This is a genomic window from Pseudomonas libanensis, from assembly GCF_001439685.1.
GTDB lineage: Bacteria > Pseudomonadota > Gammaproteobacteria > Pseudomonadales > Pseudomonadaceae > Aquipseudomonas > Aquipseudomonas libanensis.
Map to the genome: position 1 here is coordinate 402,758 of NZ_JYLH01000001.1, position 57,671 is coordinate 460,428.

General features: G+C 61.4%; 45 protein-coding genes and 1 riboswitch (2 of these 46 running past the window's edge). Of the genes, 30 read left to right on the forward strand and 15 right to left on the reverse strand.

Annotated elements, in window-relative coordinates:
• A protein-coding gene (gene aceF / locus TU73_RS01735) for a dihydrolipoyllysine-residue acetyltransferase (protein ID WP_057010692.1) crosses the window boundary here: on the reverse strand, positions 1 to 1,437 show its 5' portion. The gene continues 234 nt to the left of window position 1, outside the view; 1,437 of the gene's 1,671 nt are visible here — the first part of the coding sequence; its start codon is at positions 1,435 to 1,437; its stop codon lies beyond the left edge, outside the window.
• A gap of 11 nt (positions 1,438 to 1,448) precedes the next feature.
• Entirely contained in the window at positions 1,449 to 4,094 is a 2,646-nt protein-coding gene (gene aceE, locus TU73_RS01740; RefSeq protein ID WP_057010693.1) for a pyruvate dehydrogenase (acetyl-transferring), homodimeric type, read from the reverse strand.
• Between the two features lie 384 nt (positions 4,095 to 4,478).
• Here aceE and glnE point away from each other — a divergent pair, with 384 nt between their 5' ends.
• The 8 genes from glnE to TU73_RS01780 all read left to right on the forward strand — a co-directional run bounded on the left by glnE (position 4,479) and on the right by TU73_RS01780 (position 14,599).
• Entirely contained in the window at positions 4,479 to 7,418 is a 2,940-nt protein-coding gene (gene glnE, locus TU73_RS01745) for a bifunctional [glutamate--ammonia ligase]-adenylyl-L-tyrosine phosphorylase/[glutamate--ammonia-ligase] adenylyltransferase (RefSeq protein ID WP_057010694.1), read from the forward strand.
• A 222-nt stretch (positions 7,419 to 7,640) separates the two neighbouring features.
• A complete protein-coding gene (gene waaF, locus TU73_RS01750; protein WP_057010695.1) occupies positions 7,641 to 8,675 on the forward strand; it encodes a lipopolysaccharide heptosyltransferase II in 1,035 nt (344 codons plus the stop codon).
• 1 nt (position 8,676) lies between these two features.
• The gene (gene waaC, locus TU73_RS01755; protein WP_057010696.1) at positions 8,677 to 9,738 is read left to right on the forward strand and encodes a lipopolysaccharide heptosyltransferase I; all 1,062 of its coding nucleotides are present in this window, start codon (positions 8,677 to 8,679) and stop codon (positions 9,736 to 9,738) included.
• Entirely contained in the window at positions 9,738 to 10,862 is a 1,125-nt protein-coding gene (locus TU73_RS01760) for a glycosyltransferase family 4 protein (RefSeq protein WP_057010697.1), read from the forward strand. Before waaC ends, TU73_RS01760 begins: the two co-directional genes overlap by 1 nt.
• Complete coding sequence (rfaP, locus tag TU73_RS01765; RefSeq protein ID WP_057010698.1) at positions 10,859 to 11,665, forward strand: lipopolysaccharide core heptose(I) kinase RfaP; 807 nt, start codon at positions 10,859 to 10,861, stop codon at positions 11,663 to 11,665. The genes TU73_RS01760 and rfaP overlap by 4 nt, the downstream gene beginning before the upstream one ends.
• Positions 11,665 to 12,399 (forward strand): lipopolysaccharide kinase InaA family protein, encoded by a 735-nt coding sequence (locus TU73_RS01770; RefSeq protein ID WP_057010699.1) that lies wholly within the window; start codon positions 11,665 to 11,667, stop codon positions 12,397 to 12,399. Before rfaP ends, TU73_RS01770 begins: the two co-directional genes overlap by 1 nt.
• Positions 12,396 to 13,148: a lipopolysaccharide kinase InaA family protein gene (locus TU73_RS01775; RefSeq protein ID WP_057010700.1), complete on the forward strand. Its 753-nt coding sequence runs from the start codon at positions 12,396 to 12,398 to the stop codon at positions 13,146 to 13,148. Before TU73_RS01770 ends, TU73_RS01775 begins: the two co-directional genes overlap by 4 nt.
• Positions 13,148 to 14,599, forward strand: coding sequence for a lipopolysaccharide kinase InaA family protein (locus TU73_RS01780; RefSeq protein WP_057010701.1), 1,452 nt, complete (start codon positions 13,148 to 13,150; stop codon positions 14,597 to 14,599). The genes TU73_RS01775 and TU73_RS01780 overlap by 1 nt, the downstream gene beginning before the upstream one ends.
• Positions 14,600 to 14,697: 98 nt before the next feature.
• Here TU73_RS01780 and TU73_RS01785 read toward each other — a convergent pair whose 3' ends face one another.
• On the reverse strand, positions 14,698 to 16,776 hold the full coding sequence (locus TU73_RS01785; protein WP_057010702.1) for a TonB-dependent receptor family protein: 2,079 nt from the start codon (positions 16,774 to 16,776) through the stop codon (positions 14,698 to 14,700).
• 202 nt (positions 16,777 to 16,978) lie between these two features.
• Here TU73_RS01785 and TU73_RS01790 point away from each other — a divergent pair, with 202 nt between their 5' ends.
• From TU73_RS01790 to TU73_RS01815, 6 genes are all read left to right on the forward strand, one after another.
• Positions 16,979 to 17,314, forward strand: coding sequence for a YceK/YidQ family lipoprotein (locus TU73_RS01790; RefSeq protein WP_057010703.1), 336 nt, complete (start codon positions 16,979 to 16,981; stop codon positions 17,312 to 17,314).
• Between the two features lie 119 nt (positions 17,315 to 17,433).
• Entirely contained in the window at positions 17,434 to 19,191 is a 1,758-nt protein-coding gene (locus TU73_RS01795) for a carbamoyltransferase family protein (RefSeq protein WP_057010704.1), read from the forward strand.
• Positions 19,192 to 20,088, forward strand: a complete 897-nt coding sequence (locus TU73_RS01800) for a GNAT family N-acetyltransferase (RefSeq protein ID WP_057010705.1) — start codon at positions 19,192 to 19,194, stop codon at positions 20,086 to 20,088. It begins immediately after the preceding gene.
• On the forward strand, positions 20,085 to 21,491 hold the full coding sequence (locus TU73_RS01805; RefSeq protein WP_057010706.1) for a PIG-L deacetylase family protein: 1,407 nt from the start codon (positions 20,085 to 20,087) through the stop codon (positions 21,489 to 21,491). Before TU73_RS01800 ends, TU73_RS01805 begins: the two co-directional genes overlap by 4 nt.
• A gap of 86 nt (positions 21,492 to 21,577) precedes the next feature.
• On the forward strand, positions 21,578 to 22,726 hold the full coding sequence (locus TU73_RS01810) for a glycosyltransferase family 4 protein (protein WP_057010707.1): 1,149 nt from the start codon (positions 21,578 to 21,580) through the stop codon (positions 22,724 to 22,726).
• The gene (locus TU73_RS01815; RefSeq protein ID WP_057010708.1) at positions 22,723 to 23,604 is read left to right on the forward strand and encodes a glycosyltransferase; all 882 of its coding nucleotides are present in this window, start codon (positions 22,723 to 22,725) and stop codon (positions 23,602 to 23,604) included. Before TU73_RS01810 ends, TU73_RS01815 begins: the two co-directional genes overlap by 4 nt.
• A gap of 56 nt (positions 23,605 to 23,660) precedes the next feature.
• Here TU73_RS01815 and TU73_RS01820 read toward each other — a convergent pair whose 3' ends face one another.
• Positions 23,661 to 25,517: an O-antigen ligase family protein gene (locus TU73_RS01820; protein WP_057010709.1), complete on the reverse strand. Its 1,857-nt coding sequence runs from the start codon at positions 25,515 to 25,517 to the stop codon at positions 23,661 to 23,663.
• Positions 25,518 to 25,675: 158 nt separating this feature from the next.
• On the opposite strand from TU73_RS01820, the gene msbA reads away from it, so the two are divergent.
• Together msbA and hldE are read left to right on the forward strand one after the other, a co-directional pair.
• Positions 25,676 to 27,481 carry a lipid A export permease/ATP-binding protein MsbA gene (msbA, locus tag TU73_RS01825; protein ID WP_057010865.1) on the forward strand — a complete coding sequence of 602 codons (1,806 nt, stop codon included), beginning with the start codon at positions 25,676 to 25,678 and terminating at the stop codon, positions 27,479 to 27,481.
• A 192-nt stretch (positions 27,482 to 27,673) separates the two neighbouring features.
• Positions 27,674 to 29,098 carry a bifunctional D-glycero-beta-D-manno-heptose-7-phosphate kinase/D-glycero-beta-D-manno-heptose 1-phosphate adenylyltransferase HldE gene (gene hldE, locus TU73_RS01830; protein WP_046070617.1) on the forward strand — a complete coding sequence of 475 codons (1,425 nt, stop codon included), beginning with the start codon at positions 27,674 to 27,676 and terminating at the stop codon, positions 29,096 to 29,098.
• 33 nt (positions 29,099 to 29,131) lie between these two features.
• Here hldE and TU73_RS01835 read toward each other — a convergent pair whose 3' ends face one another.
• Genes TU73_RS01835 through TU73_RS01850 form a run of 4 tightly spaced genes read right to left on the reverse strand, consistent with a single transcriptional unit; the run spans position 29,132 to position 32,508 of the window.
• A complete protein-coding gene (locus TU73_RS01835) occupies positions 29,132 to 30,091 on the reverse strand; it encodes a hypothetical protein (RefSeq protein ID WP_043047922.1) in 960 nt (319 codons plus the stop codon).
• 41 nt (positions 30,092 to 30,132) lie between these two features.
• Positions 30,133 to 30,945 (reverse strand): aldo/keto reductase, encoded by an 813-nt coding sequence (locus TU73_RS01840; RefSeq protein ID WP_057010710.1) that lies wholly within the window; start codon positions 30,943 to 30,945, stop codon positions 30,133 to 30,135.
• On the reverse strand, positions 30,942 to 32,117 hold the full coding sequence (locus TU73_RS01845; protein ID WP_057010711.1) for an NAD(P)/FAD-dependent oxidoreductase: 1,176 nt from the start codon (positions 32,115 to 32,117) through the stop codon (positions 30,942 to 30,944). Before TU73_RS01845 ends, TU73_RS01840 begins: the two co-directional genes overlap by 4 nt.
• 55 nt (positions 32,118 to 32,172) lie before the next feature.
• Positions 32,173 to 32,508, reverse strand: a complete 336-nt coding sequence (locus TU73_RS01850; RefSeq protein WP_057010712.1) for a DMT family transporter — start codon at positions 32,506 to 32,508, stop codon at positions 32,173 to 32,175.
• A 103-nt stretch (positions 32,509 to 32,611) separates the two neighbouring features.
• Here TU73_RS01850 and TU73_RS01855 point away from each other — a divergent pair, with 103 nt between their 5' ends.
• Positions 32,612 to 33,502 (forward strand): LysR family transcriptional regulator, encoded by an 891-nt coding sequence (locus tag TU73_RS01855; protein ID WP_057010713.1) that lies wholly within the window; start codon positions 32,612 to 32,614, stop codon positions 33,500 to 33,502.
• Positions 33,503 to 33,525: 23 nt separating this feature from the next.
• Positions 33,526 to 34,803, forward strand: a complete 1,278-nt coding sequence (gene waaA, locus TU73_RS01860) for a lipid IV(A) 3-deoxy-D-manno-octulosonic acid transferase (RefSeq protein ID WP_057010714.1) — start codon at positions 33,526 to 33,528, stop codon at positions 34,801 to 34,803.
• A gap of 118 nt (positions 34,804 to 34,921) precedes the next feature.
• Here waaA and TU73_RS01865 read toward each other — a convergent pair whose 3' ends face one another.
• Positions 34,922 to 36,361 (reverse strand): TolC family outer membrane protein, encoded by a 1,440-nt coding sequence (locus TU73_RS01865; RefSeq protein ID WP_057010715.1) that lies wholly within the window; start codon positions 36,359 to 36,361, stop codon positions 34,922 to 34,924.
• A 196-nt stretch (positions 36,362 to 36,557) separates the two neighbouring features.
• Positions 36,558 to 36,663, forward strand: a riboswitch (TPP riboswitch).
• Between the two features lie 149 nt (positions 36,664 to 36,812).
• Here TU73_RS01865 and thiC point away from each other — a divergent pair.
• Positions 36,813 to 38,702 (forward strand): phosphomethylpyrimidine synthase ThiC, encoded by a 1,890-nt coding sequence (gene thiC / locus TU73_RS01870; RefSeq protein ID WP_046070624.1) that lies wholly within the window; start codon positions 36,813 to 36,815, stop codon positions 38,700 to 38,702.
• A 124-nt stretch (positions 38,703 to 38,826) separates the two neighbouring features.
• Here the strand turns inward: thiC and TU73_RS01875 are convergent, their stop codons facing one another.
• Entirely contained in the window at positions 38,827 to 39,573 is a 747-nt protein-coding gene (locus TU73_RS01875) for an RsiV family protein (protein WP_057010716.1), read from the reverse strand.
• Between the two features lie 194 nt (positions 39,574 to 39,767).
• On the opposite strand from TU73_RS01875, the gene TU73_RS01880 reads away from it, so the two are divergent.
• The 8 genes from TU73_RS01880 to TU73_RS01915 all read left to right on the forward strand — a co-directional run bounded on the left by TU73_RS01880 (position 39,768) and on the right by TU73_RS01915 (position 48,614).
• Positions 39,768 to 40,385, forward strand: a complete 618-nt coding sequence (locus TU73_RS01880) for an NUDIX domain-containing protein (protein WP_057010717.1) — start codon at positions 39,768 to 39,770, stop codon at positions 40,383 to 40,385.
• Positions 40,376 to 40,825 carry a DUF1249 domain-containing protein gene (locus TU73_RS01885; RefSeq protein ID WP_057010718.1) on the forward strand — a complete coding sequence of 150 codons (450 nt, stop codon included), beginning with the start codon at positions 40,376 to 40,378 and terminating at the stop codon, positions 40,823 to 40,825. The genes TU73_RS01880 and TU73_RS01885 overlap by 10 nt, the downstream gene beginning before the upstream one ends.
• A gap of 98 nt (positions 40,826 to 40,923) precedes the next feature.
• On the forward strand, positions 40,924 to 41,739 hold the full coding sequence (cpdA, locus tag TU73_RS01890) for a 3',5'-cyclic-AMP phosphodiesterase (protein ID WP_057010719.1): 816 nt from the start codon (positions 40,924 to 40,926) through the stop codon (positions 41,737 to 41,739).
• 100 nt (positions 41,740 to 41,839) lie between these two features.
• Positions 41,840 to 42,448, forward strand: coding sequence for a YqiA/YcfP family alpha/beta fold hydrolase (locus tag TU73_RS01895; protein ID WP_057010720.1), 609 nt, complete (start codon positions 41,840 to 41,842; stop codon positions 42,446 to 42,448).
• A gap of 45 nt (positions 42,449 to 42,493) precedes the next feature.
• Complete coding sequence (gene parE / locus TU73_RS01900) at positions 42,494 to 44,398, forward strand: DNA topoisomerase IV subunit B (protein ID WP_057010721.1); 1,905 nt, start codon at positions 42,494 to 42,496, stop codon at positions 44,396 to 44,398.
• Positions 44,398 to 45,393 (forward strand): esterase-like activity of phytase family protein, encoded by a 996-nt coding sequence (locus TU73_RS01905; RefSeq protein ID WP_057010722.1) that lies wholly within the window; start codon positions 44,398 to 44,400, stop codon positions 45,391 to 45,393. Before parE ends, TU73_RS01905 begins: the two co-directional genes overlap by 1 nt.
• Before the next feature lie 73 nt (positions 45,394 to 45,466).
• Positions 45,467 to 47,731 (forward strand): DNA topoisomerase IV subunit A, encoded by a 2,265-nt coding sequence (parC, locus tag TU73_RS01910; protein WP_057010723.1) that lies wholly within the window; start codon positions 45,467 to 45,469, stop codon positions 47,729 to 47,731.
• Positions 47,732 to 47,903: 172 nt separating this feature from the next.
• Positions 47,904 to 48,614 (forward strand): PqiC family protein, encoded by a 711-nt coding sequence (locus TU73_RS01915; protein ID WP_057010724.1) that lies wholly within the window; start codon positions 47,904 to 47,906, stop codon positions 48,612 to 48,614.
• 560 nt (positions 48,615 to 49,174) lie between these two features.
• On the opposite strand, the gene TU73_RS01920 is transcribed toward TU73_RS01915, so the two are convergent.
• A complete protein-coding gene (locus tag TU73_RS01920; protein WP_057010725.1) occupies positions 49,175 to 50,713 on the reverse strand; it encodes an AhpA/YtjB family protein in 1,539 nt (512 codons plus the stop codon).
• A gap of 133 nt (positions 50,714 to 50,846) precedes the next feature.
• On the opposite strand from TU73_RS01920, the gene serB reads away from it, so the two are divergent.
• Positions 50,847 to 52,061 carry a phosphoserine phosphatase SerB gene (serB, locus tag TU73_RS01925; RefSeq protein ID WP_057010726.1) on the forward strand — a complete coding sequence of 405 codons (1,215 nt, stop codon included), beginning with the start codon at positions 50,847 to 50,849 and terminating at the stop codon, positions 52,059 to 52,061.
• A gap of 55 nt (positions 52,062 to 52,116) precedes the next feature.
• On the opposite strand, the gene asd is transcribed toward serB, so the two are convergent.
• From asd to TU73_RS01940, 3 genes are read right to left on the reverse strand one after another with little or no spacing between them, the layout of a single operon-like run.
• Positions 52,117 to 52,977: an archaetidylserine decarboxylase gene (asd, locus tag TU73_RS01930; RefSeq protein WP_057010727.1), complete on the reverse strand. Its 861-nt coding sequence runs from the start codon at positions 52,975 to 52,977 to the stop codon at positions 52,117 to 52,119.
• Between the two features lie 15 nt (positions 52,978 to 52,992).
• Complete coding sequence (locus TU73_RS01935; protein ID WP_057010728.1) at positions 52,993 to 53,808, reverse strand: rhodanese-like domain-containing protein; 816 nt, start codon at positions 53,806 to 53,808, stop codon at positions 52,993 to 52,995.
• Between the two features lie 57 nt (positions 53,809 to 53,865).
• Positions 53,866 to 55,401 (reverse strand): HDOD domain-containing protein, encoded by a 1,536-nt coding sequence (locus TU73_RS01940; protein ID WP_057010729.1) that lies wholly within the window; start codon positions 55,399 to 55,401, stop codon positions 53,866 to 53,868.
• A gap of 166 nt (positions 55,402 to 55,567) precedes the next feature.
• On the opposite strand from TU73_RS01940, the gene motA reads away from it, so the two are divergent.
• The gene (gene motA / locus TU73_RS01945; RefSeq protein WP_005784209.1) at positions 55,568 to 56,419 is read left to right on the forward strand and encodes a flagellar motor stator protein MotA; all 852 of its coding nucleotides are present in this window, start codon (positions 55,568 to 55,570) and stop codon (positions 56,417 to 56,419) included.
• 3 nt (positions 56,420 to 56,422) lie between these two features.
• Positions 56,423 to 57,442 (forward strand): flagellar motor protein MotB, encoded by a 1,020-nt coding sequence (gene motB / locus TU73_RS01950; RefSeq protein ID WP_057010730.1) that lies wholly within the window; start codon positions 56,423 to 56,425, stop codon positions 57,440 to 57,442.
• Positions 57,443 to 57,641: 199 nt separating this feature from the next.
• Here motB and TU73_RS29265 read toward each other — a convergent pair whose 3' ends face one another.
• Positions 57,642 to 57,671, reverse strand: the end of a protein-coding gene (locus TU73_RS29265) for a type II toxin-antitoxin system PemK/MazF family toxin (protein WP_231984750.1). Its footprint extends 225 nt past the window's final position; the window shows 30 of its 255 coding nt (coding positions 226–255); its start codon lies beyond the right edge, outside the window — the gene reads right to left on this strand; the stop codon is at positions 57,642 to 57,644.

Genomic DNA, 57,671 nt, shown 5'->3' on the forward strand with positions numbered 1-57,671 from the left:
AAGGCTGGAGATGGTAAAGCATGCGCCCTGCATGTCATCCGGGGTGAGCTTCTTGTCGCGGGCCTTGGCAGCCAGTGCAGCGGCTTCGGCAGCGAGTTGCAGCAGGCTCTTCTGGTCAACGTTCTTGATGACCGGCACCAGCAGACCATCCGGGGTGTCGACCGCAAAACCGATGTGCACGTATTTCTTGCGGATGATCGCCTTGCCACTTGGCGCCAGCGAGGCGTTGAAGTCCGGCAGTTCCTTGAGCAGGTGCGCGCACGCCTTGAGCAGCAGTGGCAGCACGGTCAGTTTCACGCCAGCCTTTTCGGCCACAGCTTTCTGCGCAACGCGGAAAGCTTCCAGGTCGGTGATGTCGGCCTGGTCGAACTGGGTCACGTGCGGGATGTTCAGCCAGCTCGCGTGCAGGCCGGCCGCGCCGATTTGCATCAGGCGGGTCATCGGCACTTCTTCGATTTCGCCGAAGCGGCTGAAGTCCACGGTACGGATCGGCGGAATGCCCGAACCACCGGTAGCGCCACCGGCAGCCGGCGCTTCCTTGGCTTTTTGCATCATGGCCTTGACGTAGACCTGCACGTCTTCCTTCAGCACGCGACCGTGAGGGCCAGTGGCCGACACAGCATTGAGCTCAACGCCGAACTCACGGGCCAGTTGACGCACGGCAGGACCGGCATGCACCTTGGCACCGCTTGGCGCAGGTGCGGCAGCAGCAGGGGCGGGGGCGGCCTCGGCTTTTGCCGCAGGTGCAGGGGCGGCAGCAGCCGGAGCCGCTTCAGCCTTGGCCGCTGGTGCGGCAGCCGGTGCAGGTGCGGCGGCAGGTGCAGGTGCGGCGGCAGGTGCAGCGCCTTGTACTTTCAGCTTGAGAATGAAGTCACCGGTGCCGACTTCGTCTTCCAGCTTGACCGCGATGCTTTCCACCACGCCAGCAGCCGGCGAAGGAATTTCCATGGAGGCCTTGTCGGACTCCAGGGTGATCAGCGACTGGTCAGCTTCGACGGTGTCGCCGACCTTGACCAGCAACTCGATGATCTTGGCCTTGCCCGACGAGCCGATGTCCGGGACGTGAATGTCCTGGACGGTGGCGGCGGCAGGTTCAGCAGCCGCAGCGGCAGGCGCTTCGGCTGGCTTCTCAGCTGGCTTTTCAGCGGGTGCTGGCGCAGCAGCGGCAGCAGGGGCCGCCGCCGCAGGGGCTGCATCAGCAGCACCTTCGATTTCCAGTTCCAGCAGTTCGTCACCCTCTTTCAGGCGGTCGCCCAGCTTCACTTTCAGGCTCTTGACCACGCCGGCCTTGGGAGCAGGGATTTCCATGCTCGCCTTGTCCGATTCCAGGGTCAGGATGCTCTGGTCGGCTTCGACGGTGTCGCCGACCTTCACAAACAGCTCGATTACTTCACCTTCACCGCTGCCGATGTCAGGTACGCGAATGAGTTCGCTCACAAAAAATCTCCTCAGCAGTCCAGTGGGTTGCGTTTTTCCGGGTTGATCCCGAACTTGACGATGGCGTCAGCCACCACCTTGGGTTCGATCTCACCACGGTCAGCCAAGGCTTCCAGGGCTGCCAACACCACGAAGTGACGGTCGACTTCGAAGAAGTGACGCAGCTTCTTGCGGCTGTCACTGCGACCGAAACCGTCGGTGCCCAGGACTTTGAATTCCTTGGACGGGACCCACTGGCGAATTTGTTCAGCAAACAGTTTCATGTAGTCGGTCGAGGCGATAACCGGACCCTTGCGGCCGGCCAGGCATTCTTCGACGTAGCTCTTGGCGGGTTTCTGGCCAGGGTGCAGGCGGTTGCTGCGCTCTACGGCCAGGCCGTCGCGACGCAGTTCGTTGAAGCTGGTCACGCTCCACACATCGGCGCCGACGTTGAACTCGTCACGCAGGATCTTGGCCGCTTCACGCACTTCGCGCAGGATGGTGCCGGAGCCCATCAGCTGTACGTGGTGCGCCGCTTCCTTGGTGTCTTCTTCGAGCAGGTACATGCCCTTGATGATGCCTTCTTCCACGCCGGCCGGCATGGCAGGCTGCTGGTAGGACTCGTTCATCACGGTGATGTAGTAGAAAACGTCCTGCTGTTCTTCGGTCATCTTCTTCATGCCGTCCTGGATGATCACCGCCAGCTCATAGCCGTAGGTTGGATCAAAGGTGCGGCAGTTCGGGATGGTGGCAGCCAGGATGTGGCTGTGACCGTCTTCGTGTTGCAGGCCTTCGCCGTTCAGCGTGGTGCGGCCGGCGGTACCGCCGATCAGGAAACCACGGGTACGGCTGTCGCCTGCAGCCCAGGCCAGGTCGCCGATACGCTGGAAGCCGAACATCGAGTAGAAGATGTAGAACGGCAGCATCGGCTGGTTGTGGCTGGAGTACGAAGTACCGGCAGCGATGAAGGAGCTCATGGCGCCCGCTTCGTTGATGCCTTCTTCGAGGATCTGGCCCTTCTTGTCTTCCTTGTAGAACATCACCTGGTCTTTATCGACAGGCTCGTAGAGCTGGCCGACGGAAGAGTAGATGCCCAACTGGCGGAACATGCCTTCCATACCGAAGGTACGGGCTTCGTCCGGGATGATCGGGACGATGCGCGGGCCGATTTCCTTGTCCTTGACCAGTTGCGCAAGGATGCGCACGAAGGCCATGGTGGTGGAGATTTCACGGTCGCCCGAGCCGTCAAGGATAGCCTTGAGGGTGCTCAGGTCCGGCGTCGGTACGCTGAAACTGTTGGCGCGGCGCTGTGGCACGAAACCGCCCAATGCAGTGCGACGCTCGCTCAGGTAGCGGGCTTCGGCGCTGTTTGGCTCAGGCTTGAAGAACGGCAGGTTCTCCAGCTCTTCGTCCTTGACCGGGATGTCGAAGCGGTCGCGGAACAACTTCAGGCTGTCGACATCGACTTTCTTGGTGTTGTGCGCGGTGTTCTTCGCTTCGCCGGCACCGGTGCCATAACCCTTGATGGTCTTGGCCAGGATGACGGTGGGTTGTTCCTTGTGGTTGACCGCTTGGTGATACGCCGCGTAGACCTTGTACGGGTCGTGGCCGCCACGGTTGAGCTTCCAGATCTCGTCGTCGGACAGGTCGGCAACCATCGCCTTGAGCTCAGGCGTGTTGAAGAAGTGCTCGCGAACGAACGCGCCGTCTTTAGCCTTGTAGTTCTGGTATTCGCCGTCGATGACTTCGTCCATGCGACGTTGCAGGATGCCGTCGACGTCCTTGGCCAGCAGTGGGTCCCAGAAGCGGCCCCAGATGACCTTGGTCACGTTCCAGTGGGCGCCACGGAACACGCCTTCAAGTTCCTGGATGATCTTGCCGTTGCCGCGAACCGGGCCGTCGAGGCGCTGCAGGTTGCAGTTGATGACGAAGATCAGGTTGTCGAGCTTCTCGCGGCCGGCCAGGGAGATGGCACCCAGGGATTCCGGCTCGTCGCACTCGCCGTCGCCCAGGAAACACCAGACTTTCTGCTTGCCTTCGGGGATGAAGCCGCGGGCTTCCAGGTACTTCATGAAGCGTGCCTGGTAGATCGCCTGGATCGGGCCAAGGCCCATGGAAACGGTCGGGAACTGCCAGAAATCAGGCATCAGCCAAGGGTGCGGGTAGGACGACAGGCCCTGACCGTCGACTTCCTGGCGGAAGTTGTTCATTTGTTCTTCGCTGATGCGACCTTCCATGAACGCACGGGCGTAGACGCCTGGCGAGGTGTGGCCCTGGAAGTAGATCAGGTCACCGCCGTGTTCGTCGGTCGGGGCCTGGAAGAAGTAGTTGAAGCCGATGTCATACAGGGTTGCGCTGGAAGCGAAGCTGGAGATGTGACCGCCCAGGTCAGAATCTTTCAAGTTCGTGCGCATTACCATCGCCATGGCGTTCCAACGTACCAGCGAGCGAATGCGGCGTTCCATGAACAGGTCGCCAGGCATGCGTGCTTCGTGGGTAACGGGGATGGTGTTGCGGTATGGCGTAGTGATGGCGTAAGGCAGTTGCGAGCCGCTGCGGGTCGCGAGTTCGCCCATACGGGTCATCAGGTAGTGAGCACGGTCTTCGCCTTCTTTGTCGAGAACCGATTCCAGGGCGTCCAGCCATTCCTGGGTTTCGACGGGATCGAGGTCTTGCATGGCTTGCTCCAGGGCGGAAAGGCTACCAGAATCGGTTGCCTGAAGTTTGCGACTGGCCTTGTGGGCAGACGACATAAATTCTTGGATGGCCGAAGGTTGCTTCGGCGTCCTGTAGTTTTACTACAAATCGTCGGCCATTTCAGCCTTTCGAATGTATATACGAGTAGTAAAACTACACAAGACTGAGCGTATGGCTCGGTCTTGCTGGTGAGCATAATCGTTATTGTTGGTCTATTGCGAACAAGAAAAGGTGAAACTTTGATGTTGCCTGCCAAGATTAATTTAATTTCAGCTATTTCTAACCTTTTGTTCGACAGTCCTTCACCGAGCATGGCTCTTGCCTTCACAACTACACGCCATTTACACGCCGATCAAGGATAGACCATGAGCCTTCCAACGCTGGCCGAACTGCCGGCCATTCTGTTGCCTTATGCCAACCGGGCCGAGCAGTCATTTCGTGACGCGGTGGCCGCGCTGGATGACGATCATGGCCTTTCTGCGTGGACGCCGCAACGGTGGGCCGACTTCGCCCGCGTGTGCGCCGCCAGTGATTTTGTCATTGAACAGAGTGTTCGTGACCCCTTGATGTTGCTCGAACTGGTGGCCTGGGGCGAGCTGGACCGCGGCTTTGCGCCCGGTGAGCTGTGCAGCCAGATTGCTGGCGCAGTGCAACAAGCCGAAACAGAAGATGAACTGGGCCGTGTGCTGCGCCGCCAGCGCACGCGCCAGCAAGTGCGCATCATCTGGCGCGACCTGACGCGCCAGGCTGATCTGGTGCAAACCTGTCGCGATCTCTCTGACATGGCCGATGCCAGCATCGACCAGGCCTACCAATGGTTGTACCAGCGCCACTGCGCCCAGTTCGGCACGCCCACCGGGCGACGCAGCGGTGAAGCCCAGCACATGGTTATCCTCGGCATGGGCAAGCTCGGTGCGGTGGAATTGAACCTGTCCTCGGATATCGACCTGATCTTTGCCTACCCTGAAGGTGGCGAAACGGTGGGTGTGAAACGCTCCCTGGATAATCAGGAGTTTTTCATCCGCCTTGGTCAGAAATTGATCAAGGCCCTCGACCCGATGACCGTCGACGGCTTTGTTTTCCGTGTCGACATGCGCCTGCGTCCCTACGGCTCGTCCGGCGCCTTGGTGCTCAGCTTCAACGCGCTGGAGCAGTACTATCAGGATCAGGGCCGGGACTGGGAACGCTACGCGATGATCAAGGCGCGGGTGGTGGCCGGCGATCAGGTGGCGGGCGCGCAGTTGCTGGATATGCTGCGGCCGTTCGTCTACCGCCGCTACCTGGATTTCTCCGCCATCGAAGCGCTGCGCACCATGAAGCAGTTGATTCAGCAGGAAGTGCGGCGCAAGGGCATGGCCGACAATATCAAGCTGGGTGCAGGCGGCATCCGCGAGGTGGAATTTATCGCCCAGGCGTTCCAGTTGATCCACGGTGGTCGCGACCTCAGCCTGCAACAACGTCCGTTGCTGAACGTGCTGGGCACCCTGGAAGGCCAGGGTTACCTGCCGCCGGCGGTGGTCACCGAGTTGCGCAATGGCTACGAATTCCTGCGCTACACCGAACACGCGATCCAGGCGATCGCCGACCGCCAGACGCAAATGCTCCCCGATAGCCCCGAAGACCAGGCGCGTATCGCCTTTATGCTGGGTTTCAGCGATTGGGCCTCGTTCCACGAGCGCCTGATGTACTGGCGTGGTCGCGTGGATTGGCACTTCCGCCAAGTGATCGCCGACCCGGATGAAGAGGAAGGCGAAGAAAGCGAGCTGGTCGTCGGTGGCGAGTGGTTGCCGCTGTGGGAGGAGTCCCAGGATGAAGACGCCGCGTGCCGCCAACTGGCCGAAGGCGGTTTCACCGATGCGCCCAAGGCCCTCAAGGCCCTGGCCGGCCTGCGCGGTAGCCCGCAATTGCGTGCCATGCAGCGCTTGGGGCGTGAACGCTTGGACGCGTTTATCCCGCGCCTGCTGGCCCAGGCCGTCGAGCACGCCAACCCGGACCTGGTGCTTGAGCGTGTGTTGCCGTTGGTGGAGGCGGTCGCCCGGCGTTCGGCTTATCTGGTGCTGCTCACGGAAAACCCCGACGCCCTGCGTCGCCTGCTGACCCTGTGCGCCGCCAGCCCGTGGATCGCCGAGCAGATCACCCGTTTCCCGTTGTTGCTGGATGAGTTGCTCAACGAAGGCCGCCTGTTCAAGCCGCCGCTGGCGCCGGAACTGGCCGCCGAGTTGCGCGAGCGCCTTACGCGCATTCCCGAAGATGACCTTGAGCAGCAGATGGAAGCCCTGCGGCATTTCAAGTTGGCGCACCGCTTGCGGGTGGCCGCCTCGGAAATCGCCGGCAGCCTGCCGTTGATGAAAGTCAGCGACTACCTCACCTGGCTGGCCGAGGCGATTCTTGAACAAGTACTGGCCCTGGCCTGGCGCCAGACTGTCGCCCGCCACGGTGCGCCGCAGCGCCTGGACGGTACCCTGTGCGATCCTGGGTTCATCATTGTCGGGTATGGGAAAGTCGGCGGCATCGAACTGGGGCATGGTTCGGACCTGGACCTGGTGTTTATCCATGACGGCGACCCCCAGGCCGAGACCGACGGCGCCAAGCCGATTGACGGCGCGCAGTTCTTTACGCGCCTGGGCCAGCGGATCATTCACCTGCTGACCACCCAGACCAACTCGGGCCAGCTCTATGAAGTGGACATGCGCCTGCGTCCTTCCGGCGCATCCGGCCTGCTGGTGAGTTCCCTGGGCGCGTTCGACCGCTATCAACAAAATGAAGCCTGGACCTGGGAACATCAGGCCCTGATCCGCGCGCGGGTGCTGGTCGGCAGCCAGGATGTGGGCCAGGCATTCGAGCAGGTACGCGCTAAAGTGTTGGGACGTGAACGGGACCTGGCCAAGCTGCGCCAGGAGGTCAGTGAGATGCGTGCCAAGATGCGCGATAACCTCGGCACCCGGGCCACGGCGGCCGGCAGGGGCGCCAATGCCTTCGAGGCTACGGCGGTGTTCGATCTCAAGCAGGACGCCGGAGGTATCGTCGATATTGAATTTATGGTGCAATACGCGGCTTTGGCGTGGTCTGCGCACCATCCATCGTTGCTGCGCTACACCGACAATATCCGCATTCTTGAGGGCCTGGAGCAGGTCGGGCTGATGCCCGCCGCCGATGCCCATTTGCTGCGTGAGGTGTACAAGGCCTACCGCTCAGCCGCGCACCGCCAGGCTTTGCAGAACGAGGCCGGCACGGTAGCCGGAGACCAGTTCGCCGACGAGCGGCGACAGGTGATGCGAATCTGGCAAGCGCTGGGCTTAAATTGAAACTCGACTGATTGGGCGACGCCAATTTTTATATGGAATGCGGATTAAGGTGGGAGCCGGGCTTGCCCGCGATGCAGGCGCCTCGGTTTATCAGTGATACCGAGGTGATGCGATCACAGGCAAGCCAGCTCCCACATAAAGATGCTCCCTGGCGCACCGCGATCTACAGTCATTATCGAGGCGGGGAGGCATAAGCCTCCCCGCATCGTTTGTGGAAACTACATGAATATTCTGATCGTTGGGCCCAGTTGGGTCGGTGACATGGTGATGGCACAGACACTGTTCCAGTGCCTGCGGCAGCGCTATCCAGACTGCCAGATCGACGTGCTCGCCCCTGAGTGGAGCCGGCCGATCCTCGAGCGCATGCCCGAGGTGCGCAAGGCCTTGAGCTTCCCGCTCGGCCACGGTGCCCTGGAGTTGGCGACCCGCCGACGCATCGGCAAGTCCATGGCCGGCCAGTACGACCAGGCGATCCTGTTGCCCAACTCGCTCAAGTCGGCGCTGGTGCCGTACTTTGCCGGCATTCCCAAGCGCACCGGCTGGCGCGGCGAGTTTCGCTATGTGCTGCTCAATGACGTGCGCACGCTGGATAAAGCCCGCTACCCGTTGATGATCGAGCGCTTCATGGCCTTGGCGTATGAGCCGGGCGCCGAGTTGCCCAAGCCATATCCGCGCCCCAGCCTGCAGATCGACCCTGTCACCCGCGATGCGGCGCTGGCCAAGTTCGGCCTGGCTCTGGATCGGCCGGTGCTGGCATTGTGCCCGGGCGCCGAGTTTGGCGAGTCCAAGCGCTGGCCGTCGGAGCATTACGCCAAGGTTGCCGAGACCAAGATCCGCGAAGGCTGGCAGGTGTGGCTGTTTGGTTCGAAGAACGATCATTCGGTAGGTGAAGATATTCGCCAGCGCCTGATTCCGGGCCTGCGAGAGGAAGCGACGAACCTCAGTGGCGACACGTCTCTGGCCGAGGCCATCGACCTGCTGTCCTGCGCCGACTCGGTAGTGTCCAACGACTCCGGCCTGATGCATGTGGCGGCAGCGCTGAACCGCCCGCTGGTGGCGGTGTACGGCTCCACCTCCCCAGGGTTTACCCCGCCCCTGGCCGATAAGGTCGAAGTGGTGCGCCTGGGCCTGGATTGCAGCCCGTGCTTTGACCGTACCTGCCGTTTCGGTCACTACAATTGCCTGCGCCAGTTGCTGCCCCAGCCGGTAACCGATGCCCTGCAGCGTTTGCAGGGCGACGTGGTCGAGGTTCATTGAGTTGCGGGTTCTGGTAATCAAGACCTCATCCCTGGGCGACGTGATCCATGCCTTGCCGGCCCTCACTGATGCAGCACGGGCGATTCCCGGCATTCGGTTCGACTGGGTGGTGGAAGAAGGCTTTGCCGAAATCCCCACCTGGCACCCGGCGGTCGACAAGGTCATCCCGGTGGCGATTCGCCGCTGGCGCAAGAACCTCTGGCAAACCGTCAAGAGCGGTGAATGGCGGCGCTTCAAGCAGGCGGTGCAGTCGACCAAATATGACCTGGTGATCGATGCCCAGGGCTTGCTCAAAAGTGCCTGGCTGACCCGCTATGTGCGGGCGCCCATCGCCGGCTTCGACAAAGATTCTGCGCGTGAACCTCTGGCTGCGCGCTTTTATTCCCGGCGCCTGGCCGTGGCCCGTGGGCAGCATGCGGTGGAGCGCTTGCGCCAGCTATTCGCCGTGGCCCTGGGCTACGACCTGCCCCAACGCCTGGGCGACTACGGCCTGAGCGTTGAAAAGCTGCTCGGCCTGCCGCCGAAAAAACCGTTCGTATTGCTGCTGCACGGCACCACCTGGGACACCAAGCACTGGCCCGAAGCCTACTGGCGCGAGCTGGCCGAACGCATGGGCCGCCTGGGCGTGGACGTGAAGCTGCCCTGGGGCAACGCCGCTGAAAAGGCCCGGGCCGAGCGCCTGGCCCAGGGCCTGCCCAACGCCGAAGTGTTGCCCAAGCTCAACCTGGCGGGCGTGGCTCGTGTCTTGGCGAGCGCCCGTGCCTGCGTGGCCGTCGACACCGGCCTTGGCCACTTGGCGGCGGCATTGGACGTGCCGACCATTTCCCTGTTCGGCCCCACCAACCCAGGCCTCACCGGCGCCTACGGCAAGGGCCAGATTCACTTGGCCAGCGACTGGCCGTGTGCGCCTTGCCTGCAAAAACAGTGCACTTATCAACCCACTGCCGACGACCTGCGGCGGTTCGACATCGCACGCGAGTCGCCCCTGTGCTTCACGCGCTTGAACCCTGAGCGTGTCGCAAGCCGGCTGAGCACGTTGTTACTGGCCGAGGAGCAGCACTGATGCAACTGGCTTTTGTTTTGTACAAGTACTTCCCTTTCGGTGGCCTGCAGCGCGACTTCATGCGCATCGCCCTGGAGTGCCAGCAGCGCGGCCACAGCATTCGGGTGTACACCCTGATCTGGGAAGGCGACATCCCGCCAGGCTTTGAGGTGCTGGTAGCGCCGGTCAAGGCCTTGGTCAACCACCGTCGCAACGAAAAGCTCTACGCCTGGATCCAGGCCGACCTGGCAAAGCGCCCGGTGGACCGCGTGGTGGGGTTCAACAAGATGCCGGGGCTGGACCTGTACTTTGCCGCCGACGGTGTGTTTGAGGACAAGGCCCAGACCCTGCGCAACCCGATGTATCGCTGGTTCGGGCGCTACAAGCACTTTGCCGAATACGAGCGCGCCGTGTTCGATAAAAACGCCAAGACGCAGATCATGGTGTTGTCCGAGCATCAGCAGCAGCTGTTTACCCAGTATTACGGCACCCAGGCCGAGCGTTTTCACCTGTTGCCACCGGGTATTGCCCGCGACCGCCGTGCCCCGCCGAACGCCGCCGAGATCCGCGCCGAGTTCCGCGCTGAATTCGGCTTGGCCGAGGATGATCTGCTGTTGGTGCAGATCGGTTCGGGGTTCAAGACCAAGGGCGTCGACCGCAGCCTTAAGGCCTTGGCCGCATTGCCTTCGAAGCTGAAGAAACGCACCCGGCTGTTTGTAATCGGCCAGGACGACCCCAAGGTATTCCAATTGCAGAGTGCTGCATTGGGTCTTGGCGACCAGGTGCAGTTCTTCAAGGGGCGCAGTGATATTCCGCGCTTCCTGCTGGGTGCCGACTTGCTGATCCACCCTGCTTATAACGAGGCGGCCGGAATGGTGCTGGTCGAAGCGGTGGTCGCCGGCCTCCCGGTACTGGTGAGCCAGGTGTGCGGCTATGCGTTCTACATCGACAAGGCCCAGAGCGGCCGGGTGTTGGACGAGCCGTTCGAGCAAGCCCAGCTCAACCGGTATCTGGTCGATATGCTCGACGACCCACAAGCGCGTGCGACCTGGAGTCGCAATGGTCTGGCCTTCGCCGAGACGGCCGACCTCTTTAGCATGCCGCAGTACGCTGCGGACCTGATTCTGGCGGAGCCAAACCGATGAAGTTGATTCTTGCCGAACCCTTCAAGACCCTCTGGGCCGGGCGCGATGCGTTCGCCGAGGTCGAGAAGCTGCAAGGCCAGGTGTTCCGCGAGCTGGCCGCTCGCCGTACGTTGCGTACGGTGGTCGAGGGCCAGCCTTATTTTGTGAAGATCCACCGTGGCATCGGCTGGGGCGAAATCCTCAAGAACCTGGTCACGGCCAAGTTGCCGGTATTGGGCGCGGGCCAGGAGTGGCTGGCGATCCAGCGCTTGCAGGAACTCGGCGTGCCGACCATGACTGCCGTGGCGTTTGGCGAAAAAGGCAGCAACCCGGCCGACCAGCATTCGTTTATTGTCACCCGGGAACTGACCCCGATTATCAGCCTGGAAGACTTGACCCTCGACTGGGTCAAGCAACCGCCCGTGCCAGCCATCAAGCATGCCTTGACCCTTGAGCTGGCGCGTACCGTCGGCGCGATGCACCGCGGCGGCGTCAACCACCGTGACTGCTACCTCTGTCATTTCCTGTTGCACACCGACCAGCCCATCAGCGTCGACAACCTCAAGCTGTCGGTGATCGACCTGCACCGTGCCCAGGTGCGTGCGACGATCCCCGTGCGTTGGCGCAACAAAGACCTGGCCGGCCTGTATTACTCTGCGTTGGAGATCGGCTTGACCCAGCGCGACAAGCTGCGTTTTCTCAAGGCCTACTTCCAGCAGCCGCTGCGCGAGATCCTGGCCGAGCAAACTGCGCTGTTGTCTGCGCTGGAACGCATGGCAGCAAAGCTGTATGCGCGTAAACAACGATACGGGGATGCGATCTGATGGCGGGTTGGAACCTGGAACCTGCCTACGCCGCCCTGGCGGATGACTTTGGAAGCCTGGACGCGGTGTTCGCTCTGCAAGGCGAGCGGCTGACCCGCGACCCGTTGTCGGAGGTGATCCGGGTGGAGCGTGGCGGGGTCAATTATTACGTCAAACGCTACGTAGGTGCCGGCAAGGGCCTGCGTCGTTACCTGGGCAGGCCGCGGGTGAAGTCCGAATGGCAGAACCTCAAGCGTTTCGCCAAATGGGGCATCCCTACGGCTGACGTAGTTGCCTGGGGCCTGGACCGCAAGGGCCTGGCCTACAACCGCGGCGCCATGATCACCCGTGAATTGCCCAGGACCGAAGACCTGTCGGTGCTGGCCGAGCGTAATGACGAACGCCTGAAAGACCCCCGTTGGGTCGATGGCATCAGCCGTCAGCTCGCCGAATACACGCGGACCATGCACGACCATCGCTTCACCCACAACGACTTGAAGTGGCGCAACCTGCTGGTGGACGACCAGCGCACCCTGTACCTGATCGACTGCCCCAACGGTGATTTCTGGCGCGGTTTCTGGCTCAAGTACCGCATCACCAAGGACCTGGCCTGCCTGGACAAAGTCGCCAAGTATCACTTGTCGGCCACCCAGCGCCTGCGTTTCTACCTGCAATATCGTCAACGCTCGCACCTGACGGCGTCGGACAAACAGCGGATTCGCCATGTGGTGAAGTTTTTCGAGGGACGCGAATGAGTGACTTCCTGGCGGCCGAAGACCGCGCTCTGCTTGAGCGCAACGGCCTGGCGACCTTCGACGCCCTCTGGGCCAAGCAACTGGATGCGGTGGATGAGCCAAACACCAGCGGCGACGGTTGGAGCAGTGTGTATCGCCTGGAGCTTGAGGGGCAGGGTTACTACCTCAAGCGCCAGAGCAACTACCTCACGCGCACCTTGCACCGGCCGTTCGGCGAGCCGAGTTTTGCCCGCGAGTTTCGCAACATCAGCCTGTATCGAAAGCTCGGCATTCCGGCCCTGCAAGCGGCGTTCTTCGGTGAGCGCAAGGTCAAGGGCGAGCGCCGGGCGATGCTGCTCACCCGTGCGTTGGATGGCTGGAATGACCTGGATTCGTTGCTGGAGCAGTGGGCGCAATTGAACGCAGCCCAGCACGGTGCGATCCTGTTGGCGTGCGGCAAGCTGGCGCGTCATCTGCACAGCGTCGGGCAGGTGCATGGCTGTTTTTACCCCAAGCATATTTTCCTGCAGCCTGCCGGTGAGGGTTACGCCGCGCAGTTGATCGACCTGGAGAAAACCCGCCCGCTGTTGTTCGGCTGGCGTGACCGGGTCAAGGACCTGGAGCCGCTGCTGCGCCGCGCACCGCAATGGTCCGATGCGCAAGTGCGCCAACTGCTGACGGCGTATCTTGAACAGCCCGAGGACAGTGCCTTGGTATCCACATGGCTTCAACGCTTGACCGCACGCCGCAGCCACAAGGAGAACCGCTGATGCGCCTATCCGAGCTGAAAAATGTTGGCCGTTCCCCCAGCCTGCCGTTGACTATCGACTTGGCAGATGCCGCCGGCCCAGGGCAGCTGCAACTGCTGAGCCTGTTGCGGGTGTTGCCTGGGCAGCGCTATGTGGGCGCGGCGGTTTGGCGCGGTCGCCCGGTGTTGGCCAAGCTGCTGGTGGGCAGCAAGGCGGCGCGGCATTTTCAGCGCGAGCTCAAGGGCGTGCGTTTGTTGGCCGAGCAGGGCCTGACCACGCCGTTGTTGCTGGCCGATGGCTTGCAGGAGGGCGAGGGCGGCTGGCTGCTGTTTGAATTTATCGAGGGCGCCCAAAGCCTGGCCGACGCCTGGCGCGCCGTCGAGAGCCTGCCGCCGTTGGCGGACGAACAAACCGCCGTGCTCGCCGAAGCGCTCGGTGCGATTGCCCAGATGCACGCCAAAGGCCTGTGGCAGGAAGACCTGCACCTGGACAATCTGCTGCGCCAGGATGGCAAGTTGTATTTGATTGATGGCGCCGGTATTCGTGTCGAGGAGCCGGGCAAGCCACTGTCGCGCAATCGAGTGCTGGAAAACCTCGGCGTGTTTTTTGCCCAATTGCCCAAAAACCTCGAACCCTTTACCGAAGAATTGCTGGTGTATTACCTGCTCGGCAATGGCGAACATGCCTTGCCCCTGGAAGCCCTGGAAAAGCAGGTACGCAAAGTCAGCGCCTGGCGCTTGAAAGATTTCCTCGACAAGACCGGTCGAGAGTGCACGCTGTTCAGCGTGGTACGTGGCGCCTTTGCCCTGCGTGCGATCCGTCGCGAAGAAGAGGCGGCCATGCTGCCGGTGCTGGAGCAGGCGGATGCGTTGCTCGATCAGGGCCACCTGTACAAGACCGGCGGCGCGGCCAGCGTGGGCAAGGTCGAGGTGGCCGCTCGGCCGCTGGTGATCAAGCGCTACAACATCAAGGGCTTTGCTCATTGGCTCAAGCGCTTCTGGCGCCCGAGCCGCGCCTGGCATTCCTGGCGCGAGGGTAACCGTCTGGCCTTCCTGGGTTTTGCCACGCCCACGCCGCTGGCAGTGCTGGAGAAACGGTTCCTGTGGTTGCGCAGCCGTGCCTACCTGGTCACCGAATACCTGCCGGGGCCGGACATCATCGAGCGCTTTGCGCCGTATGTGGAGAGCGGCAATGCGCCCGAGAGCGAGTTGCAGGCACTGGACCAGTTGTTTGCCGACTTGATCCGCGAGCGCATCAGCCATGGGGATTTCAAAGGCCATAACCTGTTCTGGAGTGACGGGCGCTGGGCGATGATTGATCTGGATGCCATGTGCCAGCACTCATCCGCTGCCAGCTTTGCGCCGGCCTATGCCAAAGACCGTGCAAGGTTTATGCGTAATTGGCCGCAAGGCAGTGCGTTGTATCGGGTGATTGATCAGCGGTTGCCCAAAGAGGCGGGTGTCGGCAGTTAAACCTATCGCGGGCAAGCCCGCTCCCACACTTGATCTGTGAACGCGGTCAAAATGTGGGAGCGGGCTTGCCCGCGATGGCGCCCGTCCAGGCGCTGCATTCAGAACTGGTACTGCGCCCCAGCCCCCGCATACCACGATCGCCCCGGCGCTGCTTCGTAATAGCGGCTATTGCCATCCCCCACGATCACCGACCCTACATACTGACGATCCAGCAGATTATCCAGGCGCAGGGTCTGGTGAAAGGTCCAGTGCTCTACCTTCTGCTCAAACCGTGCGCGCCAGTTGAAGACGCTGTAGGCCGGTGCGGCATGTTGCTGGTTGGTGTCTTCTACATAGACCTTGCTGCGGTATACACCTTCGATGGCGGTGCTGACCCAGTCCCGTGGTTTCCAGTTCAGTTCTGCAAACAGGGTGGTTTGTGGCACGCCGGGGAGGTAGTTGCCTTTGTCGATGGTGTTGGCGCCGCTGGCAAAGTCGCTGTCGTAGGTTGCGTGCAGGCGGGTGTAGGCGAGGCTGGTGCTCCAATGGTCGCTCAGTTGGCTTTCAACACCCAGTTCGAAGCCGCGGCGCAATGTGCGGCCGGCGTTCTGGTAGCTGGTACGGCCACCGATGGATTGCTGCACCACCAGTTCGTCCTCGGTGGTGATCTGGAAAACGGCGGCGTTGATCCGCGTGTTGTTTAGTTGCGCTTTCACACCCATTTCATATTGCGTACTTTCAGACGGCTTCAAGCCGAAGTTGAAGCCCTCGGTGTTGCCTGGTGCATAGGCCAGCTCGGCCTGGGTCGGGGTTTCAAAGCCTTTGCCTGCGCTGACGTAGCCGTGCAGGTCGGGGGTGAACGCATACATCACGCTCATCGACGGTGTGTTTTTCTGGTAGGTCTTGTTGCCGCTGGCGTCGCCATTGCTGAGGAACTGATCGTCAACGTCCATCTGCATCGTGCTGTGGCGCACGCCGGCCTGCAGGGTCCAGCGGTCGAGGGCCCAGTTGGCTTGGATATACGGGTCGAGGCTGCGAGCCGTGTCGATTTCGTCGCGGCGTAATTGGCCTTTCACGCCGAGGGTGTTGCCGCTGTAGTTCTGATAGCCATGGCGGTTGTCTTCGCTTTGGTCGAAGTCCAGGCCGGTAATGATCATCAGATCGCCAGGCGCGCTTTCGATGGGCTGCATCCAGCGCACGCTGCCGCCGTAGAACTTACGGTCAAATTGCACCACGCCGCCACCGCGTTCGTTGGCGGGCGTGCCCTTGGGGATCGACAGGTACTGAATCACACTACGGCGCCCGGTGTAGGCATTGACCTGCAAGGTCGCGCCACCGAAATACCGCTCGTAATTCATCCCCAGTTGCTGATGATCGATACTTTTGCGCGTGTTGTAGTTCAGCGCATTGGCGCTTACCGAGCGCGGGTCGGCCTTGTACGCTGCCCAGGTCTGCCCCAGTGGATCCTGCGTACCGTTCTGCTCCAGGCTGCTGTAGATCAACGCCAGCTTACTGTCGTCATCCGGCTGCAAGTTGAGCTTGGCGAAGGTCTGGTCACGGCGGGCGCTGCTGTGATCCCGGTAGCCGTTGGTGTCCATGCGCGAAGCATCCAGCACGAATCCGGCACCGTTGGCCGCGCCTTCAGCGCTCAGGTGGTTCTTGCTCAGCCCGTCGCTGCCCACCAGGGTTTCGGCGCCGATGTGCGGAGGGCCTTCGCCGTCGCGGGAGAACATCTGGATTACGCCGCCGGCGTTGCTGCCATACAGCGTCGCCGCCGGGCCGCGCAGCACTTCGATACGCTCGGCGGTGTCGAGGTTGAAGGTGGCAGCCTGGCCCTGACCATCCGGGGTACTGGCGGGGATGCCATCGGCGACCAGCTTGATACCGCGCACGCCAAACGCCGAACGGGCGCCGAAGCCGCGGGATGAAATTTGCAAGTCCTGTGCATAGTTCTGGCGGTTCTGCACCACCAGGCCGGGCACGCGGGACAGGGCTTCGGAGGCGTTGATGCCCAATTGTCCCTCGCTGATTTGCTCACGGCTGATACCGTCCACCGAATACGGCAGGTCGAAGGTCGGGCTGGCGCTGCGCGAGCCGGTGACCACGCTGGGGTCCAGGATCAGGGGCGCATTGTCGGCCTGGGCGGTGTTACACAGGCCCAGCAGTAAGGCAAGGCAGGTTGGAGCAGAAGGAGTCATGAAAAGGCCGGTTGGTAGCGCGCAAGTGAGGGGCGTAGGCGAAAATGTTACAAGTTTAACGACTCGTCCTCTGATTTGCCGAAATCCTTACCGCTGGGCGCAATGGGATGCTTCCTACGCTTAGCGTCGACTGCGTAAGCCTGAAGCCTTGGTTCTGTGGTGTTAGGTTTTCGGTCTTTTTAACAAACAAGAAGAATCAACTATGCGGACTCCTATTCTGAGGTTGCTGGTATTGCTGGGAATATCGTTGCTCATGGGCGGCTGCGGCACTACGACCACGGTGCTGCGTGGCGATGACGTCACTGTTCTGGACCTCAAGAGGAAGAAAACCTACTGCAACTCTGTTCCGCGTGTTTATAGCGGCGTGGTTTATGACTTGTGTGTCTTGCATGGACCGCCGAACTCCGCAAGTGATCTCTCGTTGAATGGTATTCCCTGGGCCATTCTTGATGTGCCCGTTTCTGCTGTCCTGGACACGCTCGTCCTGCCCTACACGATCTACCGCCAAAGCGCGGACGGCAGCATTGAGCTGCGCTAACAGCTTCCCACTGCTTTTAAGCTATAATCCCGCCCTTTAGCTGTTTCTCGCCCAGGCGAGAGGCACACTTTTTTCAGGCGCGATGCGCCTGCATGCAGACTAAAAGAGGCTAGACCCCTGTGGCATTGACGATTCTTGGCCTGTCCGGCGCCCTTAGCCATGATCCTTCCGCAGCCCTGTATATCGACGGCAAGCTGATTGCGGCCGCCGAAGAAGAGCGCTTCGTACGCGACAAACATGCAAAGAACCGCATGCCTTACGAGTCGGCGAAGTTCTGCCTTGAACAGGCCGGCATCAAGCCTTCGGACGTTGACGTGGTGGCGATCCCGTTCGCGCCGATCAGCCTGTTCGGCGAGGCGCGCTGGCACTACGCCAAGCGTTACTGGTATGCCCCGGACCGTGCCCTCGACGCGATCCTGATGGGCAACCGTCGCTACAAGCGCTATCGCAACAAGATCGTCTGGTGCCTGGAGCAACTGGGCTTCGATCCGAAGAAAATCAAGATCGAACCGGTAGAGCACCACCTGGCTCACGCATCCAGCGCCTATCACTGCTCGGGCTTCCAGGAAAAAACCGCGATCCTGGGCATCGACGGCAAGGGTGAATACGCCACCACCTTCTTCGGCTACGGCGAAAATGGCAAGATCCACAAGATCAAGGAATTCTACGATCCGGACTCCCTCGGCGGCCTGTATGGCGCAATTACCGAGTTCCTCGGTTTCGAGATGCTCGACGGTGAGTTCAAGGTCATGGGCATGGCGCCGTATGGCGACGCCAGCAAATACGATTTCTCGCGCCTGGCCTCGTTTGAAAACGGCGAGCTGGTGATCAACACCGACTACGCCAACGTCATCGGCCTGCGTCGTTATAAAGAGAAGGGCAAGGGTTTCTACTTCTCGCCTAAACTGATCGAGTGGCTGGGCCCCAAGCGCGAAGGCGATATCGCCGACGAGCCATACATCCACTACGCGGCCAGCATGCAGGCGCTGTTCGAGAAGCTGGCCCTGCAGATGATCGATTACTACTTGGGCGACATTCTCAAGGACACCGGCAAGCTGGCATTCGCCGGCGGTTGTGCGCTGAACGTCAAGCTGAACCAGAAAATCATTGCCCGTGACGACGTAAAAGAACTGTTCGTACAACCGGCCTCCGGCGATGCCGGCACCGCCGTCGGTGCGGCGGCCTACGTGTCCCATGCTCGTGGTGTACCGGTCGAGAAGATGGAACACGTCTATCTGGGCCCGTCCTACAGCAACGAAGACGTGATCGCCGCGTGCGCCAAGCACGCGAGCAAGCCGAACTGGCGCAAGATCGAGAACATGCCTAAGCGCATTGCCAAGATCATGGTCGACGGCAATCCGGTAGCCTGGTTCCAGGGCCGCATGGAGTTTGGTCCGCGTGCGTTGGGCGGTCGTTCGATCATCGGTTGCCCAAGTGCCACCGGCGTGGCAGATCGCATCAACCACCAGATCAAGTTCCGCGAGCGCTGGAGGCCTTTCTGCCCGTCGATGCTCGACACCGTTGCCCCGCAGATGATCAAGGTCGATCACCCCGCGCCGTTCATGACCTTCACCTTTGAAGTCGCCGAAGAGTGGAAGGCCCGGGTTCCGGAAGTGGTGCACGAAGACGGTACTTCCCGCGCCCAGGTGCTCAAGCGCGAATACAACCCGCGCTACTACGACATGATGAAAGAGCTGGAAGTGCTGACCGGTAACGGCGTGTCCCTGAACACCTCGCTCAACCGTCGTGGCGAAGCGATGATCTGCTCGCCGACCGACGCGCTGAACATGTTCTTCGGCTCGGACCTGCAGTACCTGATCATGGAAGACATCCTGGTGGTTAAGGATGGCGTGGACCCTTATGACGCTGTGGTTTAAATGCTGAACCGCTTCCAGGGCTGGCGGGAACGTGGCTGGGCGCCTGTCGAGGCCGAGGTTTACGCCCAGGCCTGGCAGCGTTATGGCGGCAGCGTGGCGACTCATCCCCAGGTGATCGAGCGGTTGGCCGGGCTGGCGCAGATACCTGTGCGCTACCTGGGCTGGGTGCAAGGTGGTGAACTCAAGGGGGCAATAGCCACCTGGGGGCGCGACCTGGCGCTGTCCAAGGACGTGCTCAAGCGCAGCGGCAAGAAAGGCCTGTTTGATCTGGGCAATGCCGAGATCATCCTGCCGATTGCCGCCGATGCGCAGGTGCCGTTGCGGCATCGTGCGCGCTACCTCTCGGCACTGAACGAGGGGCGCGTGAGCACCCTCAAGCCCCAGGCCGAGCAATTGGCCATGGCGCGTACTCCCGAAGACCTGTCGAAGAAATTTCGCTACAACCAGCGGCGTGAACTGCGCCTGTTGGAAGAGGCGGGCGGCGTGGTACGGGCGGTCAGTGAGTTTTCCAGCACAGAACTGGCGGCGATTTATTGCGATCTGTTCCAGCGCCGGTGGGGCTTCCCGGCGGCGGGCGCGGCGCGTCTGGCCGAGGTGTTGGAGTTGCTCAAGGAATTCCTGTTCGGCTCGGTGCTGTTTCTGAACGACGCGCCGATTGCGGTGCAACTGGTGTATCAGGTGCAGTCCAATGAGTGGTTCAGCGCCGAGTATGTCAACGGCGGCGTCGACCCTGAAACCCGTGCATTCAGCCCCGGCAGCGTACTGAGTTTCCTCAATACCCAAAGCGCGTGGGAACAGGCGCGGGCGGCGAACAAGTCGCTGCGTTTCTCCTTCGGCCGTTCCGACCGCGAATACAAGGAGCGCTGGTGCAATCCGGTGCCGGTATTCAGTGTATGAGCCGTAAACAGCAACTGCTCAAGCGCCATCGGCGTAACAAGCGTATTGCGCTGTTGATCGGCTTGCTGGCGCTGGTGGCAGCCGGCGTCCTGGTGGCTTGGTGGTTGCCGCTGCTCCTGGCGGTGCTGCTGTGGGCGGCCCATGAAGCCTGGTTTGCCGATCACCTGTTTTACTCGCCCCAAGACAGCTACGGGTATGCGTTCCCGGCCGACAGCGAACAGCCCGGTCTGCGCCTGGAGGCGGGGCGGCTGTTGTTGGACACGCCTCTGGCGGCCGATGAAACCCTGATCGTGGGTGTCGAGTTGAAAAGCGCCTGGCTTGGGCGGTTCCTCGACCCTGCGGTGGACGTCTTGGGCCTGGAGATGCCGGATCGGCAAGTCTTCGAGCGCGGCGTCGCCGGGCGGCGTTACCTGAACCTGACCGGCGGCGCCGAAGCCTTGGCGGCGGGCAATGTCAGGTTGCGCGGGCGTTTCTGCCGGATCAAGGGCCAGCCGACACTCTGGCGCTTTCGCCAGCCGGACTATCGCCAACAACGGGTGATGGTGGTCGCGCCCCACGCCGACGATGCCGAGCTGGCGGCGTTCAGCCTCTACAGCCAGGCGCCCGAAAGCTGGATCGTGACCCTGACCGCTGGTGAAATTGAAGCCGAACATTACCAGCACATGGGGCTGCCCAAGGCTGAAGCCGCTCGTCTCAAGGGTCGCCTGCGTGCCTGGGACAGCATCGCCGTGCCGCGCTGGGCTGGCGTGCCCGAGACGCAGTGCGTGCAACTGGGCTACTTCTGCATGCAGTTGCAGGCCATGCAGGCTACCCCGGATCAACCTATGGCTTCCCGCGAAGCTGACTTAAACGATACGCGACTGTTTCGCCAGTTCAACGGCTTTGCATTGCCGGGGGATGTGGACGGCGCGCCGACCTGGCATAACCTGATTGCCGACCTGCGGGCACTGCTGCTAAAGGCGCGGCCTCAGGTGATCGTGTTGCCCACGCCATTGCTCGACCCACACGCGGACCACATCTGCGCCCACGCGGCGATCCTTGAAGCCTTGCAAGGCCTGGAGTGGCAGCCCGACACGTTGCTCGGCTACGCCAATCACCTGCATGATAACGACCGTTGGCCCATGGGTGATTCCGGGGTCGGGGTGGCGCTGCCGCCGCGTTTCGATACCACAATAGAGATGGTGCCTTGCAGCTTCGCGCTCAGTTTGAGCCAGCAGCAGGACAAGGCCATGGCCTTGGGCATGATGCATGACCTGCAACCGCCCGCGCCGTTCAAGCGCCGGGTGCGCAGGTGGTTACAGCAACTGCTGGCGGGCCGCAAGCCGTCGCCCTACGGCGAGAATGAATTCTTTCGCAAGGCCGTGCGCCGTCACGAGCTGTTGTGGGTCCTGAAGCAGGACTGAGAGCCTATTGAAGGCAGGTCGGTATTCGCCTGTCGCCCTTTTTTACCGGGCTGCGTGCCCGTAGCCAGATCGCTGCATGGAGAGTTATGAAGCCGCGTTTCAAGGTTTTGCAGTTACAGCCGGACTACAACGTCAAGACCAATGATTTCGCCGACCTGGGTGAGCAAATCGTCAAGTCCTTGCCGGCTGAGCGTTTCGAGGTGACATCCGGATTTCTCAGCGGCCGCCCGCTGCCCGGCCAGCCCCTGAGCGTGGCTGAACACTCCCATTATTTCGAGCTGCCGGAGAAGTCCCTCAAGGGCATTCGCTTCGGCGCCATGTGGCAGATCTACAAGTATTGCCGCGAGCAGAAATTCGATGTGGTCATCTGTAACCGCTTCAAGTCGGTAAACATGATGCTCTCGCTCAATCGCTGGCTGAAAATCCCGCTGTGCATCGGTATCTCCCACGGTTTTGGCGAGTATGCCCGTGGCTATCGTCGTCGCCAGACCCAACGCTGGGTCAGCCCGGCATGGCGGTTTGTCGGGGTGTCGGAGGCGGTGAAGGACTACCTGGTGAACCTCAACTGCGGCTTCACCCGCGACAACACCACCTATGTCACCAACGCCATCGACATTCCCCAGGCCGAAGCCCTGCAACTGAGCCGCGAGGACGCCCGCAAGGCCCTGGGCCTGCCTATGGACGCACGGATGATCGGCGCCCTGGGTCGTCTGGTGCCGATCAAGGGCCATACCCATCTGTTGCAGGCTTTCGCGACCCTCAAGGACAAATACCCTGAGGCCCAGGTGGGCATCATCGGTTCCGGTCGCGCCGAAGCCGATTTGCGTGCGGATATCGAGCGCCTGGGCCTGACTGGTCGCGCGCACTTGCTGGGCTTTCGCGAAGACGGCATGAAGTATGTGCGCGGCTTCGATATCTGGACCATGCCGTCGTTGTTCGAGGGCCTGGGGCTGGCGCTTCTGGAAGGCATGAGCGGCCACTTGCCGGTGATTGCCTCCAATGGCCCGGCGATGCTGCCGCTGGTGCAGGGCGCGGGCGGCCTGTCCCATGATCCGGGTAACGTCGAGCAACTGGCCGCGGCCCTGGATACCTACCTGGCGCTGAGCGATGAACAATTGCGCGCCAAGGGTGAAGAGGTGTTCCGCTATCTGCAGGCCAATCACACCCTTGAAGAGTTCAAGCACAAGTACCTGACCCTGATTGAAACCGGTCTGCGTGAAGTAGGTAGAGCATGAATCAGCCACAACCCCTGGTCTCGGTGATTATCGCCTCCTATAACCACGGCCAGTACATCGAACAGAGCATCCTCAGCGTACTCGGACAGACTTACCCCAATATCGAATTGCTGGTGGTGGATGACGGTTCCAAGGACGACAGCGTCGAACGTATCCTGCGTCTGCAGGCCGAGCACGGCTTTGACTTCCAGGTGCAACAGAACCAAGGCCTCAGCGCCACCCTGAACGGTGCGATCGCGCGCGCCAAGGGCAGCCTGATCGCACCGTTCGGCTCGGATGACATCATGCTGCCGGACCGTATTGCCACTCAGGTGGCGTATATGGATGGCAAGCCCAAGGTGGGCATGTGTGCTGGCAACATCGAGCTGATCGATGCTGACGACAACCTGCATCCGGAGAAAAAACAACGCCGCGACCTGCCGTTTCGCAGCCTCGATTTCGACGATATTTTCATGGACCGCAAGCCGTTCCCACCGGCGCCGACCATGCTGATTCGTCGGGAAGTGCTGGAGCAAGTCGGTGGCTTCGACCCGCAGATTCCCCTGGAGGACCTGCTGATCCAGTTGAAGATCACGGCGGCGGGCTACACCATCGACGCCCTTGGCGTGGTGATGGCCAAGTATCGCCAGCACGCGAGCAACACGTACAAGAACCACCGCTACATGATCCAGAATATTCTCAAGACCTATGCCAAGTTCAGCGACCACCCGGCTTATGATGCGGTGCGCTACAACTTCCTGAACTCGATGTTCCTCAAGACTGCCGACCGCGATCGCCCACTGGCGCGGGAGATTCTCAAGCAGATCCCGTTGAAGTTCTGGGGGCGCAAGACGTTGCGTGGGTTGGTGAGGTTGTATCTGGCGCCGCTCAAGGGCTGAGAGCGGGAGGGGATAAGAAAAAGGCGACGATCACCCGGTGATCGTCGCCTTTTGTGTTACTTGGCCGGGCTAGCCAGGCTTTGCACTTGCTCGCGGATTTTCGCGGTAGCCGCTGGGCTTGCCACCGAGGCGTAGCCTTTGACCAGTTGCTCGAAGTGCGTTTCGAACAGCCAGTTTCGATCCTGTGGGTAGCGCTGCATGTGGCGCAGGTTGCGTTGGCGCAGTGCGTGGCGCAGTGAGGACGGGTAGATGCGCAGGTCGGCCACGTCGATCAGGCCGAACTCACCGTCATCCATCAACAGCACGTTACCCAGGTGCAGCGAGCGGAAGTACACGCCACGCTCGTGCAGTTGCGCCATGAACCGGCCAAAACGCTCCACCAGTGATTCACGCAAGCTGCTGTCCAGGCTTTGCAGCGCTTGGCGCAAGGTCAGGCCGGGCAGTGGTGTGTAGGCCACGGAGCTGCTGGCATCGCTCAGGCGATAGAGCCCGAGGATGTGTGGCGTGGGGATGCCAAGGGTGCGCAATTGCTCGCTGTTGCTGGCAAAGCGTTCGGAGTAAGGGTTGAAGCTGCCGGAGGTGTACCAGCGGCGTGGGCGGAACAGCTTGAGGAAGCTGCCATCTTCCAGGCGCAGGACTTTAGGTCCGAGGCCATCGGCTTCAATGACATGGGCGTTGTTGCACATCTGCTCGAAGGCTGCGGTCTTCAGGTTTTGCACCGGCATACGCAACAGGCTGCGATGGCGCTGGGCGATGCTCAGGCCGGTGATAATCGCCAGGGGAATCCACAGCAGGAACCAGTGTTCCTTGGGTCGCGACAGAATGCCGCCGCCCTCGGTCAGGCCTGCTCCGATGCCGTAGGCCAGGAGTGACGAAGCCAGGATGAACAGCGGCTGGGCGCGTTCCTTCAGGCCTTTGTACAGGCCCCAACCGAGCATGAAAATCCACGGGATAAAACCGATGATGCCGACGTAATACAGCACACCTAGGGCGAAGCTATGGGGTTCGCGCAGTTGGTAGTCATTGGCCACCATTAGGTAAAGCTCGGAGTCGTAGCTATGTCCGATCCAAGGGTGCTCGGCAATAAGCTGCAGTGTCATGGTCCACAGCTCAAAGCGAAACGAGCTGCCACGTCCAGTGATCATTTCGGGGAAGAACAACAGAAGTCCCGCGGCGCCCAGGACCATGCCGGTGATCAGCAGTGCCGCACGGCGATTGCGGCTGACAAAGCTCATCCACAAGATAGCCAGCGCCAGCGCCACCAGCGGCGTGCGTGAGCCGGTCGCCAGAACCGCCGCAGTCATGATTGCCAGGGCCGGTACGCTGAACCACAACACCTTCATGCGCTGAGTGGTCATGCAGACATACAGCCAGTACACGGTGAAAAACCCAAAAAGATGCGAACTCAACAGCGGGTTATCAAGAGCACCAAGACCGCCGATCATGCGCAAACCGGGCGAATAGCCCTTGGCGAACGCCACCAGGTTACCCAGGCTGACCACCAGCGCAATCACCGCCGCGCTAAAGAAGATCGGCTTGAACAACTCATTGCGGTAATGCAGCAACAGCCCGCACCCGCCAAAGAGCATGAAGGTGTTCAGCGGGCGCTTGAACAGGTCGGTGTCGGTGCTGTGTTCGGGGCTCCAGAGCAGGCTGGTCAACGCCCAGGCAGAGAAGGCCAGAAAGGCAAGTGCCAGCGGCTCGCGCAACAGATCCTTGAATTCCCTGGGGCGCATGCACAACAGAAACAAAGTCGGTACGCTGAACAGGATGTAGAAAATCCGGTGCAGTACATTACGATTGCCGACGAAGAACAGTGCACTCAGGAGCAGCAATAAGCCAACAGGCAAAATCCACAGGACCAGGAAGTCGAAAACGCGATTTGAGCCATAGTTAAGGCGCTTGGAGTGCATACAGTAGAGCCATTCCAGAAAGAGAAAGCCAACCATCTTAAGCTAGTGGCCATGTAATGTCGCCGGTCGGATCCAACCGGGCCGCGGGTTACACCGGGTGCAAGTACAACAGAGAAGCTGTGCTAAAGTCAGCCTCCTTTTTCAAAACGCCGCGTGATATGACCGACTCCAGTCCGAGCGCAAGCCCTTCGAGCTTGAAAATATACTTCCGTCTGCTCAGTTACGTTAAGCCCTATATGGGCTTGTTCGCATTGAGTATCCTCGGATTTCTGATTTTCGCGTCGACCCAGCCGATGCTGGGTTACATCCTCAAGTATTTTGTCGACGGCCTCTCCAACCCGGAAGCCGTGCTGTTCCCGACCGTGCCATTCCTGCGCGACCTGCAACTGCTGCAGGCCGTGCCGCTGCTGATCATCCTGATCGCGGCCTGGCAGGGCTTGGGTTCGTTCCTGGGCAACTATCTGCTGGCCAAGGTTTCCCTGGGCCTGGTCCACGACCTGCGGGTACAGTTGTTCAACAACTTGCTGACGCTGCCCAACCGTTATTTCGATAACCACAACTCCGGGCACCTGATTTCCCGCATCACCTTCAACGTGACCATGGTCACCGGGGCGGCGACCGATGCCATCAAGGTGGTGATCCGCGAAGGCATGACGGTGATCTTCCTGTTCGCCTCCCTGCTGTACATGAACTGGCGACTGACGCTGGTCATGATCGCGATCCTGCCGCTGATTGCCGTGATGGTCAGCACCGCCAGCAAGAAATTCCGCAAGCAGAGCAAAAAGATCCAGGTGGCCATGGGCGACGTCACTCATGTGGCCTCGGAGACCATCCAGGGCTATCGCGTGGTACGCAGCTTCGGTGGCGAAGTCTATGAAGAGAAGCGCTTCCTCAAGGCCAGCCAGAGCAACACCAACAAGCAACTGCGCATGACCCGCACCGGGGCGATCTACACGCCAGCATTGCAGTTGGTGATCTACTCCGCCATGGCTGTGCTGATGTTCCTGGTCCTGTACCTGCGTGGCGACGCCTCTGCCGGTGACATGGTGGCCTACATCACCCTGGCCGGTTTGTTGCCCAAGCCGATCCGCCAACTGTCCGAGGTCAGCTCGACCATCCAGAAAGGCGTGGCGGGCGCCGAAAGCATTTTCGAACAACTGGACGAAGACGTTGAGGTCGACCACGGCACCATCGAGCGTGACCAGGTCAGCGGTCGCCTGGAAGTGCGCAATCTGAACTTCACCTACCCTGGCACCGAACGCCATGTGCTCAAGGACATCAGTTTCACCGCCGAGCCTGGGCAGATGATCGCCCTGGTGGGACGTTCGGGCAGCGGCAAATCAACCCTGGCCAGCCTGATCCCGCGCTTCTACCACCATGAAAGCGGCGAAATCCTGCTCGACGGCGTAGAGATCGAAGACTACAAGCTGCTCAACCTGCGCAAGCACATAGCCCAGGTCACCCAGCACGTGACGCTGTTCAGCGACACCGTGACCAACAACATCGCCTACGGCGACCTGGCCGGTGCGCCTCGCGCCGACGTTGAAGCGGCGGCGGCGGATGCCAACGCCAAGGACTTCATCGACCAGTTGCCCAAAGGCTTCGATACCCAGGTCGGCGAGAACGGCGTGCTGTTGTCCGGCGGCCAGCGCCAGCGCCTGGCCATTGCCCGGGCACTGCTCAAGAATTCGCCGTTGTTGATTCTCGACGAGGCCACCTCGGCCCTCGACACCGAGTCCGAGCGGCATATCCAGGCGGCACTGGACAAGGTCATGCAAGGCCGCACGACCCTGGTGATCGCACACCGCTTGTCGACCATCGAAAAGGCTGACCTGATCCTGGTGATGGACGACGGCCGAATTGTCGAGCGCGGCACCCACGGCGAGTTGCTGGCGCAGAACGGTTATTACGCCCGCCTGCATGCCATGGGCCTGGATGCACCGGTAGCGGCTGACATCACCTGATCCAACAGCGACACAGAGCTAATGTGGAAGGGGGCTTGCCCCCGATAGCGGAGTGTCAGCTTGTAGAAATACTGGCTGATACACCGCCATCGGGGGCAAGCCCTCTTCCACATTTGGCCGGCAGTGCGCGCAAGCCATCGCAAACCCTGTGCTAATATCGCGCCCCTGTTCATTTTGTATGTGGGTTGCTCCATGAAGTTGTCCATGCCGCGATTCAATCAAGCCGCTGTCTTGGTGGTCGGCGATGTCATGCTCGACCGTTACTGGCATGGCGGTACCTCACGGATTTCCCCTGAGGCGCCGGTGCCGGTAGTCAAGGTCGAGCAAATCGAAGACCGCCCAGGTGGCGCTGCCAACGTCGCCCTCAATATTGCCGCCCTCGGCGCCCCGGCCTCCCTGGTAGGGGTGACTGGCGACGACGAGGCTGCCGACAGCCTGGCCAACAGCTTGCAGGGTGCCGGCGTGCGCGCGCTGTTCCAGCGCATCGCCCATCAGCCGACTATCGTCAAGCTGCGGGTCATGAGCCGTCACCAGCAATTGCTGCGTATCGATTTCGAAGAACCCTTCGCCACCAATGCCCTGGCCCTCAGCGACCAGGTCGATGCGTGGCTCGAAGGTGTCAAGGTGCTGGTGTTGTCCGACTATGGCAAAGGTGCCTTGCAGAACCACCAGGTGTTGATCCAGGCCGCCAAGGCCCGCAACATTCCGGTGCTGGCCGACCCCAAAGGCAAGGACTTCTCGATTTATCGAGGCGCCAGCCTGCTGACACCAAACCTGAGCGAGTTCGAAACTATCGTCGGCGGTTGCGTCGATGAGCACGAGTTGGTGAGCAAGGGTGCCGCACTGATGGCTGAACTCGACCTGGGCGCCTTGCTGGTGACCCGTGGCGAGCACGGCATGACCCTGCTGCGACCTGACCATCCGGCCATGCACCTGCCGGCTCGGGCCCGTGAAGTGTTCGACGTTACCGGTGCCGGAGACACCGTGATTTCCACCCTGGCGGCGTCCATCGCGGCCGGCGAAGAGTTGCCTCACGCCGTGGCCTTGGCCAACCTGGCGGCGGGTATTGTGGTGGGCAAGCTGGGTACCGCGGCCATCAGCGCACCGGAATTGCGCCGTGCGATCCAGCGTTCCGAAGGCTCGGAACGCGGCGTGCTGGGCCTGGAGCAATTGCTGCTGGCGATTGACGATGCCCGCGCCCACAACGAGAGCATAGTCTTTACCAACGGCTGCTTTGATATCCTGCACGCCGGGCATGTGACTTACCTGGAGCAGGCGAGTGCCCAAGGCGATCGCCTGATCGTTGCGGTCAACGACGATGCGTCGGTCAGCCGCCTGAAAGGCCCGGGCCGACCGATCAACAGTGTCGACCGGCGCATGGCGGTGCTGGCGGGGCTGGGTGCGGTGGACTGGGTGATCAGCTTCTCCGAAGATACTCCGGAGAACCTGCTGGCCCAGGTCAAGCCCGACGTGTTGGTCAAGGGCGGTGACTATACCGTCGATAAGGTGGTCGGTGCGGATATCGTCAGTGCCTATGGCGGCACGGTCAAGGTGCTGGGGCTGGTTGAAAACAGCTCTACCACTGCTATCGTCGAAAAGATCCGCAACAACGAGTGACACCCGTGACGCCCGGGGCGAGCCTGCTCGCCCCTAGCTCTTCTTCGGCACGATCTTGCGCAGCATCTGCCGCGCCTTGCCGGTCAGACGCTTGAGTTTCGAGTCCTTTTCCGGTTCTGCCAGGCCCTGCTGCCTTAGCCAATCCTTCCAGCGAATCCGCTCGTCGCGCACCAGCCAGCCTTCCTGCCGGGCGAAGCTTTCCGCCAGGTACAAGCCGCGTGTGCTGGCCGGGTACAACTGGTCTTTCTTGACGGTATACAACTCGGCGAGCGGCTCGCCGTCTTTCAACGGCATCAGGTACAGGTCCGGGCGCTGACGGTCCAGGCGCGCCACCAGTTGGTCGCCTTCGAGGCGCTCATCCACATGGAACAAACTGAGTGACTTGGCTTCCTTCGGCACTTCCAGGCGCAGGTCATAAATCAACTGCAGTGACGCCGTCGGCAGGTGCACGTAGGCCCGCGGGCGCTCGATCAATTGGGTGGTTGCGCAGCGTACCGGGCGAGCGGCGCCGGACAAGGGGCTCAGGCGAAACGGCAGGGCTTCGCGGTAGTGCAGAGCGGCGGAGTAGGGCGCCGGCAGCCAAGTGTCGTTGAAGCGCCCGCCGAGCCAGCCTTCCGGGGTTTCGAGCAGGCATTCCTCGGCAATTTCCTGGATGGCAGTGTGCAGTGGCAGGTTCAGTTCATGGGCCGGAACGTAGCCGGAGATCAGCTTGAGCACCACATCGCCACGGTCCTGGCGGCGTTGGCGCACCAGCACCCAGTAATCCTTGTTCTGCCAATGCAGGGTCAGGCGTACCGAAACGCCGAGGTTCGCCAGTTCGAGGGCGAAGCGCTCGGCGTCCGGAACCTCTACCGGCTTGCGCCGTTGCAGGGTCTGGGCAAAGTTGAGCGGCATGCCGACGCTCTGGTAGCTCAGGCCCTCGGGGGTGGCTTCGACGTGCAGCGGCAGTGTCTTGAAGTTACTCGGGTTTTTTCGAATCAGCGTTCGCGGCATGTCGGCTCCTTCTTGCGACGGGGTCGGCCGCGTCGGCGGCATCAGAGTTGACGAATGACCCGGGCAGCGGTCGCCGCGTTATGGGCCAGGTGCAGCGGATTAATGGTCCCGACAATAGCACTGGCGACGCCCGTTTGCGCAAACAACAGCTTGAAACTGGCATCAATTGGATCCATTCCTGGCTCCAGGCACACGTGGCCGCTGGCCAGGGCCTTTTTCACCAGGATGCCTTTGCCATGGGCTGCTGCATAATCGATCACGGCTTTTTCGGCCTGCTCGTTGAGGTTGTAGGTGACCATCGCGCAATCACCCTGTTCCAACGCTTTTATGCCGCCTTCGACGGTCTTGCCGGAAAAACCGAAAGCGCGAATCTTGCCATCTTTTTTCAGCTCTGCCAGGGTCTGGTAAACCTCGCAATCGTTGAGGATATGCAAGTCGTTGCCATCGGAATGCACCAGCACCAGGTCGATAAAATCCGTTTCAAGGCGTTTCAGGCTGCGTTCAATCGACATCCGCGTATGGTCCGCGCTGAAATCGTGCCGGGACACGCCATTGGCAAATTCTTCGCCGACCTTGCTGACAATCACCCAGTTCTTGCGTTGCCCGCGCAATAACGGGCCCAGGCGCTCTTCGCTCATGCCGTAGGCCGGTGCGGTGTCGATCAGGTTGATGCCCAGCGAGCGGGCCAGGAGCAGTAGCCTGCGTGCCGCTTCGTCGCTGGGGATCTGAAAGCCGCTGGGGTATTTCACCCCCTGGTCGCGGCCCAGCTTGACGGTACCCAGGCCCAATGGCGACACCTGCAGGCCGGTGTTGCCCAAGGGCCGATGAAAGTCGTGCAGGGTTAGCAGGCTCATGGCAACAGTTGCTCCCAGGCAGGTTGGCCGATAGTCGGTTTTGGCAGGTCGGGCAGCGGCGCGCTGGCGCCAGGGCGGATGCCGTCGCGTTCCAGGGCGTGCAGGACCCGGTCGGCGAAGTCCGGCGCCAGGGCCAGCTTGGTCGGCCAACCGACCAACAGGCGGCCTTCTTCGGCGAGGAAGGCGTTATCGGGGCGGGTCAGCCCCGATTGCAGCGGTTCGGCGCGATCCACCCGCAGGGTTGCCCACTGGGTCTGGCTCATGTCGATCCAGGGCAGCAATTGCGCCAACTCCTTCTGTGCGGTGGCGATCTGTTCTTCTGGTGTGCGTGCCACGCCATCAGCCTCGGCGATATCGCCGCCCATGTACCATACCCAGTTGCCGTCGGCAGCCGGGTGGGTGGTCACGGTGAGGCGCGGCTTGGTGCCGCCGCCCAGGCAATGGGCATACAGGGGTTTGAGGCCCGGGCCCTTGGCGATGATCATATGCAGCGGGCGTTTTTGCATGGCCGGCTGGCTCAGGCCCAGGGCCGCGAGCACATCGGCGATACCGCCGCCGGCACTCAATACGATGCGCTGGGCACGGATCTCGCGGCCGTCGACCTTCAAGCCCACCAGGGTGCCGTCCTCGAGCAGGGGCTCGATGTGCTGGCCGGCAAGCAAGCCGTCACCCGCCAGTTGTGCCAGGCGTTCAATCAGACTCGGTACGTCCACCACCAACTCCGCCAGGCGATAGACCTTGCCCTTGAAACGGCGGTCTTGCAGGGCCGCCGGCAACTCGTCGCCCTTGACCTGATCGACCCGCCCGCGCACGGCCTTGCTGGCGAAGAAGCTGGTGAGGTTGCCAGCGAGGGTACCCGGTGACCATAGGTAATGGGCTTGGGACAGTACGCGTACGCCGGACAGGTCCAGCTCACCGTCGCCTGTCAAGGCTTCACGCCAGCGGCGCGGCATGTCGGCAATGGCTTCGGAGGCGCCGGTGAGGGCGCCGTGCAGGGCGTATTTCGCGCCGCCGTGGATGATGCCCTGGGATTTCACGCTTTGCCCGCCACCCAGGGTGGCGCTTTCCACCACTACCGTGGAAAACCCTTGGCGGCGCAGGCGTGCGTTGAGCCATAGGCCGGCAACCCCGGCGCCGACAATCAGAACGTCGGTGGAAATAACGGATGGCATCGGCAACCTCAGTGTTCATGACAAGAGGCGCAGTATACAGGCTGTTGAGTGACGGTCAGTGCCCGACGGTTTTCGAGAACAACTGAATCACCACCACGCCCAGTACAATCAGGCCCATTCCCAGCATCGCCGGAACATCCAACTTCTGCCCATAGATGAACAACGCTGCGACACTGACCATCACGATCCCCAGCCCCGCCCAGACCGCATAGGCCACGCCCACCGGCACGGTACGCACCACCAGGGTGAGCATCCAGAACGCGACGCCATAACCCACAATCATCAACAGCAACGGGATCGGTGTGCTCAAGCCCTTGACCGCTTTCATGGAGACGGTCGCGACCACTTCCGAGCAAATGGCAATGGCCAGGTAAATATAGGCGGCATTCATGGGGAAACCCTCGGTGTGTTAGGTACTCGATAAGGTCGGCATTCTAGTCGTTTGCCAGATGCGGTAAAGTCATTACCTATCTGGATTGGAGATGGGTTGAGCCATGAGCGTGCAGTGGAACCTGGAACAGATGCGCCTGTTTGTCAGCGTCGCCGAACGGCGTTCGTTTTCGGCCGTCGCCCGCGATCAGCGCAAGGCCCAATCGGCGATCAGCAATGGCATTGCTTTACTGGAAGCGGACTTGGGCGTGAGCCTGTTTGAACGTAGCAGCGGCCGCCAGCCGAGTTTGACCGAGGCCGGCGCCGTATTACTGGAGGAAGCGCGTGAAGTGCTGCGCCAGTGTGAGCGCCTCAACGGACGGGCGCTGTCCTTGACTCGCGGCGAGGAAGCCTGCCTGCGCCTGGCCCAGGATGAGGCGATGTTGTTCCAGCCTGTGCTCGATAGCCTGGAGGCGCTGGCCGTGCAATACCCGCTGCTGGAGGTGCAGTTGTCCAGCGCGGCCCAGGGCGATGTGGCACGCAAACTGGTGGAGCGCAAGGCGGACCTGGGGCTGCTGTTCTATCACGACCAGATTCCCGAAGCCTTGGAGCGACGGGTGGTGGGCAGCGTGGAAATGGTCACGGTGTGCGGTGTGAACCACCCGTTGGCCAAGAAGGATTACGTGACGTGCCAACACTTGGCCCAGTTTCGGCAGTTGCTGATGTCGACCCAGACCAGTGTCTACCCCGGCAGCGAGGCGGCCAGCCCCCTGGTGTGGCGCGCCGACAGCTTCTACGTATTGGCCGAGTGGCTGATGAGTGGCCTGGGCTGGGCCTGGCTGCCTCGGCATATCGTGCAATACCCGACCTACCAGCAACAGATGGTCGAATTGACCAGCGAATGGACCCCGCCTGCCCTCGTGGTGGAGCTGGTGTGGCGCCGCGATGAACACCTTGGACCCGCCGCTCGTTTCCTGGCCAGACGTTTTGCCGAGTGCTTGCAGGCGATCGACTGAAAAAGCCGATAAACTCCGCCGCCATGAATAGAACTCTCTACAGCTGTCTGTTTTACCTGGCGCTGCCGTTGGTGGCCTTACGTTTGTGGTTGCGCGCGCGCAAGGCGCCGGCCTATGCCAAGCGTGTGGGCGAACGGTTTTCCTATGGCTTGCCGGCGATGCGCCCCGGCGGGATCTGGGTGCATGCCGTGTCGGTGGGCGAAAGCATTGCCGCCGCGCCGATGGTTCGTGGTTTGTTGGAGCGTTATCCACAGCTGCCGATCACCGTCACCTGCATGACGCCCACCGGTTCCGAGCGGATCCAGGCACTGTTCGCCAACGAGCCGCGCATCCAGCATTGCTACTTGCCTTACGACTTGCCTTGCGCCGCCAAGCGATTTCTCGATCGCGTGCAGCCCAAGCTGGCGGTGATCATGGAAACGGAGCTGTGGCCCAACCATATCCATGCCTGCGCCCAGCGCGGTATCCCGGTGGCACTGGCCAATGCACGGTTGTCGGCGCGTTCGGCCAAGGGGTATGCGCGGTTCGCCAAGCTGACGGCTCCGATGCTGGCAGAAATGAGCTTGTTCGCCGTACAGACCGAGACCGAGGCGGAACGCTTTCGCAGTTTGGGTGCGCGCCCTGAAACCGTGGAAGTGACCGGCTCGATCAAGTTCGACCTGAGCATCGACCCCCAGTTGACGGCCCGCGCGGCCGCTCTGCGTGAACAATGGGGCGCCAGCGAGCGTCCGGTCTGGATCGCCGCCAGTACCCACGAAGGTGAAGATGGTGTGGTGCTGGCAGCTCATCGCCAGTTGCTGGCGAACTATCCCAATGCACTGCTGATTCTGGTGCCCCGTCATCAGGAGCGCTTTGGCCCGACGTTTGAGCGCTGCGTGCAGCAAGGGTTTGCCACCGTGCGTCGCACCAGCGGTGAGCCGGTCACCGAGCAAACCTCGGTGCTGCTTGGCGACACCATGGGCGAGTTGCTGTTTTTTTATGCCCTGGCCGACAGCGCATTCGTCGGCGGCAGCCTGGTGCCGACGGGTGGGCACAACCCGCTGGAACCGGCGGCGCTGGGTAAACCGGTGATCATGGGCCCGCATGTCTTCAACTTTCTCGACATCACCGCGATGATGCGCGACGCCGGGGCGTTGCGAGAGGTGGACGATGCCGACGGGCTGGCCGAGGCGGTGCGACAGTTGTTCGAATTACCTCAGGACGCACGCAAGATGGCACAGGCGGGGCTCAAGGTGATGCAGGCCAATCAGGGCGCGCTCAAACGCTTGCTGGATGGTTTGGACAAACTGATCAAGCACTGACAACACCAATCAAATGTGGGAGCTGGCTTGCCTGCGATAGCATCACCTCGGTGTACCTGATGTACCGAGGTGTCTGCATCGCAGGCAAGCCAGCTCCCACATTGCTTTAGCGGTGCGCTTAATAGCCGGGGCGGGCCTTGAGCTGTTCGGCAGCGGCTTTGGCCAGGTCCGGCGGCAGGAAGTCCTTGTCCGGGTTGTAGTCGGCCTTGAGATAGCGGGCCAGATCCTGCAAATCCCCTGGGTTGAGCGTGCCCGCCGCTTGCTTCAAGCGCAGGTTGTCGAGGATGTAGTCATAGCGGCTGTTGTTGTAGTTGCGCACCGACGCGTACAACTGGCGCTGTGAATCCAGCACATCGACGATATTGCGCGTGCCCACCTGATAACCGATCTCCGTGGCTTCCACCGCGCTCTGGTTGGAGATGATCGACTGGCGGCGTGCCTGTACCTGTTCCACATCAGTATTCACTGCGCGGTGCAGGTTACGGGTATTTTCCACCACCTGGCGGCGCAGGCCCTCGCGTTGTTGCTCGGTCTGGTCCAGGCGCGAATAGGATTCGCGCACTTGCGAGCTGGTGAGGCCGCCGCTGTAGATCGGGATGTTCAGGCGCAGGCCGATGGTGCGTTGCGACACATCACCGCCGTACGGAATGGGCAACTGATTCGGGTTGCTGAAACCCAGGGCGTCGTTGTCACCCTTTTCGTATTGCGCGACGGCGTCGAGGGTCGGCAAGTGCCCGGCCTTGCGCTGGCGCAGGGTTTCTTCAGCGGCGGTCACCGCGTAGTTGCTGGCCAGCAGGTTGAGGTTCTGGCGACCGGCCGTTTCGACCCAGGCCTTGGCGTCGTTCGGTGCCGGCGGCAGCACGGGCAGGGTGTGGACGATGCCCTGGATGGAATTGTATTGGCGATTGGTCAGGGTGATCAGCGCTTCGAAGGCGTCATCTACCTGGCGCTGGGCAACGATGCGGTTGGCCCGGGCCGTGTCATAGCTGGCCTGGGATTGCAGCACATCGGTCTTGTCCGACAGGCCCACGTCAAAACGTTCGTTGGACTGGTCGAGCTGGCGCTTGAAGGCATTTTCTTCGGCCTTGGTCGAGGCCAGGTTGTCCTGGGCGCGCAGCACGGCGAAGTAGCTCTCGGCGCTTTGCAGGATCAGGTTCTGCTCGGTGGCCGACAGTTGCAGCGAGGCTTGTTCGTTGACGGCTTCGGCGGCTTGCAGTTGGAACCAGCGATCGGCGCGGAACAGTGGCTGGCTCAGTGTGGCGCGCCAGGAGTGGGCGTCGCGGTTGGCCGTGGCGGCCGGCTGGTCGATCTGGGTGCGCACGTTATTGCTATCGGCACCGGCCGACAGGTTTGGCAGCAAGCCGGCACGAGCCTGGGGCACTACTTCTTTTTGCGCGCCATATTGGGCGCGGGCAGCGGCCAGGTCGGCGTTGTTGTGCGCCGCTTCCTGATAGACGCTGACCAGGTCGGTGTTGGTGGACAAGGGCGCTTCAGCTGCCCAGACCATTCCATTGGTCGCACAAGACACGGCAAGAGCCAGTGAGAGTTTGCGCAGCATGAGGCGATCCCTAGTTTAAATATTACGGCGATAATTTAGCGCTCAAGGCTAAGGCTGGCCATTCCCGGCGTCAAGCCTTGAGGCAGTGCCCGAGTGTAGTGGCCGGATCACGGCACAACAATCCCACGATCACGCCATTCATCACGCTGAATGCACCGCTATTGGCAATTTGCCCACGCCATGGTCTAGACTGGCCGAGTTCTTGTCGGGGTGCCTTGTTGGAAGGCTGAGATCGGTAAATACCGGATCCCGTTGAACCTGATCAGGTTAACGCCTGCGTAGGGAACAAGATTTCTCGTCACCCGGCGAGTCCTCTTGTGCTTCGTCCGGGATGTTATTCGACCATCGAACGGCCCTCGAGTACCGAGCACAGCACTGGTTTCAGTGCGTCCATCCGTCACAGGTTCGCTCCGACAAAAATCCACCGCCTGGATAAGTTGGAGAGCCCGTGATGACGACAAAACTAAAAAATACCGTGCACCTGAGTGAATCGGCCAAGGTCGACTCCGGCTCCGTGCAGCCGTTTACCCGCTCGCAAAAAATCTACGTACAGGGCTCGCGCCCCGATATCCGCGTGCCCATGCGGGAAATCAGCCTGGATGTGACCCCCACCGAGTTTGGTGGCGAAATCAACGCCCCCGTGGTGGTCTACGACACCTCCGGGCCCTACACAGACCCCAATGTTGTCATCGACGTGCGCAAGGGCCTGGCTGATGTGCGCTCGCCCTGGATCGAGGAGCGGGGCGATACGGAGCGCCTGTCCTGCCTGAGCTCCAAATACGGCCAGGAACGCCTGGATAACCCGGACCTGGCCTACCTGCGCTTTGCCCACCTGCAAAACCCGCGTCGTGCCAAGGCCGGCGCCAACGTCAGCCAGATGCACTACGCGCGCAAAGGCATCATCACGCCCGAGATGGAGTTTGTGGCCATCCGCGAAAACATGAAGCTCGAAGAGGCCCGCGCAGCCGGTCTGCTCAAGCAGCAACATGCCGGGCACAGCTTTGGCGCGAGCATTCCTAAGATCATCACGCCTGAATTCGTGCGCGAAGAAATCGCCCGCGGCCGCGCAATCATCCCGGCCAACATCAACCACACCGAACTGGAACCGATGATCATCGGCCGCAACTTCCTGGTGAAGATCAACGGCAACATCGGCAACAGCGCCCTGGGTTCGTCCATTGAAGAAGAAGTGGCGAAGATGACCTGGGGCATTCGCTGGGGGTCGGACAACATCATGGACTTGTCCACCGGCAAGCACATCCATGAAACCCGCGAGTGGATCATTCGTAACTCGCCGGTGCCGATCGGCACGGTGCCGATCTACCAGGCCCTGGAAAAAGTCGACGGCGTCGCCGAGGACCTGACCTGGGAGCTGTTCCGCGACACCCTGATCGAACAGGCCGAGCAAGGTGTGGACTATTTCACCATCCACGCCGGTGTGTTGCTGCGCTACGTGCCGCTGACCGCCAATCGCGTCACCGGCATTGTCAGCCGTGGCGGCGCGATCATGGCCAAGTGGTGCCTGGCCCACCACAAGGAAAATTTCGCCTACACGCATTTCGAGGAAATCTGCGAAATCATGAAGGCCTATGACGTCAGCTTCTCCCTGGGTGACGGCCTGCGCCCGGGCTCGGTCGCCGATGCCAACGATGCCGCACAGTTCGGCGAGCTGGAAACCCTGGGCGAGCTGACCAAAATCGCCTGGAAGCACGACGTACAAACCATGATCGAAGGCCCTGGCCACGTGCCGATGCAACTGATCAAGGAGAACATGGACAAGCAGCTGGAGTGCTGCGACGAGGCGCCGTTCTACACCCTCGGCCCGCTGACCACTGACATCGCACCGGGTTATGACCACATCACTTCGGGTATCGGTGCGGCGATGATCGGCTGGTTCGGTTGCGCCATGCTTTGCTATGTCACGCCCAAGGAGCACCTGGGTTTACCGAACAAGGATGACGTGAAGACCGGGATCATCACCTACAAGATCGCCGCGCACGCCGCCGATCTCGCCAAAGGCCATCCGGGTGCGCAGATTCGCGATAACGCCTTGAGCAAGGCGCGCTTCGAGTTTCGCTGGGAAGACCAGTTCAACCTGGGCCTGGATCCGGATACCGCACGGGCGTTCCACGATGAGACCCTGCCGAAAGAGTCGGCCAAGGTCGCGCATTTCTGCTCCATGTGCGGGCCGAAATTCTGCTCGATGAAGGTCACCCACGAAGTGCGTGAGTACGCGGCCAACCAGCGTATTGAAGCGGTGGATGTGGACGTGGCCAAGGGTTTGGCAGAGCAAGCGGAGCGGTTCAAGCGCGAAGGTAGCCAGCTGTACCAGAAGGTCTGATTCGCAAAACGCAGTTGCTTGTACCGGCCTCATCGGGGGCGAGTCGAATCGTCGCACCGCCCCCGATAGGCATCTCCCAAATAACAAATCCCCTCAGGGATAGCCCCTTGGGCCTTCACCCTCTTCAGTGGCGAGCCGGCACCAGTTCAGGCTTGATCACACCGCTGAGGCGCGCATAAGGGATGGTCATTTCAATCAGCCCCATGGCATAAGGGGCGATGGTGGCGACGTTGTACTTGAGTACCACGCCGCTGCTGGTCAGGGCCACGTTCGGGGTTTTCTGAAACGGCCAGCTCTTCACGAACTCTGGGTCGCGGTCCATCTGCGAGTTGATCAGCCAGGTGTTGTGGGCGACCTTCGCGGCGTTCCAGAACGCCTGTTCCTGGCCGGGCAACAGCATGTCGGCCAGGCTCAGCTCCTTGTGCAGCAGGCGTGAATAATTGATGAAGCCGCGCCCCGGCTCGCCGTGGGCGACGCCGGTGTCCAGGTAGCTGGACACTTCAATGATCACCAGTGCGTCATGCTGCTCGCGTACCTTGGCCTGCAAGTACATGCTGTGGCGGTTCGGCGATTCACGCAGGAACTTGTCACGATAGGCATTCAAGGTGGCCGGCACGGCAGCACCCGGGGTGGTGCGGGTCATTTGCAGCAGGCGTTGCTCTACCAGGGTGTCGAGCTGCGGCTCGGCCGGGAAGTGCAGGGTGTCGATGTTCACCAGGGGGCAGTCAGGGCTGTCGCAGCCGGGCTTGATCTGCTCCGTTTTATCGGGGGTGGTGTCCAGCGGCTTGAGATGGCCGGGTTGGAACAGGCTTTGACAGGCACCCAGGGTCAAGGCAATACAGGCCACGGAGGCGATTCTTAAAAGCGACATGTGTGTCCTTCGTAAATCGGTGGAAAGCGAAAAAGAGTAGCGCTTGGACTGCCGACGAGGCCGTCAGTTCGCCACTAGACTGATAAGGGTGAGTTTGACGTCCGCCGCCTGTCCCGGCAACCGGAAAGGGGCTGCATCAACGGGCATTGGCGCGTTAGGATGGCGCGAATTGCACGCAGACATTGAGGGAAAATATGACGGACATTGCCAAGTCCACGCCGAACAGGATCGAGATCGTTCAGCGCGACAATGCCTACCAGGGCTTCTACAAGCTTGATCGCGTGCAATTGCGCCACGAGAAGTTCGATGGCGGCATGAGCCGGGTGATCAACCGCGAAGTCTTCGTGCGTCATGATGCTGTGTGCGTGCTGCCCTACGACCCACAACGCGACGAGGTGGTGTTGATCGAACAGTTCCGCGTCGGCGCCATGGGGCGCGCCGGTAATCCGTGGCTGGTGGAGATGGTCGCCGGCCTGATTGACAAGGACGAACAACCGGAGGAAGTTGCACACCGCGAGGCCGAGGAGGAAGCTGGGCTGACATTCTCCGCGCTGTGGCCGATCACCAAGTATTTCCCGTCGCCCGGCGGCAGTACCGAATTTGTCCACCTGTACCTGGGCCGTTGCGACAGCTCGGGCGCTGGCGGCGTCCATGGGTTGGAAGAAGAAGCAGAAGATATCCGCGTTACCGCCTGGGCGTTCGAAGATGCCTTGCAGGCAGTGCGCGACGGCAAGATTTCCAATGCAGCCAGCATCATCGCCCTGCAGTGGCTTGCGCTTAATCGCGCGGAAGTGAGGGGGTTATGGCAGTAAAGGCACGGGAACGTTACCGAGTTGACCTGATCGGGCTGCAAGCCGCCTGCGAGGCCAACTACGCGCGGCTGATGCGCCTGCTTCCCGACATGCGCCACACCCCAGAGGCGCGGCGCATAGCGGTGACCCAGGGTGACCAGATGCTCGGCGTGCTAGCCCTGGAGGTCATCCTCACCTGCCCCTACACCACTACGTTGCGCGTGCGCCAGGAGCACAGCCTGCCTTGGCTGCCGGTGCCGCAATTGGAAGTGCAGGTGTACCACGATGCGCGTATGGCCGAAGTGATCAGCGCCGAGCATGCGCGACGCTTTCGCAGCATCTATCCTTACCCGAATGTGTTCATGCACCAACCCGACGAGAAAGCACAGCTCAATGTGTTCCTCGGGGAATGGTTGAGCCACTGCCTGGCCTTGGGGCATGAGTTTGAAGTCGTGCGGTAGATGTGAACTGCGTCTGCTTACCCAGCTTTCTTCTTTGTGTCCTGCCCTAGCATAATCGCGCCACCTATCCATTCCAGTAATTGCCTTGGGAGAGCGCCTTGCCGAGCGTATCCAATGTGAACCCCGACGCCAGCGCGTTGTTGGTGCAGCTGTCTGACAGCCATTTGTTCGCCGAGGCGGACACTACCCTGCTGGGCATGAATACCCGTGCCAGCTTGCAGCGCGTGATCGAACTGGTGCGCGGGCAACAGCCGCGGATAGATCTGGTGCTGGCCACCGGTGACCTGTCCCAGGACGGCACGCTTGAGTCATACCAGCAGTTTCGTGACATGACCCGGCCGATTGGCGCCCCGGCGCGCTGGATCCCGGGCAATCACGACGAGCCGCAGGTCATGGCCCAGGCGGCCGTGCACAGTGATTTGCTCGAGCCGGTGGTGGATATCGGTAACTGGCGCATTACCCTGTTGGACTCCGCCGTACCCGGCTCGGTGCCGGGCTACTTACAGGACCAGCAACTGCAGCTGCTCGCCCAGGCCTTGAGCGAAGCGCCGAATCGTCATCATCTGGTGTGCCTGCACCATCATCCTGTGTCCATCGGTTGTGCGTGGATGGAGCCTATCGGCCTGCGCAATCCCGAGGCGCTGTTTGCCGTGCTTGACCGCTTCCCGCAAGCGCGGGCGCTGCTTTGGGGGCACGTGCACCAGGAGATCGACCGCGAGCGCAACGGGCTGCGGTTGCTGGCGTCGCCGTCCACCTGTATCCAGTTCGCGCCGGGCAGTGAGGACTTCCAGGTCAGCGAGCAAGCGCCGGGGTATCGCTGGCTGCGCTTGCATGCCGACGGACGGTTGGAGACGGGGGTGGAGCGGATCCAAGGCTTCGAATTTACCGTGGACTACGGCAGCAACGGGTACTGAATGAGAGTGGGGCGGTGCGGTGTCTGGAAGATCGGGTACTCACACCTCACTCCGATCCCTGTAAACTGCGCCTCTTTGGCCCAAGCACGGAGAGCCCGGCATGTCCGCTTCGATCCTGTATATCCACGGCTTCAACAGTGCGCCGGCCTCCAACAAGGCCAGTCAGTTGATCGCCGTGATGGGGGCCCTCGGCCTGGCCGACCAACTGCGTGTGCCGGCCCTGCATCACCACCCGCGTCAGGCTATTCCTCAATTGGAGCAGGCCATTGACCAACTGGGGCGGCCGCTGCTGGTCGGCAGCTCACTCGGCGGCTACTATGCAACCCATCTTGCCGAACGCCATGGTCTCAAGGCGCTGCTGGTCAACCCGGCGGTCAGCCCCCATCGGATGTTCGACGGTTACCTGGGCACCCAGAAGAACCTCTACACCGATGAGACCTGGGAGTTGACCCACGATCACGTTGCGGCGCTGGCCGAACTCGAAGTACCGGCACCCCAGGATGCCGCGCGTTATCAGGTGTGGTTGCAGACCGGGGATGAAACCCTGGATTATCGCCTCGCCCAACAGTATTACCGGGCCTGTGCCTTGCGCATCCAGGCCGGTGGCGACCATGGTTACCAGGGGTTCGCCGAGCAATTGCCGGCACTGTTGAGTTTTGCCGGCATTGGCGCAGATCAGTATCAATCCTTCGATTTTTCATCACTGTAGAAATCGCAGGTCACTTTTTAATCGAACGACTCACGACGAGACCCCATGGCCACTCCCAGCGCTAGCTCTTATAACGCCGACGCCATCGAAGTCCTCTCGGGCCTCGACCCGGTGCGCAAACGTCCCGGTATGTATACCGACACCAGTCGGCCGAACCACCTTGCCCAGGAAGTCATCGACAACAGCGTCGACGAAGCCTTGGCCGGGCACGCCAAGTCGGTACAAGTCATCCTCCATGCCGACCACTCCCTGGAAGTGTCCGACGATGGTCGTGGCATGCCGGTGGACATCCACCCTGAAGAGGGGGTATCGGGCGTCGAGCTGATCCTGACCAAGCTGCACGCTGGCGGCAAGTTCTCCAATAAGAACTACCAGTTCTCCGGTGGTTTGCACGGTGTGGGTATTTCCGTGGTCAACGCGCTGTCGACCCAGGTGCGGGTCAAGGTCAAGCGCGACGGCAACGAGTACCAGATGACCTTCGCCGATGGCTATAAAGCCACTGAGCTGGAAGTGGTCGGCACTGTTGGCAAGCGCAACACCGGTACCAGCGTGTACTTCGCCCCGGACCCGAAATACTTCGATTCGCCGAAATTTTCCATCAGCCGCCTCAAGCATGTACTCAAGGCCAAGGCTGTGTTGTGCCCCGGCCTATTGGTCAGCTTTGAAGACAAGGGCACCGGCGAGAAGGTCGAGTGGCACTACGAAGACGGCCTGCGCTCGTATCTCGAAGACTCTGTCAGCGACTTCGAACGCCTGCCCAACGAGCCATTCTGCGGCAGCCTGGCGGGTAATAAGGAAGCCGTCGACTGGGCCCTGCTGTGGTTGCCCGAAGGTGGCGACAGCGTACAGGAAAGCTACGTCAACCTGATCCCCACCGCCCAGGGCGGCACCCATGTCAACGGTTTGCGCCAGGGCTTGCTGGACGCCATGCGCGAATTCTGCGAATACCGCAGCCTGTTGCCGCGTGGCGTGAAGCTGGCGCCGGAAGACGTATGGGAGCGCATCGCGTTCGTGCTGTCGATGAAGATGCAGGAGCCGCAATTCTCCGGACAGACCAAGGAGCGCCTGTCGTCCCGTGAAGCGGCAGCGTTTGTCTCCGGTGTGGTCAAGGATGCATTCAGCCTGTGGCTCAACGAGCACCCGGAATTGGGCCTGGCCCTGGCTGAGCTGGCGATCAACAACGCCGGCCGGCGCTTGAAGGCCAGCAAAAAGGTCGAGCGCAAGCGCATCACCCAGGGCCCGGCATTGCCGGGCAAGCTGGCCGATTGCGCCGGGCAGGACCCGATGCGCTCCGAGCTGTTCCTGGTCGAAGGTGATTCCGCCGGCGGTTCCGCCAAGCAAGCGCGGGACAAGGAGTTCCAGGCGATCCTGCCGCTGCGCGGCAAGATCCTCAACACCTGGGAAGTCGACGGCAGCGAAGTGCTGGCCAGCCAGGAAGTGCATAACATCGCCGTGGCCATCGGGGTCGACCCGGGCGCAGCGGACATAAGTCAACTGCGTTACGGCAAGATCTGCATCCTCGCCGACGCCGACTCCGACGGCCTGCACATCGCCACCTTGCTGTGCGCGTTGTTCGTCCAGCATTTCCGACCGTTGGTGGATGCCGGCCACGTCTACGTCGCCATGCCGCCGCTGTATCGCATCGACCTGGGCAAAGAGATTTTCTACGCCCTGGACGAAGCCGAGCGCGATGGCATCCTCGATCGCCTGGTGGCCGAGAAGAAACGCGGTAAGCCTCAGGTCACGCGATTCAAGGGCCTGGGTGAGATGAACCCGCCGCAGCTGCGCGAAACCACCATGGACCCGAACACCCGGCGCCTGGTGCAGTTGACCCTGGAAGACTTCGCCGGCACGTCGGAGATGATGGACATGCTGCTGGCGAAGAAGCGTGCGCCGGATCGCAAGGCCTGGCTGGAATCCAAAGGCAACCTGGCCGAGGTTCTAGGCTGATGCGCACAGGCTTCGCCCTGGCAATCCTGATGTTGAGCGGGCTGGCGGCCACCCAGGTGGTTGCTGCGCCCGTGGCGGAGCTCAAGCTGGTGTCCGAGCACCCGGTGGACGGCATGCGCGGCGGCAACCTTTCGGGCCTGGCGTTGTGTGGAAAGGAACTGTGGACGGTTTCTGACCGGGATGACGACCAGATCTACCGGCTGGATACCGGCGCGCCGACCTGGAACGCCGAAGCGGTGCAGATCGATGTGCCCCCCGTGCCCGAGTCCGGTCTGCCTTGGGGGTTGCGTTCGCGCACCAAGGCGGCTTCGTTCATTCGCGGCGGTGACCTGGATTTTGAAGGCATCAGCTGTGATGCCGTGGGTAATCGCTACATTGTCAGCGAAGCCCATGCGGCGGTGTTGCAGGTCCCGGCGACTGGCGCGCCCGAATGGTTGAAAATTGCCCCTGGCATGGTGCGCGAAGCCCGGGCCAGTGGCATGTTGCTGCACTTCAATGCCTTGTTCGAAGGCCTGGCGGTAAACCCCGAGGGCAATCAGATCTGGCTGGCTGCCGAGCGTGAGCGCCGTGGCCTGATCTCGGTCAAGCGCGGCCAGAGCGTATGGGATTGCGACGGCGCCTGTGTGTTGTTGAGTGAAGCCGGCCAGGAAGTGCAGCCGGCGCAGTTTACCAACGCCAAGGCGGTATCCAAGGACTTTGCCGACCTGGCGCTGTTCAGCGGCAAGCTGTTTACCCTTGAGCGCAATGCGTTCCAGATTTGCCGGCGCGATACGCTCACGGCCAAGGTCGAGCTGTGCTGGTCGTTTGCCGACGAGATGCTCACGCCACCGCGACGTTATGCACAGGCTTATGGACTGGCCGAAGCCCTGGTGGTGGATGCCGACGGCGCGTGGATCGGTATCGACAATAATTTCGGCCCCCGCGCCGATGGTGAAAAACGCCCCATGGTCTATCGTTTCGCCGCCCCCGACGGTGGCTGGAGCGCCCAGCCATGAGCCCGCAGTTTTTTCAAATGACCCGACGCAGCGGCAGTTCCGCTGCGCGTTACCCAACAATGATGAGGCCCGCATGAGTGACATCCTCGCAGACAGCTTAGATGGCGTAGAACGCCGGTCGCTGGCTGACTTCACCGAAAATGCCTACCTCAACTACTCCATGTACGTGATCATGGACCGTGCCTTGCCGCATATCGGCGACGGCCTGAAGCCCGTGCAACGGCGCATCATCTATGCCATGAGTGAGTTGGGCCTGGACGCCGATTCCAAACACAAGAAGTCGGCGCGTACCGTCGGTGACGTGCTCGGTAAGTTCCACCCCCACGGCGATTCGGCGTGCTATGAAGCCATGGTGTTGATGGCCCAGCCGTTCAGCTATCGCTACACCCTGGTGGACGGCCAGGGCAACTGGGGGGCGCCGGACGATCCGAAGTCCTTCGCTGCCATGCGTTATACCGAGGCGCGGTTGTCGCGTTACTCCGAAGTACTGCTCAGCGAATTGGGCCAGGGCACCGCGAACTGGGGGCCGAACTTTGACGGAACCCTCGACGAACCATTGGTATTGCCGGCACGTTTGCCGAATATCCTGCTCAATGGCACCACCGGTATCGCGGTCGGCATGGCCACCGACGTACCGCCGCACAACCTGCGCGAAGTCGCCACCGCCTGCGTGCGCTTGCTGGATGAGCCCAAGGCCACGGTCGAGCAGCTTTGCGAGCATATCCAGGGCCCGGATTACCCGACCGAAGCGGAAATCATCACGCCCCGCGCCGATCTGTTGAAAATGTACGAAACCGGCAAGGGCTCGGTGCGCATGCGCGCCGTGTACCACATCGAAGACGGCGACATCATTGTCACCGCGCTGCCGCATCAGGTGTCCGGTGCCAAGGTGCTGGAGCAGATCGCCGCATTGATGCAGGCCAAGCCATCGAAACTGCCGCAAGTGGCCGACCTGCGTGACGAGTCCGATCATGAAAACCCGTGCCGCATCGTGATCATCCCGACCAATAGCCGGGTGGATCATGAAGTGCTGATGCAGCATTTGTTTGCCAGCACCGACCTGGAGTCCAGCTACCGGGTCAACGTCAATATCATTGGCCTGGACGGCAAGCCGCAGTTGAAGAACCTGCGCAATCTGCTGGTGGAATGGCTGGAGTTCCGCGTACAAACCGTGCGCCGCCGCCTGCAATTTCGCCTCGACAAGGTTGAGCGCCGCTTGCACCTGTTGGACGGTTTGCTGATTGCCTACCTCAACCTGGATGAAGTGATCCATATCATCCGTACCGCCGAGCACCCGAAGGCCGAGTTGATCGCGCGTTTCGAGCTGAGCGAAATCCAGGCTGACTACATCCTCGACACCCGCTTGCGCCAGTTGGCACGCCTGGAAGAAATGAAGCTGCGCGACGAGCAAGACGCGCTGCTCAAGGAGCAAGCCAAGCTGCAGGCGCTGCTGGGCAGCGAAGCCAAGCTCAAGAAGCTGGTGCGCAGTGAGCTGATCAAAGACGCCGAAACCTACGGCGATGACCGCCGTTCGCCTATCGTCGAGCGTGCTGAAGCGAAGGCGCTGACAGAAACCGAGCTGTTGCCTAACGAGAAAATTACCGTCGTTCTGTCGGAAAAGGGTTGGGTTCGTTCCGCCAAAGGGCATGATATTGACGCCACCGGGCTTTCGTACAAAGCTGGTGATGGCTTCAAGACCGCTGCGGCCGGGCGTTCCAACCAGTTCGCGGTGTTTATCGACTCGACCGGGCGCAGTTATTCGGTGCCGGCCCATACCCTGCCATCTGCACGAGGGCAGGGCGAGCCGTTGACCGGGCGCCTCACGCCACCACCGGGGGCGAATTTCGAGTGCGTGCTGCTGCCGGACGATGATTCGCTGTATGTCATCGCCTCCGACGCCGGTTACGGTTTCGTGGTCAAGGGTGAAGACCTGCAGGCCAAGAACAAGGCGGGCAAGGCGCTGTTGAGCCTGCCGAACAACGCCAAGGTGATCCTCCCAAGGCCGGTGGAAAACCGTGAAAGCAACTGGCTGGCGTCGGTGACCACCGAAGGGCGTTTGCTGGTGTTCAAGATCAGCGACTTGCCGCAGTTGGGCAAAGGCAAGGGCAACAAGATTATCGGGATTCCCGGCGACCGGGTGGCCAGTCGCGAAGAGTACGTGACCGACATCGCGGTGGTCCCGGAAGGCTCTACCCTGGTGCTCCAGGCCGGCAAGCGCACGTTGTCATTGCGCCCTGACGACCTGGAACACTACAAGGGCGAACGCGGTCGGCGTGGTAATAAACTGCCTCGCGGCTTCCAGCGAGTGGACGCCTTGCTGGTGGAAACGCCGGTTTAAGCTGTACTAGAGGCCTCGATCTACGATTTAACGCGTAGATCGACGCTTTCGCGCTGGAGTCATGGCGCATATTCACGGATGATATGGCCTTTCCAGCGCCGGCGTGGCCGAGCGTGTCAGGTTATTTTTAGTATTACATTGTGGTTCGCCTTGTGGCAGCCACCTGGATGGGATGATGACTGCTCCACGCCTTCCTCTATTTTTGATGCTCGCTGGCCTTTTAGGGCTGGCGGGTTGCAGCACGCACCAGCCAGTGTCGCTGTACCAGCTGGACAGCGGAAGTCCGGCTCAGCCAGCCCAGACAGCGGGCATGGCGGTATTGCTTGGCCCGGTAGTCGTTGCCGATTACCTGCAACGTGAAACCCTGCTACAACGTCAGAACGACGGCAGCCTGCAAGGTTCCACCGATGGTCGTTGGGCAGGCAGCCTGTCGTCCGATATCAATCAACTGATGTTGCGCCAGGTGGCCGGCCAACTGGACAGCCAGCGCGTAGTGCTGGCACCAGGGCCATCCGGGTTTGCTCCGGATGTGCAGGTGCTGTTGACGATCACGCGGCTTGACTCCGGCAAGTCGCAACCCGCGATTCTGGATGCACAGTGGCGCCTGATCGACCGTCGCGGGCAAGTGCGGGATAACCGCATCGTACATCTGCAGGAAGAGCACGCCGGCACCACCGCGTCCCAGGTCCAGGCCCAGGGTGTGCTGTTGCAGCACTTGGCACAGCAGTTGTCGGTGGCGCTCAAGCCACTGGCCAACCAGCCGCCGGTCGCTGCCGAGACACCCCGCAAACAGGCTTCCCAGCCCAAGCCGGCAGCTCCGGAAAAGCCTAAGATGCCGATGGCTACCCCGATTCGTACGGATCTGGAAGTGTTCAGGTTCTGATCTGAATCCTGCACAAACAAAAAGGCCCGCATACACTGCGGGCCTTTTTTGTTTGTCTGCGATTTAAGCTGCACCACACATCAAATGTGGGAGGGGGCTTGCCCCCGATAGCGCAGTAGCAGTTAGCACATCATTAACTTAACTGCCACCATCGGGGCATAGGTATCTACACAACTTTGGGGCGACGCTGGACCTGTGGCGAGGGAGCTTGCTCCCGTGACGGACTGACAGCCGACGCTGATCTAACTGACGCACCGCGATCCAATGTGGGAGCTGGCTTGCCTGCGAATGCGGCCTTAAAGCCGACCAGGATCTCGGGTCAGACCGCGTACATATCCGTTCCTGCGGTAATGGCTGCTATTGGTTCCGCTTTTACAGCGGGTCACTTTTGAAGAGCCCAAAAGTAACCAAAAGGCTCTTGCCCCACCACTCGGCACCTCGCTCAGGCTCGGTGTGCCCGGAATTCGTGGTTACCGTCGGCTGCTACAGCCTACAAAGTTGTGTAGATACCTATGGCCATCGGGGGCAAGCCCCCTCCCACAAGGTTCCTACGCTGTTTGTCAGGGCCTGGTGCGGGTCTCATGCATCCGCGCCAACTGCCGCTCCAACATCGATGGATACGGCTCCATCAACCGCTCCACACAGCTGGCCCCTTCAGGGCTGGCAATCGGACGGATGCGGGCGCGTTGGCGGATCAGCGTGTCTTCACTGATCTTGCGTTCCACCAACAGCAGGTTGCGGCTGTGCTGGGACAAGGCCAGGGCATCCTGGGCGATTTCGGTCAGCAGCAGGTCGATCTGGCTCATGCCAAACAGGTCATCGCCCACCGTCAGGCCAAGCTGCAGTTGCAGAGTGATGCCGCTGTCGGCCACTTCGATCTGCAGGGCATGGCCCAGGGCGCGCAATAGCTCGCCGCAGCAGATGGCGTTGGTCAGGTAGTCTTCGCCGCTGTCTTCGCTGTGGAACAGCATCAGCGTGCTGCCATCGTTCAGGGTGTGCAGTTCGCTCTGGTAGAGCGAAGCGGCCTGGTCGAGGCAGTCGCGGTAGCGTTCGAGCAGTTCGGTCAGGCGGGCACGGGGCAGGCGGCGCAGTTGTTCCTGGGCACCCAGTTGCACGGCGAGTACGGCGCTGTGCTGCGGCTCGGTATTCCTGTCCACCGCAACCGGCTTCGGCGCAACAGCTGGGGCCACGGCCGAGGTATCGCGCAGGTCGGCGAACGGGTCTTCGTCGTCCAGTTCATCTTCCTCGGCCTTGATCACATGGCGCGGCGCTGGCTTCAGACCGGCTACCGGCGCGCTTTCGTCGAAGCCTGGGTCGCGCAGGTCGCGTACCTCAAACTCCGGCTCGTCGTTGTAGTCGTCGGTGTCGTCGTATTCTGGCTCCGGTTCGACTTCCGGCACTTTAGGTTCCGGTGCAAAGCTGGCGTGAAGCTGGCGCGCGAGGTCGCCGATTTCGTCCTGGCGATCGGTGGCCGGTGTGTGTTCGTCGATATCCCGCAGCCAGATGCGCAGTTGCATCAACGGCGTGGAGATATGCCGCCCGAGGCGCAGGCTCAAGGCCAGGGCCAGGGCCAGCAGGATCGCGCTCAAGATGCCCATGCTCTGCAGGCTGATGGTCATCGGCTGCTGAAACTGCTGCATATCAAGGCTGATACGCAGTTGGCCGGCCTTCACATCCTGAAAGGTGATATTGCTCTGGTACAGGCCCTCGGCTTCACCCAACAGGCCGTTCTTCGGGCGCTGCCCGGCCTCGGCCATGATACGGTTGTCCACGCTATAGATAGCGGCGTGGGCCACGAGCGGGTTCTTGGTCAGGTTGTTGAGCAGTACGTTGAGGCTGAGGATGTCGTTGGACACCAGCAACTCAGTCGCCGACGTGGCAGTCTGGGTCGTCAGGCTCTCGCCCAGGGCGTCGGCTTGCTCGTGCATGGCCTGCTTGAACTGCAAACCCATCACGCAGGCGTAGATCACCAGGGCCAAAGCGACCAGGATCACGTTATGGCTGGCGATGCGTAATGCGATCGGTACACGGCGGTGGCGCAGTGCCCGGAAGATCAGCAGGAAGAAGTTATCGGTTTTTACTGGCGTGGGCCGGTTCACTTGCGCTCGGCTCTTGGTCCGTGAAGTTGACGCGCAGTATAGCGACAGGCCCATGGCCGGCAAAGCGCTGGCTGTGCCCGATGGTCACTGAAAGTGGGTAGAATGCGGTTTTTTTCCAGCCTGGGGGTGCGCTTTGCGCGAAATTGTCCTGATCAACATCACAGGTCTTGACCGACCGGGTCTCACCGCGGCCATTACCGGCGTCCTGGCCCAGGGTGGTGTGAACATTCTCGACATCGGCCAGGCGGTGATCCACGACACCCTGTCGTTCGGAATCCTGGTGGAAATCCCCAGCACCGAGCAGGCCTCGTCGGTACTCAAGGACATCCTGTTTACGGCCTATAAGCTGGATCAACAGGTGCGTTTCACTCCGGTGTCCGAAGCGGACTACCAGCACTGGGTGGAAGGCCAGGGCAAAAAACGCCATATCGTCACCCTGTTGACCCGCAAGGTCACGGCCGAGCAGTTGCAACGTGTCAGCTCCATTACCGCGCAGTACGGTTTGAATATCGACCATATCGACCGTCTTTCGGGTCGCATGCCATTGGATACCCCTGCTGATAAGGGCAAGGGCTGCATCGAGTTCTCCGTGCGCGGCGAGCCGGCGGATGCGCAAGCGCTACGTGCCGAATTCCTCAGCGTGGCCCAGGAGCTGAATGTCGATATCGCCTTCCAGGAAGATTCGCTGTTCCGTCGCAACCGTCGCCTGGCGGTGTTCGACATGGACTCCACCCTGATCGAAGCCGAAGTCATTGACGAGCTGGCCAAGGCGGCCGGTGTGGGCGAGCAAGTGTCCGCGATTACCGAGCGGGCGATGGCCGGTGAGCTGGATTTCCGGGCCAGCTTCAAGGAACGCCTGGTGCTGCTCAAGGGGCTGGACGTGAGCGTGCTGGACTCCATCGGCGCGTCACTGCGCCTGACCGAGGGCGCCGAGGTTCTGTTCGCCGAACTCAAGCGCCTGGGCTACAAGACCGCCATCCTGTCGGGCGGCTTCACCTACTTCGCCAAGCAGTTGCAGGCGAAGTTGGGTATTGACTATGTATTCGCCAACGAGTTGGAAGTGGTGGATGGCAAAGTGACCGGCGTGGCCGTCGAGCCGATTGTCGATGCGCAGCGCAAGGCGGATCTGCTCAAGGAACTGGCCCACAAGGAAGGCTTGCGCCTGGAGCAGACCATTGCGGTCGGCGACGGCGCCAATGACTTGCCGATGCTGGCGATTGCCGGGTTGGGCGTGGCGTTCCGTGCCAAGCCGTTGGTCAAGCAATCGGCCAAGCAGGCGATTTCGACCTTGGGGCTGGATGGCGTGCTGTATCTGCTGGGCTTGCGCGACCGCGACGGTCAGCTCTGAAAAATGTGGGAGGGGGCTTGCCTCCTCCCACATTTTGTTCCTCACAGGGTTTGAATCAGGCTTTAGGTGTGGCGATTGCCTGGCCCATCTGCACTGGCGCACCCGCCAACAACGCTTCGGTCCATTTCACCTGGTCTGGCCCGAACAGCACGATGGCGGTCGAGCCCAGCTTGAAGCGACCCATCTCCGCACCTTTTTCCAGGTGAATCGGCGCGCGGGCAGCTTCGTCATAGCGGAAGGTTTTCAGCTCGCGCTTGGGTGGCGTGACCAGGCCGGCCCACACTGTTTCAATCGACGCCACGATCATCGCACCCACCAACACCACCGCCATCGGGCCGCGTTCCGTGTCGAACAGGCAGACCGCCCGCTCGTTGCGCGCAAACAGCTCCGGCACGTTTTCGGCGGTGGTCTGGTTGACCGAGAAAATCCGTCCTGGCACGTACACCATCTCGCGCAAGGTGCCGGCCAGTGGCATGTGCACGCGGTGGTAGTCCTTCGGCGACAGATAAATAGTGGCGAAGTCGCCACCCATGAATGGTGCAGCCAGTGCCGCGTCGCCGCCGAGCAATTCCAGCACACTGAAGCTGTGGCCCTTGGCCTGGAAGATGCGGCCATGCTCGATCGGGCCTACCTGACTGACGGCGCCGTCGGCCGGGCTGAGTACCGCGCCCGGCGTCGGGTCCAGCGGGCGGGCGTCGTCTTTCAAGGCGCGGGTGAAGAAGGCATTGAAGTGCTCGTAGGCGGTCAGGTCTTCAACCAGGGCCTGGGACATGTCCACTTGGTAGCGCTTGGCGAACCAGGCGGTGAAGGCGTTTTTGAACCAGCGCACGCGGCACTCGGCAACGCAGCCGGCCAAGCGTGAGAGCAAGTGGTGTGGGAGCAAATACTGGCTGAGGATAAACAACTGCTTTTTCATAACTGTCCTTAAACCTTAAATCTCAACGGGGGTGTCGGGGTGGTTGCCCCATTCGCCCCAGGAACCGGCATAACCTTTGACTCGCGGATATCCGAGCGCCTTGGCCACCAGGTAGGTGAAGCCAGAGCGGTGGTGAGTCTGGCAGTGGGTGATGATTTCTTTATCGCGGGTCAGCCCGAGGTCTTCGAGGACCTGCGGCATGTCACGGCGGATACGCAGGTTGCGCGCCTTGTCCATGCCCTCGGTCCATTCGAAATTTACCGCGCCGGGGATGTGACCGCCTTTGGCCGCGAGCACTTTCTCGCCGGAATACTCCAGCGGGCCGCGGGCGTCCCAGATACCCAGATCGGCTGCACCGAGGCGGCTTTGCAGGTATTCGCGGGTAGCGGTGGGGCCATCGTGCAGCGTGAGGCTGACCGGGCCGCCGACCGGTGCGGGTACATCGGTGGAGAGCGGAAGCTTTTCCTCGAGCCACGCCAGCAGGCCACCGTCGAGGTAGTGATATTTCGTGTGGCCGATCACGTCGAGCATCCAGATAAAGCGCCCGGCCCAGCCGCCGCCTTCGTCGTCATAGACCACGTAGGTCGCCTCCGGGGTGTGGCCCAGTTCGCCGAACAGTTTTTCCAGGTCGGCTTGGCTGGGCAGCAGGCCGGGTGCCGGGGGCTGGCCCAGTTGGGTGCGCTTGGGGTCAACGAAATGCGCGCCGGGGACATGCCCTGCGGCGTAGCGGGCGGCACTGGTGAGGTCCACCACAATCAGGTGTTCGGCATCAAGGCGGCCAAGCAGAACGCTGGATTCGATCACCAGCGGCAAGCCAGAGAAGTCAGGCATGTGAGGTCTCCTGGGCACAAATGTTGGCGTTTAAAGACCGCGATTGTAGCGCAAGCATCAGGTGCTGCGGTTGGTAAAGCTGTGCAAGGCCTTTTCGATGCATTGGGCGGTTTTGCCGAACGCCTGCACGGTGGTTTCCGAGAACGGGCCGCCGCCCTGGTCCGCGACGATCAGCATCACCACGCGGCCGTTGCAACTCAAAGAGCGCAACAGCAAGTGCTCGCCGGTGAACAAGCGACGCAGGACCGGCGGCAGCAAAGCCGAGAACTGCGCATGGTTGTCGGGGCTGAGCCGCACCTGTGCGGGTTTTTCCAGCAGGCGTTGCAGCAATGTGCTGTTAATTACATCCAGGCTCAGGTGCGCGGCGTCCTTGGGCAACCCGTCGGCCTGATGCACGCGCAAGGTACTCAAGGCGCGATCGGCCATGAGCAGCAAAACCCGCTGCATACCGCTGGCTACCAAGGCGTTCTTGGCGCAGGTGGTCAAGTGCATGGCATTGGCGAAGCGATTTGGCTCGACCAGCAGCTCGGTGCAGTGCTTGCGCCACACAGCCAGGGACTCGGCGGTGGGCGGCGGCGCCGGCAGCAGACCGCGATGGACCTTCTGCACGTGCCAAGGCCAGATCAGCGACAGCGCCGGGTGCCAGAGGTCAGGCATCAAGGTAGTGCGGGCGCTGGTCACCGCCTGCTGGTGCACCTGCTGCTGCACGTCACTCAGTGGCGCTTGCAGGTACAGCGCGGTGAGGTGTTGCCAACGCTCGGTGTGCGGGCAGGTCCAGGATTCCTGGGCCGACATCGCCAGGCCGTTGGCCAGCAACACGGTGTTGGCCGGCTGGTTCAGCCAGCGGCGCAGGTTGGGCTCGGCATCGAGCAGTTGCTGGTGGCGCAGGGCATCGTCTTCGCGGGCAATGTGCAGCGCCTTGACCAGCAAACGCTGTTCCGCCAGCAGCAGCTTGTAGCCCTGTGACACCCAGATCGGCAGGTGCCAGGCGTGGGTCAACTCCAGGCAAAGGTCCAGCAAGCGCACGCCGAACAACTCTTGCTCGACCTGGCGCGCCGACTGGCCTTTATGGATCACCCGCAGCTCCCATTCCTCCAGGAGCTTGGGGAAGGCGACGGCCATCGGCCACAGCGGTGACAGAAACAGCAGGCTGCCCCAGTGGATGTCCTGCCACAACCGTGCCAAGCGGCTGCCGAACAAACCGTTGGCTTGCTGGGATGCGTGCTGGCTCACCAGTAGCAATTGGCGCAACGCAACGGGGATTTCCTGGGCTGGCACCGAGGGCAGGCGTACCAGCAGTTGCTCGGCACGCTCGAGGCCGAGGCGGTTAAGCGCGACTTCGAGGTTTTCCGCAGGTTCGGCCAGGCTGCCATGGGTTTGACTGTTGGCTTCGCGCATGACGCTGAGCACCAAGGCCGGACTGTCTTGCATCAGCTCGGCAATATCTCGCACTGAACTGCGACTATCGCGAATGGCCTTGCATACGCGTTCATGGCTGGCCTGGGGCACGGGCAGCAGCACATCGTCCAGGCGCTTGATCCAAGCGGCGAGGGTGGTGGGTTTTGCATTGGATACGGTCGTTTCGTTTGCCATGATTGGGGCGCGATCATCACTTGCGTTTAATACGCCCGGAACGGGCCGAATTGGCTTTTCGCCTTAACGGGCTATAGTCTGGCGCAGTTTTGCCGATAAGTAGAACAAGAGTTTTGTGCAACACCCAATATGTCCATGAACCCGACGGCGCAAGTACCCATCTCCTATGGCTAAAATTATCGGCATCATTGTCGTCATCGCAAGTGTGCTCGGAGGGTACGTCCTCTCCCACGGTAAAATCGCCGCGTTGATTCAACCTTTCGAAGTGCTGATTATCGGCGGCGCGGCGTTTGGCGCATTCTTGCAGGCCAACCCCGGCTACATGACCATGCATGTGATCAAGAAGTCGCTGGGCATGTTCAGTTCGCGCTTCTCACACACCTTCTATCTGGAGGTGCTGGGGCTGATCTACGAGATCCTCAACAAGAGCCGCCGTGAAGGCATGATGGCGATCGAAGGCGATATCGAAGACGCCGCCGCCAGCCCGATTTTCGCCAAGTACCCGGCGGTGCTCAAAGACGAGCGCATGACCGCGTATATCTGTGATTACCTGCGCATCATGTCCTCCGGCAACATGGCGCCCCACGAGCTGGAAGGCCTGTTCGACATGGAGTTGTTCAGCCTCAAGGAAGAGCTGGAGCATCCGTCCCACGCCGTGACCGGCATCGCCGACGGTATGCCGGGTTTTGGTATTGTCGCGGCCGTACTGGGTATCGTGGTGACCATGGCCTCCCTTGGCGAGGGCGACCAGGCGGCCATCGGCATGCACGTCGGCGCGGCGCTGGTGGGGACCTTCTTCGGTATTCTCGCGGCCTATGGTTTCTTTGGGCCCCTTGCCACATCCCTGGCCCACGATGCCAAGGAAGAGGTCAACCTCTATGAAGCGATCAAGGCGTGCCTGGTAGCGTCCGCGTCGGGCATGCCGCCGTCGCTGGCCGTGGAGTTCGGGCGCAAGGTGCTGTACCCGAAGCATCGCCCAAGTTTCTCCGAGCTGGAACAAGCGGTTCGCGGTCGCTAAGCCATGGAAAACAACCAGCCAATCATCATCAAGCGCGTCAAGCGCTTCGCTGCGGGGCACCATGGTGGTGCCTGGAAAATCGCCTTCGCAGACTTCGCCACGGCAATGATGGCGTTCTTTCTGGTGCTGTGGCTGATGTCTACCGCCACGCCGGAGCAGAAGATCGCCATCGCCGGTTACTTCAAAGACCCGATTGGCTTTTCGGAAAGCGGCACGCCCTTCGTGATCGACCTGGGCGGCTCGCCGCAATTGGCGCCTGAACGCACCATCAACCCGGAAGTGCAGACCGAATCGCCCCAGGAAAAAATCCCGATCGAGCGCGATACGGTTGAAACCATGGCCGAGCAGGTCGAGCAGGAGCGCCTGGAGCTGTTGCTGCAGGAATTGCAGAATAAGGTTGAGGAAAATCCGCAGCTGCTGAAGTTCAAGGATCAGATTTCCTTCGAGATCACCCCCGAGGGGCTGCGCATCCAGATTACCGACGCCGCCAACCGGCCGATGTTCGACTCCGGCAGCGCGCGCTTGAAGCCGTACTTTGAAGACATCCTGCTGGCCATGGCGGACACCATCAAGGCGGTGCCGAACAAGATCAGCATCAGCGGCCATACCGATGCCAAGCCTTACGCGGGCCAGGGCGACTTCGGCAACTGGGAACTCTCGGCCAACCGCGCCAACGCCGCCCGCCGTGCGCTGGTGGCCGGCAGCTATCCAGACCCGCAAGTGGCGCGAGTGGTAGGTTTTGCTTCCTCGCAGTTGTTTGATCCCAAGGACCCGTTCAACCCAGTCAACCGCCGCATTGATATCGTGGTACTGACCAAAAAGGCCCAGCGTGCGATTGAGGGCGACCAGCCGCCGCCACCGACACCGACCCAGGGTGATGGCGCCCCCGGTGAAGTGCCTGCCGACCCGAACGCGCTGCCACCGGAACAGGTGCCGCTGCCGGCCCATGAGCTGCGGCAGAAGTTGAACCTGTTTGATGATGGCGGGGTGAAGGATCCTACGGTGCCTGCGCCGGGGTCGTAACTGACCGCTACAACAGAAACGAAAGCGCCTCGAATCAGTCGGGGCGTTTTCGTTTCAGGTCAAAGCGGGAGGTACGCTTTGACGCCGCCGATCACGCCATGCATATCATCGGCGCACAGGCGGGGCACGAAGTACTCTCGGCCTTTGGAGCGGGTCTTTCTGTGCAGTTTGTCGAGGCGTTCGAAGCTGACCGTGTAAATCATGTCGCACTTACCCATAGCTCTTTATA

Coding starts and splice junctions, on each gene's coding strand:
- TU73_RS01800 (WP_057010705.1), top strand. CDS start 19,192: ATGCTGAACCGCTTCCAGGGCTGGCGGGAACGTGGCTGGGCGCCTGTC.
- TU73_RS01880 (WP_057010717.1), top strand. CDS start 39,768: ATGACGGACATTGCCAAGTCCACGCCGAACAGGATCGAGATCGTTCAG.
- TU73_RS01850 (WP_057010712.1), bottom strand. CDS start 32,508: ATGAATGCCGCCTATATTTACCTGGCCATTGCCATTTGCTCGGAAGTG.
- TU73_RS01785 (WP_057010702.1), bottom strand. CDS start 16,776: ATGACTCCTTCTGCTCCAACCTGCCTTGCCTTACTGCTGGGCCTGTGT.
- waaA (WP_057010714.1), top strand. CDS start 33,526: ATGAATAGAACTCTCTACAGCTGTCTGTTTTACCTGGCGCTGCCGTTG.
- hldE (WP_046070617.1), top strand. CDS start 27,674: ATGAAGTTGTCCATGCCGCGATTCAATCAAGCCGCTGTCTTGGTGGTC.
- aceE (WP_057010693.1), bottom strand. CDS start 4,094: ATGCAAGACCTCGATCCCGTCGAAACCCAGGAATGGCTGGACGCCCTG.
- msbA (WP_057010865.1), top strand. CDS start 25,676: ATGACCGACTCCAGTCCGAGCGCAAGCCCTTCGAGCTTGAAAATATAC.
- TU73_RS01905 (WP_057010722.1), top strand. CDS start 44,398: ATGCGCACAGGCTTCGCCCTGGCAATCCTGATGTTGAGCGGGCTGGCG.
- TU73_RS01790 (WP_057010703.1), top strand. CDS start 16,979: ATGCGGACTCCTATTCTGAGGTTGCTGGTATTGCTGGGAATATCGTTG.
- TU73_RS01835 (WP_043047922.1), bottom strand. CDS start 30,091: ATGCCGCGAACGCTGATTCGAAAAAACCCGAGTAACTTCAAGACACTG.
- TU73_RS01885 (WP_057010718.1), top strand. CDS start 40,376: ATGGCAGTAAAGGCACGGGAACGTTACCGAGTTGACCTGATCGGGCTG.
- TU73_RS01845 (WP_057010711.1), bottom strand. CDS start 32,117: ATGCCATCCGTTATTTCCACCGACGTTCTGATTGTCGGCGCCGGGGTT.
- TU73_RS01895 (WP_057010720.1), top strand. CDS start 41,840: ATGTCCGCTTCGATCCTGTATATCCACGGCTTCAACAGTGCGCCGGCC.
- TU73_RS01810 (WP_057010707.1), top strand. CDS start 21,578: ATGAAGCCGCGTTTCAAGGTTTTGCAGTTACAGCCGGACTACAACGTC.
- TU73_RS01815 (WP_057010708.1), top strand. CDS start 22,723: ATGAATCAGCCACAACCCCTGGTCTCGGTGATTATCGCCTCCTATAAC.
- TU73_RS01820 (WP_057010709.1), bottom strand. CDS start 25,517: ATGCACTCCAAGCGCCTTAACTATGGCTCAAATCGCGTTTTCGACTTC.
- TU73_RS01760 (WP_057010697.1), top strand. CDS start 9,738: ATGCAACTGGCTTTTGTTTTGTACAAGTACTTCCCTTTCGGTGGCCTG.
- motB (WP_057010730.1), top strand. CDS start 56,423: ATGGAAAACAACCAGCCAATCATCATCAAGCGCGTCAAGCGCTTCGCT.
- TU73_RS01865 (WP_057010715.1), bottom strand. CDS start 36,361: ATGCTGCGCAAACTCTCACTGGCTCTTGCCGTGTCTTGTGCGACCAAT.
- glnE (WP_057010694.1), top strand. CDS start 4,479: ATGAGCCTTCCAACGCTGGCCGAACTGCCGGCCATTCTGTTGCCTTAT.
- motA (WP_005784209.1), top strand. CDS start 55,568: ATGGCTAAAATTATCGGCATCATTGTCGTCATCGCAAGTGTGCTCGGA.
- parE (WP_057010721.1), top strand. CDS start 42,494: ATGGCCACTCCCAGCGCTAGCTCTTATAACGCCGACGCCATCGAAGTC.
- TU73_RS01915 (WP_057010724.1), top strand. CDS start 47,904: ATGATGACTGCTCCACGCCTTCCTCTATTTTTGATGCTCGCTGGCCTT.
- TU73_RS01780 (WP_057010701.1), top strand. CDS start 13,148: ATGCGCCTATCCGAGCTGAAAAATGTTGGCCGTTCCCCCAGCCTGCCG.
- TU73_RS01940 (WP_057010729.1), bottom strand. CDS start 55,401: ATGGCAAACGAAACGACCGTATCCAATGCAAAACCCACCACCCTCGCC.
- rfaP (WP_057010698.1), top strand. CDS start 10,859: ATGAAGTTGATTCTTGCCGAACCCTTCAAGACCCTCTGGGCCGGGCGC.
- TU73_RS01770 (WP_057010699.1), top strand. CDS start 11,665: ATGGCGGGTTGGAACCTGGAACCTGCCTACGCCGCCCTGGCGGATGAC.
- TU73_RS01855 (WP_057010713.1), top strand. CDS start 32,612: ATGAGCGTGCAGTGGAACCTGGAACAGATGCGCCTGTTTGTCAGCGTC.
- TU73_RS01875 (WP_057010716.1), bottom strand. CDS start 39,573: ATGTCGCTTTTAAGAATCGCCTCCGTGGCCTGTATTGCCTTGACCCTG.
- TU73_RS01805 (WP_057010706.1), top strand. CDS start 20,085: ATGAGCCGTAAACAGCAACTGCTCAAGCGCCATCGGCGTAACAAGCGT.
- waaF (WP_057010695.1), top strand. CDS start 7,641: ATGAATATTCTGATCGTTGGGCCCAGTTGGGTCGGTGACATGGTGATG.
- TU73_RS01840 (WP_057010710.1), bottom strand. CDS start 30,945: ATGAGCCTGCTAACCCTGCACGACTTTCATCGGCCCTTGGGCAACACC.
- thiC (WP_046070624.1), top strand. CDS start 36,813: ATGACGACAAAACTAAAAAATACCGTGCACCTGAGTGAATCGGCCAAG.
- asd (WP_057010727.1), bottom strand. CDS start 52,977: ATGAAAAAGCAGTTGTTTATCCTCAGCCAGTATTTGCTCCCACACCAC.
- parC (WP_057010723.1), top strand. CDS start 45,467: ATGAGTGACATCCTCGCAGACAGCTTAGATGGCGTAGAACGCCGGTCG.
- TU73_RS01775 (WP_057010700.1), top strand. CDS start 12,396: ATGAGTGACTTCCTGGCGGCCGAAGACCGCGCTCTGCTTGAGCGCAAC.
- TU73_RS01935 (WP_057010728.1), bottom strand. CDS start 53,808: ATGCCTGACTTCTCTGGCTTGCCGCTGGTGATCGAATCCAGCGTTCTG.